The 56,944-nt window shown below is 62.3% G+C and carries 49 protein-coding genes and 1 pseudogene (1 of these 50 cut by a window edge); 12 read left to right on the forward strand and 38 right to left on the reverse strand.

Annotated features, from left to right (window positions below; all coding sequences use genetic code 11):
* Positions 1 to 246: 246 nt before the first annotated feature.
* The 4 genes from P8H27_RS06400 to P8H27_RS06415 form a co-directional block, all read right to left on the reverse strand.
* Positions 247 to 606: a VOC family protein gene (locus P8H27_RS06400; protein ID WP_289635885.1), complete on the reverse strand. Its 360-nt coding sequence runs from the start codon at positions 604 to 606 to the stop codon at positions 247 to 249.
* 27 nt (positions 607 to 633) lie between these two features.
* The gene (locus P8H27_RS06405) at positions 634 to 1,104 is read right to left on the reverse strand and encodes a hypothetical protein (protein ID WP_289635886.1); all 471 of its coding nucleotides are present in this window, start codon (positions 1,102 to 1,104) and stop codon (positions 634 to 636) included.
* A gap of 25 nt (positions 1,105 to 1,129) precedes the next feature.
* Positions 1,130 to 1,408 carry a 50S ribosome-binding protein YggL gene (locus P8H27_RS20620; RefSeq protein WP_374761336.1) on the reverse strand — a complete coding sequence of 93 codons (279 nt, stop codon included), beginning with the start codon at positions 1,406 to 1,408 and terminating at the stop codon, positions 1,130 to 1,132.
* 236 nt (positions 1,409 to 1,644) lie between these two features.
* Entirely contained in the window at positions 1,645 to 2,172 is a 528-nt protein-coding gene (locus P8H27_RS06415; RefSeq protein WP_289635888.1) for an HD domain-containing protein, read from the reverse strand.
* Positions 2,173 to 2,810: 638 nt separating this feature from the next.
* Here P8H27_RS06415 and purE point away from each other — a divergent pair.
* The 4 genes from purE to P8H27_RS06435 all read left to right on the forward strand — a co-directional run bounded on the left by purE (position 2,811) and on the right by P8H27_RS06435 (position 5,443).
* Complete coding sequence (gene purE, locus P8H27_RS06420) at positions 2,811 to 3,302, forward strand: 5-(carboxyamino)imidazole ribonucleotide mutase (RefSeq protein WP_289635889.1); 492 nt, start codon at positions 2,811 to 2,813, stop codon at positions 3,300 to 3,302.
* Between the two features lie 103 nt (positions 3,303 to 3,405).
* The gene (locus P8H27_RS06425; protein ID WP_289635890.1) at positions 3,406 to 4,491 is read left to right on the forward strand and encodes a 5-(carboxyamino)imidazole ribonucleotide synthase; all 1,086 of its coding nucleotides are present in this window, start codon (positions 3,406 to 3,408) and stop codon (positions 4,489 to 4,491) included.
* Between the two features lie 120 nt (positions 4,492 to 4,611).
* A complete protein-coding gene (locus tag P8H27_RS06430; RefSeq protein WP_289635891.1) occupies positions 4,612 to 4,857 on the forward strand; it encodes a GlsB/YeaQ/YmgE family stress response membrane protein in 246 nt (81 codons plus the stop codon).
* Positions 4,858 to 4,894: 37 nt separating this feature from the next.
* Complete coding sequence (locus tag P8H27_RS06435; RefSeq protein WP_289635892.1) at positions 4,895 to 5,443, forward strand: DUF3299 domain-containing protein; 549 nt, start codon at positions 4,895 to 4,897, stop codon at positions 5,441 to 5,443.
* 599 nt (positions 5,444 to 6,042) lie between these two features.
* Here P8H27_RS06435 and P8H27_RS06440 read toward each other — a convergent pair.
* From P8H27_RS06440 to P8H27_RS06585, 31 genes and pseudogenes are all read right to left on the reverse strand, one after another.
* The gene (locus tag P8H27_RS06440) at positions 6,043 to 6,849 is read right to left on the reverse strand and encodes a hypothetical protein (RefSeq protein WP_289635893.1); all 807 of its coding nucleotides are present in this window, start codon (positions 6,847 to 6,849) and stop codon (positions 6,043 to 6,045) included.
* Positions 6,850 to 7,076: 227 nt separating this feature from the next.
* Positions 7,077 to 7,478 (reverse strand): hypothetical protein, encoded by a 402-nt coding sequence (locus P8H27_RS06445; protein WP_289635894.1) that lies wholly within the window; start codon positions 7,476 to 7,478, stop codon positions 7,077 to 7,079.
* Positions 7,479 to 7,481: 3 nt separating this feature from the next.
* Entirely contained in the window at positions 7,482 to 9,818 is a 2,337-nt protein-coding gene (locus P8H27_RS06450; protein WP_289635895.1) for a hypothetical protein, read from the reverse strand.
* Between the two features lie 57 nt (positions 9,819 to 9,875).
* Positions 9,876 to 11,924 (reverse strand): type VI secretion system tip protein TssI/VgrG, encoded by a 2,049-nt coding sequence (gene tssI, locus P8H27_RS06455; RefSeq protein ID WP_289635896.1) that lies wholly within the window; start codon positions 11,922 to 11,924, stop codon positions 9,876 to 9,878.
* A gap of 44 nt (positions 11,925 to 11,968) precedes the next feature.
* Positions 11,969 to 12,982 (reverse strand): serine/threonine-protein kinase, encoded by a 1,014-nt coding sequence (locus tag P8H27_RS06460; RefSeq protein WP_289635897.1) that lies wholly within the window; start codon positions 12,980 to 12,982, stop codon positions 11,969 to 11,971.
* Positions 12,983 to 12,992: 10 nt separating this feature from the next.
* The gene (locus P8H27_RS06465; protein ID WP_289635898.1) at positions 12,993 to 13,724 is read right to left on the reverse strand and encodes a PP2C family serine/threonine-protein phosphatase; all 732 of its coding nucleotides are present in this window, start codon (positions 13,722 to 13,724) and stop codon (positions 12,993 to 12,995) included.
* Positions 13,724 to 17,263 carry a type VI secretion system membrane subunit TssM gene (tssM, locus tag P8H27_RS06470; protein WP_289635899.1) on the reverse strand — a complete coding sequence of 1,180 codons (3,540 nt, stop codon included), beginning with the start codon at positions 17,261 to 17,263 and terminating at the stop codon, positions 13,724 to 13,726. The genes P8H27_RS06465 and tssM overlap by 1 nt, the downstream gene beginning before the upstream one ends.
* On the reverse strand, positions 17,260 to 18,141 hold the full coding sequence (icmH, locus tag P8H27_RS06475; protein ID WP_289635900.1) for a type IVB secretion system protein IcmH/DotU: 882 nt from the start codon (positions 18,139 to 18,141) through the stop codon (positions 17,260 to 17,262). Before icmH ends, tssM begins: the two co-directional genes overlap by 4 nt.
* A gap of 2 nt (positions 18,142 to 18,143) precedes the next feature.
* A complete protein-coding gene (tssK, locus tag P8H27_RS06480; RefSeq protein WP_289635901.1) occupies positions 18,144 to 19,475 on the reverse strand; it encodes a type VI secretion system baseplate subunit TssK in 1,332 nt (443 codons plus the stop codon).
* Between the two features lie 3 nt (positions 19,476 to 19,478).
* Positions 19,479 to 19,955, reverse strand: a complete 477-nt coding sequence (gene tssJ / locus P8H27_RS06485) for a type VI secretion system lipoprotein TssJ (RefSeq protein ID WP_289635902.1) — start codon at positions 19,953 to 19,955, stop codon at positions 19,479 to 19,481.
* Positions 19,956 to 19,960: 5 nt separating this feature from the next.
* On the reverse strand, positions 19,961 to 21,157 hold the full coding sequence (gene tagH / locus P8H27_RS06490; protein ID WP_289635903.1) for a type VI secretion system-associated FHA domain protein TagH: 1,197 nt from the start codon (positions 21,155 to 21,157) through the stop codon (positions 19,961 to 19,963).
* Positions 21,158 to 21,176: 19 nt separating this feature from the next.
* A complete protein-coding gene (locus tag P8H27_RS06495) occupies positions 21,177 to 21,308 on the reverse strand; it encodes a type VI secretion protein (protein ID WP_374761337.1) in 132 nt (43 codons plus the stop codon).
* A gap of 18 nt (positions 21,309 to 21,326) precedes the next feature.
* On the reverse strand, positions 21,327 to 23,471 hold the full coding sequence (locus P8H27_RS06500; protein WP_289635904.1) for a lipase family protein: 2,145 nt from the start codon (positions 23,469 to 23,471) through the stop codon (positions 21,327 to 21,329).
* 5 nt (positions 23,472 to 23,476) lie between these two features.
* A complete protein-coding gene (locus tag P8H27_RS06505) occupies positions 23,477 to 24,304 on the reverse strand; it encodes a hypothetical protein (RefSeq protein ID WP_289635905.1) in 828 nt (275 codons plus the stop codon).
* Positions 24,301 to 25,146, reverse strand: a complete 846-nt coding sequence (locus P8H27_RS06510; protein ID WP_289635906.1) for a DUF4123 domain-containing protein — start codon at positions 25,144 to 25,146, stop codon at positions 24,301 to 24,303. The genes P8H27_RS06505 and P8H27_RS06510 overlap by 4 nt, the downstream gene beginning before the upstream one ends.
* Positions 25,143 to 27,221, reverse strand: a complete 2,079-nt coding sequence (locus P8H27_RS06515) for a type VI secretion system tip protein VgrG (protein WP_289636515.1) — start codon at positions 27,219 to 27,221, stop codon at positions 25,143 to 25,145. The genes P8H27_RS06510 and P8H27_RS06515 overlap by 4 nt, the downstream gene beginning before the upstream one ends.
* Positions 27,222 to 27,377: 156 nt before the next feature.
* Positions 27,378 to 27,836, reverse strand: a pseudogene (locus tag P8H27_RS20625) (putative adhesin); the annotation flags it as partial.
* 103 nt (positions 27,837 to 27,939) lie between these two features.
* A complete protein-coding gene (locus P8H27_RS06520; protein WP_289636517.1) occupies positions 27,940 to 29,451 on the reverse strand; it encodes a sigma-54-dependent Fis family transcriptional regulator in 1,512 nt (503 codons plus the stop codon).
* A gap of 10 nt (positions 29,452 to 29,461) precedes the next feature.
* Complete coding sequence (tssH, locus tag P8H27_RS06525) at positions 29,462 to 32,065, reverse strand: type VI secretion system ATPase TssH (RefSeq protein WP_289635907.1); 2,604 nt, start codon at positions 32,063 to 32,065, stop codon at positions 29,462 to 29,464.
* A 6-nt stretch (positions 32,066 to 32,071) separates the two neighbouring features.
* Positions 32,072 to 33,109 carry a type VI secretion system baseplate subunit TssG gene (gene tssG, locus P8H27_RS06530; RefSeq protein ID WP_289635908.1) on the reverse strand — a complete coding sequence of 346 codons (1,038 nt, stop codon included), beginning with the start codon at positions 33,107 to 33,109 and terminating at the stop codon, positions 32,072 to 32,074.
* Positions 33,110 to 33,185: 76 nt separating this feature from the next.
* The gene (tssF, locus tag P8H27_RS06535; protein ID WP_289635909.1) at positions 33,186 to 34,976 is read right to left on the reverse strand and encodes a type VI secretion system baseplate subunit TssF; all 1,791 of its coding nucleotides are present in this window, start codon (positions 34,974 to 34,976) and stop codon (positions 33,186 to 33,188) included.
* Between the two features lie 28 nt (positions 34,977 to 35,004).
* Positions 35,005 to 35,613, reverse strand: coding sequence for a hypothetical protein (locus P8H27_RS06540; RefSeq protein WP_289635910.1), 609 nt, complete (start codon positions 35,611 to 35,613; stop codon positions 35,005 to 35,007).
* Positions 35,613 to 36,119 (reverse strand): carboxypeptidase-like regulatory domain-containing protein, encoded by a 507-nt coding sequence (locus tag P8H27_RS06545; protein WP_289635911.1) that lies wholly within the window; start codon positions 36,117 to 36,119, stop codon positions 35,613 to 35,615. The genes P8H27_RS06540 and P8H27_RS06545 overlap by 1 nt, the downstream gene beginning before the upstream one ends.
* Before the next feature lie 72 nt (positions 36,120 to 36,191).
* Positions 36,192 to 36,569, reverse strand: coding sequence for a hypothetical protein (locus tag P8H27_RS06550; RefSeq protein WP_289635912.1), 378 nt, complete (start codon positions 36,567 to 36,569; stop codon positions 36,192 to 36,194).
* Positions 36,566 to 37,237 carry a hypothetical protein gene (locus P8H27_RS06555; protein ID WP_289635913.1) on the reverse strand — a complete coding sequence of 224 codons (672 nt, stop codon included), beginning with the start codon at positions 37,235 to 37,237 and terminating at the stop codon, positions 36,566 to 36,568. Before P8H27_RS06555 ends, P8H27_RS06550 begins: the two co-directional genes overlap by 4 nt.
* 1 nt (position 37,238) lies before the next feature.
* Positions 37,239 to 37,763: a PAAR domain-containing protein gene (locus tag P8H27_RS06560; protein ID WP_289635914.1), complete on the reverse strand. Its 525-nt coding sequence runs from the start codon at positions 37,761 to 37,763 to the stop codon at positions 37,239 to 37,241.
* A 10-nt stretch (positions 37,764 to 37,773) separates the two neighbouring features.
* Positions 37,774 to 38,181 carry a type VI secretion system baseplate subunit TssE gene (tssE, locus tag P8H27_RS06565; protein WP_289635915.1) on the reverse strand — a complete coding sequence of 136 codons (408 nt, stop codon included), beginning with the start codon at positions 38,179 to 38,181 and terminating at the stop codon, positions 37,774 to 37,776.
* A 271-nt stretch (positions 38,182 to 38,452) separates the two neighbouring features.
* Positions 38,453 to 39,928 carry a type VI secretion system contractile sheath large subunit gene (gene tssC, locus P8H27_RS06570; protein WP_289635916.1) on the reverse strand — a complete coding sequence of 492 codons (1,476 nt, stop codon included), beginning with the start codon at positions 39,926 to 39,928 and terminating at the stop codon, positions 38,453 to 38,455.
* Between the two features lie 25 nt (positions 39,929 to 39,953).
* The gene (tssB, locus tag P8H27_RS06575; protein ID WP_289635917.1) at positions 39,954 to 40,460 is read right to left on the reverse strand and encodes a type VI secretion system contractile sheath small subunit; all 507 of its coding nucleotides are present in this window, start codon (positions 40,458 to 40,460) and stop codon (positions 39,954 to 39,956) included.
* A gap of 53 nt (positions 40,461 to 40,513) precedes the next feature.
* The gene (gene tssA, locus P8H27_RS06580; RefSeq protein ID WP_289635918.1) at positions 40,514 to 42,076 is read right to left on the reverse strand and encodes a type VI secretion system protein TssA; all 1,563 of its coding nucleotides are present in this window, start codon (positions 42,074 to 42,076) and stop codon (positions 40,514 to 40,516) included.
* A 473-nt stretch (positions 42,077 to 42,549) separates the two neighbouring features.
* Positions 42,550 to 43,467, reverse strand: a complete 918-nt coding sequence (locus P8H27_RS06585; RefSeq protein WP_289635919.1) for a D-hexose-6-phosphate mutarotase — start codon at positions 43,465 to 43,467, stop codon at positions 42,550 to 42,552.
* A 192-nt stretch (positions 43,468 to 43,659) separates the two neighbouring features.
* Here P8H27_RS06585 and P8H27_RS06590 point away from each other — a divergent pair, with 192 nt between their 5' ends.
* The 4 genes from P8H27_RS06590 (at position 43,660) to P8H27_RS06605 (ending at position 48,088) form a co-directional block, all read left to right on the forward strand.
* Positions 43,660 to 44,805: an efflux RND transporter periplasmic adaptor subunit gene (locus tag P8H27_RS06590; RefSeq protein ID WP_289635920.1), complete on the forward strand. Its 1,146-nt coding sequence runs from the start codon at positions 43,660 to 43,662 to the stop codon at positions 44,803 to 44,805.
* Positions 44,802 to 45,497 (forward strand): ABC transporter ATP-binding protein, encoded by a 696-nt coding sequence (locus P8H27_RS06595; protein ID WP_289635921.1) that lies wholly within the window; start codon positions 44,802 to 44,804, stop codon positions 45,495 to 45,497. The genes P8H27_RS06590 and P8H27_RS06595 overlap by 4 nt, the downstream gene beginning before the upstream one ends.
* The gene (locus P8H27_RS06600) at positions 45,484 to 46,698 is read left to right on the forward strand and encodes an ABC transporter permease (protein WP_289635922.1); all 1,215 of its coding nucleotides are present in this window, start codon (positions 45,484 to 45,486) and stop codon (positions 46,696 to 46,698) included. Before P8H27_RS06595 ends, P8H27_RS06600 begins: the two co-directional genes overlap by 14 nt.
* A gap of 193 nt (positions 46,699 to 46,891) precedes the next feature.
* The gene (locus P8H27_RS06605; RefSeq protein ID WP_308446818.1) at positions 46,892 to 48,088 is read left to right on the forward strand and encodes an ABC transporter permease; all 1,197 of its coding nucleotides are present in this window, start codon (positions 46,892 to 46,894) and stop codon (positions 48,086 to 48,088) included.
* A gap of 57 nt (positions 48,089 to 48,145) precedes the next feature.
* Here the strand turns inward: P8H27_RS06605 and P8H27_RS06610 are convergent, their stop codons facing one another.
* A complete protein-coding gene (locus P8H27_RS06610) occupies positions 48,146 to 49,522 on the reverse strand; it encodes a TRAP transporter large permease subunit (protein ID WP_289635924.1) in 1,377 nt (458 codons plus the stop codon).
* The gene (locus tag P8H27_RS06615; RefSeq protein ID WP_289635925.1) at positions 49,515 to 50,060 is read right to left on the reverse strand and encodes a TRAP transporter small permease subunit; all 546 of its coding nucleotides are present in this window, start codon (positions 50,058 to 50,060) and stop codon (positions 49,515 to 49,517) included. Before P8H27_RS06615 ends, P8H27_RS06610 begins: the two co-directional genes overlap by 8 nt.
* A gap of 190 nt (positions 50,061 to 50,250) precedes the next feature.
* Between P8H27_RS06615 and P8H27_RS06620 the strand changes: the two genes are divergently transcribed.
* Positions 50,251 to 51,351: a TRAP transporter substrate-binding protein gene (locus P8H27_RS06620; protein WP_289635926.1), complete on the forward strand. Its 1,101-nt coding sequence runs from the start codon at positions 50,251 to 50,253 to the stop codon at positions 51,349 to 51,351.
* 174 nt (positions 51,352 to 51,525) lie between these two features.
* Here P8H27_RS06620 and P8H27_RS06625 read toward each other — a convergent pair whose 3' ends face one another.
* Positions 51,526 to 51,930 carry an acyl-CoA thioesterase gene (locus P8H27_RS06625; protein ID WP_079203916.1) on the reverse strand — a complete coding sequence of 135 codons (405 nt, stop codon included), beginning with the start codon at positions 51,928 to 51,930 and terminating at the stop codon, positions 51,526 to 51,528.
* A gap of 280 nt (positions 51,931 to 52,210) precedes the next feature.
* Between P8H27_RS06625 and P8H27_RS06630 the strand changes: the two genes are divergently transcribed.
* The 3 genes from P8H27_RS06630 to pstA all read left to right on the forward strand — a co-directional run.
* Positions 52,211 to 53,179 (forward strand): PstS family phosphate ABC transporter substrate-binding protein, encoded by a 969-nt coding sequence (locus P8H27_RS06630; protein ID WP_289635927.1) that lies wholly within the window; start codon positions 52,211 to 52,213, stop codon positions 53,177 to 53,179.
* 181 nt (positions 53,180 to 53,360) lie between these two features.
* A complete protein-coding gene (locus tag P8H27_RS06635) occupies positions 53,361 to 55,646 on the forward strand; it encodes an ABC transporter permease subunit (RefSeq protein ID WP_289635928.1) in 2,286 nt (761 codons plus the stop codon).
* A 15-nt stretch (positions 55,647 to 55,661) separates the two neighbouring features.
* Positions 55,662 to 56,944: the 5' portion of a phosphate ABC transporter permease PstA gene (gene pstA, locus P8H27_RS06640; protein WP_289635929.1), read on the forward strand. It continues 394 nt past the right edge of the window; the window shows 1,283 of its 1,677 coding nt (coding positions 1–1,283); its start codon is at positions 55,662 to 55,664; the stop codon falls past the right edge of the window.

Genomic DNA, 56,944 nt, shown 5'->3' on the forward strand with positions numbered 1-56,944 from the left:
CTCAAGCCGGCGAATTTGCGGTAATCAACTAGCCAAACAAGCCACTAGCAGGCCGTTGAAAAACGTAGGCGAGGCAGCCGAGACAAGGCAAAAACAGGCGAGGAAGCGGAGTTTACGAGCTGTAAATGAGCATGACTCGCTTCGCTCGCCCCTGCGGGGTCGCGCTAAAGCGCGTTAGCCGCAAGCGGCTTGCCGAGCCTGTTTTTAACGCCGTATCGGCAACGTAGGTAGTTTTTCAACGGCCTGCTAGCTGCCTATATCGCTCCAGACGGCGAACTCGTTGCCACTGGGCTCGGTGAAGTGAAAACGCCTGCCGCCGGGGAAGGCAAAGATGGCCTTGCTAATCCGCCCGCCAGCTCGCTCGACCTTGGTCTGGGTTTCCTCCAGCGCGCCGCTGTAGAACACGATCAACGCGCTGCCCTGGTTCTGCGAGGCGCACAGCTCGGACTTGAAGAAACCGCCATCCAGACCCTGATTGGCAAACGCCGTGTACTCGGGGCCGTAATCGGTAAAGACCCAGCCGAACGCGGATTCGAAGAATGACTTAGTGGCGGCCAGGTCTTTAGCGGGGAGTTCTACGTAGTTGATTTTTTCGTGTGGGTTCATAAGTGCGCTCCTTTCTCCTCTTGAGCCTCAGTTGCGAGCTTTGCCCGCTTCCAGAATGGGCAGGCCGGCTTCGGTCGGTATGTAGATGCGCTCGCCTTTGCCGTCCTGCAGACCCTTGATCCAGATGTATCGCAAGTACTCCTCGTTGTGCTTGAGCGACTCGCCGATGATTCGGTTGGCTTCGGCAGCGGCCTTGGCCCGTTCGATATCGGCGGCACCTTCGGCTTTCGCTTGAACGATTTTCGCCTTGCCCTCGGCCTCGGCGAGGGTGACCCTCGCTTTGGCCTGCATCAGCGCCGCTTGCTCGCGTGCCTTGGCTTCTTCGATCAATATCTGCTTCGACCACTCGGCCTCTTTCAACGCTGCCCGCCCATTGAGTTCCATCTTGTAGACGTTGTATTTGGGCCAGGCCCAGAGTGCCAGGGCAATGGCAATGAATCCGGCGAGTACCAGAAAAATCAGCGTTCCTAAGGCCAAGGCCTGCCTGTTTTGGTACATCTAGCGCTCCATTGATAAATGATGATTAGGGGGCGTTGCTTATCGCCTGTAGGGAGAAGCCGTATTTTATTGTTAGGCAGGCCGGCCAATCGTAGCCATGCCACACATCTTGCAACTCCTGTACTGCGAAATCGGTAACCCAGTCCTGCTGTTTCAACCACTCCTGAATGGCGCCCCGGTCTTGCTCGGTCAAGCTGCCACGCTCACCGCGGCAGATAAAGCCGGAAAACTCCTGGTGGTCGCCGTTGCCGCCGCCACCAAACGCCCAGTTCCTGGACTCGACGAATTCAATCCATCGGTTCAAGGCATCGTCGAAAGCAATGCGGGCTTCGTTGAATTAAATATTCAGGCTGAGCCCGAATTCCTGGAACTCAGCGACACGTAGTTTCTTGCGGAGCCTGCGGTTGCGCGGCTTATTCAGGTCATCTGGCTTTAGCGATTTCACAGTTATGTCCTGGCACTGAATTCTGGTGGGGAATCGTGGCGTGGCGGATGACGCGGGGATAGTTATGTTCTGAGCGCAAAATAAATCTAACTCTTTTAGAGCTTCAGCATGGGCAGAGGACTTAACGGATGTGACAGCATCCGCTTGAGCGTCAGGGAAACGAGCTTTTTGTGAAAGCCATAATTTGGAAAAGCCAAAAGTGTTTCTGATACAAAGGACTCCGGCAGGCCATGTTTAAGCCAGCCCATTGATACATCGGTCCAGTCTGCTTTTCGAAAGGCTTCGACCAGTTCACTTTGGTCAGTTGTTACCTTGGACAACTTGTGGTGGTTGGCAATCATGGCCACCACCTCATTAGTCCATTCGCCTCGATCCGCTCTGGCTAAATGATCTTTTGCCAGAGCCTGTGATGGCTCCAGATAATCAAAGGTTCCGTGAGTCCAAATGCCCAAGTCATGGTAGGCAACCGCAATGGATACTTTATCTATATCCGTCCCTGTTACGCCCAACAGCGCAACGCAGAAGTTGAAAACCCGGAAGCAATGATTCCGGTATGCTGCAAAGTCTCCGCCAAGCTGTTCGCGCCAACTGTCGAGCAGCTCATCGAGCAATTGATTTTCCATTTTTATTATCACGGCACCTCCATGAGCAATCGTGAGCTAACCCATCATTAAGCGGCGAATAATTAGTGACAGGAAACGGGTCGCGATTAATTCGGGTTGCCGCCCGAAAGAAAACCGTGGTCTGTTTCTGTTGCACTCAGTTTCCGCGGCTGCCGGGGGTAGATTTATTTTGGTGTCCGACGGAATATAAATCTGTCTCCTTTCTGCATTGCTTATGCCCAGATACCCGATTGCCATATCCAGCCATCACGCTCAAATGGGCAAACCCAAGACGCCACAAATCCTGCCTATATAGCGGGCATAGAGTCATCGGCGGAGAGGGGGAGTGGCGGTGCATCCGGATATCCGTATCCTGCTTGGGTGGTGGGGCGTGCTGGCAGTTTGCTCCAGTGCAGGCGTCTAGCTCAAGGGCCAGCGAGCGTTCTCTGCCTATATAGAGCGCAAGCTCCCGCACCCCGGCGCCAGAGCCGGCGGACGGACGGTCATGCAGGGGGGGCGCTCTTTGTGGCGTTAGGCTATACTGCGCCGCCTCGAAACCCGCCTGCTCGCGGGTTTGACCCGAACATGACAAGCCACGCCCTGCGCGTGGCTTGTTGGTTTTTGACGCGCCCTGAGGCGCCCGATGAAGAGGCACGACGATGAGCGCACTGGTTGGCGTGATCATGGGCTCCAAGTCCGATTGGTCCACCCTTAGCCACACCGCCGAGATGCTGGAAAAGCTGGGCATTCCCTATGAAGTCAAAGTGGTGTCTGCCCACCGCACTCCGGACTTGCTGTTCCAGTACGCCGATGAGGCCGAGGCGCGTGGCATCCAGGTGATCATCGCCGGTGCCGGTGGCGCCGCCCACCTGCCGGGCATGTGTGCGGCCAAGACCCACCTGCCGGTGCTCGGCGTGCCGGTGCAGTCGGCGATGCTCTCGGGCGTCGATTCGCTGCTGTCGATCGTGCAGATGCCGGCCGGCATCCCGGTCGCCACCCTGGCCATCGGCAAGGCCGGCGCGGTCAACGCGGCGTTGCTGGCGGCGAGCATCCTCGGTCACCAGCACCCGCAGTTCCACTCCGCGCTCAAGCAGTTCCGCCAGGAGCAGACCGATACCGTGCTGGATAATCCGGATCCACGTCAGGCTTGATGGTCGGTTAGGCATTCCTGGCCAGGCCATGGCAGCGCGGGCAAGCCCGCTGCCATGGGTTGTGTACCGCGAAGGCGCTTGCGGCATTTGAAGAGGTAGACGCATGAAAATCGGTGTAATCGGTGGCGGCCAACTGGGTCGCATGCTGGCCCTGGCGGGCACTCCGCTGGGGATGAACTTCGCCTTCCTCGATCCGGCGCCGGATGCGTGCGCCCAGGCGCTCGGCGAGCATATCCGCGCCGACTACGGCGATCAGGATCACCTGCGCCAACTGGCCGACGAGGTCGACCTGGTGACCTTCGAGTTCGAGAGCGTGCCGGCCGAGACCGTGGCCTTCCTCTCCCAGTTCGTGCCGGTCTACCCCTGCGCCGAATCGCTGCGCATCGCCCGCGACCGCTGGTTCGAGAAGTCGATGTTCAAGGACCTCGGCATTCCCACCCCGGCATTCGCCGATATCCAGTCGCAGGCCGACCTCGACGCCGCCGCTGCCGATATCGGCCTGCCGGCCGTGCTCAAGACCCGCACCCTGGGCTACGACGGCAAGGGCCAGAAGGTTCTGCGCACGCCTGCGGACGTGACCGGCGCCTTCGCCGAGCTGGGCAGCGTGCCCTGCATCCTCGAAGGTTTCGTGCCCTTCACCGGCGAAGTGTCGCTGGTCGCCGTGCGCGGCCGCGACGGCGAGACGCGCTTCTACCCGCTGGTGCACAACCGCCACGACAGCGGCATCCTCGCCCTGTCCATCGCCAGCAGCGACCACCCGCTGCAGGCCCTGGCCGAAGACTACGTCGGCCGCGTGCTGACCCAACTCAACTACGTCGGCGTCATGGCTTTCGAGTTCTTCGAGGTCGACGGCGGCCTCAAGGCCAATGAGATCGCCCCGCGCGTGCACAACTCCGGGCACTGGACCATCGAAGGCGCCGAGTGCAGCCAGTTCGAGAACCACCTGCGCGCCGTCGCCGGCCTGCCGCTGGGCTCGACCGCCAAGGTCGGCGAGAGCGCCATGCTCAACCTGATCGGCGAAGTGCCGGACGTGAGCAAGGTGATCGCCATCGACGACTGCCATCTGCACCACTATGGCAAGGCCTTCAAGGTCGGGCGCAAGGTCGGCCACGCCACCCTGCGCTGTGCCGACCGCGCCACTCTGGAGCGGCAGATCGCTGCGGTCGAGGCGCTGATCGACCAGGCCTGAGGCCGTTGCCGGCGCCGTCCACGGACGGCGCCAGTCCCGCGCATTGAACCTCTGCCGCCGGCTTGCGTCTGATGGCCAGGTGCCCGCTTCGGCACCTGTCACTGAAAGGGAGAGCCTGTCTTGAACATCCTCGGCATCATCTTTATCGGCCTGATCGTCGGCCTGATCGCGCGCTTCCTCAAGCCGGGCAGCGACGGCATGGGCTGGGTCATGACCATCCTCCTCGGCATCGGCGGCTCCATCGCCGCCACCTACGGCGGCCAGGCCCTGGGCATCTACCGGCTCGGCCAGGGCGCCGGCTTCGTCGGCGCGGTGATCGGCGCCGTGGTGCTGCTGATACTCTACGGCGCAATCAAGAAGGGCTGAGCGGCCCTTCGCGTCCCGATCATCTGCGAGTACAGCCATGCGTCACCTACTGTTGTCCTTCCTGCTGCTGAGCAGCCTGTTGCCGGCGAGCCTGGTGCATGCCGAGCTGGCGGAAAGCGACTGGCTCGAGCTGCTGCCGGCCGAAGACCGCCAGGCCCTCGAAGCCATGCCGGAAATCAGCCACGACGGCCCCGAGCAGGATGGCGCCTTCTACAGCCCCGGCGGCCTCCGCCAGCAGGACAAGAGCCTGCCGGCGGTGATGTATTCGGCCAAGACAGTGGCGGCGCTGGACGGCAAAGCCATCCGCCTGGGCGGCTACCCGGTGCCCCTGGAAACCGACGCCCAGGGCCGCAGCACCCTGTTCTTCCTCGTCCCCTACCCCGGCGCCTGCATCCACGTGCCGCCACCGCCGCCGAACCAGTTGGTGCTGGTGCGCTACCCGAAAGGCATCGAACTCGAAGACATCTACGCGCCGCTGTGGGTCAGCGGCACCCTCAAGGTCGAGCAGGTCAGCAACGAGCTGGCGGATGCCGCCTATGCGCTGGAGGCGGGGATGGTGCGGGTGGTGGAGGAAGAGGATCTTTAGCGCTTGTCCAGTAGGGTGCTTAGGCTTGTAGGACTATTGGCTACGTCCCCTTTTCACTTGCTGAGGTCAGTTTTTTGTAGAGCTCTATTCGTGTGCAATGTAATACCTGTCCTCGAATGTTCACTCGCATTCAGCGAGCTCCTTGACCTCTAGGAGCCTCGTACCATCCAGCCTTTCTAGGGGGTGACCGTCCGGACTCTTCTCCACGTCCAAACCCAGTGGGGTTGTGCCATCTGCGTCGTACACGAAGTAGGCATTCGCGGTTCCGAAGTCGCGCGAGTCAGCGCCCTTAACCGCGATTGTTCGTGGGCTTGCCGACATGAGGTCATCGAGAGAGTCATAACGCAATACGACACGGATCTCGCCCAAGCTGCCAACCGGAATATCCACAGGTTGTGGCGGCTGGGCCATCAACTGCTCAACGCCGGTGGCATTCGATTCGCCGATCCACTTGTCCGAGTACGGAAATATCAAGTCCTGATAATCGCTGGTCAGCGGTTTACCCAGATTGCAGACGGACTTCCTGTCCCCTTATCGCAATAGGGAAAGATCACGGTTCTCTCGCCAAAAACCGTGGTCTGTCGCCAATGTTATTCCCCTCAGGGCGCTTTTAGATTTTTGCTAGCACAGACGAGAGTGTCGTTACATTGTATCCACCCCCTGATGTCGCCTTTTTTCTTGTTGTTGAATACAACAGCCAGCCAGCCGGCCTTCTGACCAAGTACTCGAACCTCGTCGCCAGCTATCAAATACTTTGAGGTTCTGTCCGACACGTTGGCCTGATTGTGTAAGTAGGTCTTGCTCAATATGCGGGTAGTGATGAGTTTCTGTTCGAGCCAGGCTTTGTATTGTGCGGAAGCTAGCCTGCTTTGGATGGCGGTTTCGGATTTGTAAGGGTACTCGTATACGAGTTTGTCGCTCGTAGGTGATAACAGAACGTCCCCTCCCGCGCCGAAGTAGGTGCTGACTCGCTCGCTCCGTTCGTACGTCAGTGGAGCTAGGCGCTTGTAAACTAACGTTGTGAAGTAATCAGAGCCGTAGCTGATACCGGTGTCGGAGTACAGAATTGTTCTATGAATGACAAAGAGCTCTGCCTTACCGTCGAAATCTGAGTCTGCCAAGAAGGCGCTCTCCACTTTCCCAGGATCGCCAAGATAGGGAAGTTCTGCGATTTGCGTTTCGCTTCCGGTATCGCAATTCTGTCCCACTATCATGATGGGGAAAATATCACCATTCGGATCGATCGATATATTTGAAATTTCAAAGCGTATCGCGAAACTCTTGTCTAGGAGTATCGGGCTGTATAAATCCTTTTCAGATTTGGCCGCACAGGCTGAGCCGTCTGCATAGCATGTACTGACCACGGTAGAAAAAGTCAGTGCGCATAGTAGTTTTTTAATTTTCATGCAGAGCAATTCCCATATAGCTCAATAAATTCCTCAATGCTCTTACGCTTGAAATGCTTTCTTTTACCGAGGTCTTTAGTTTCAAAATTAATCGCTAATGTGAAGCTGTTAAAGAGTATGAGTTGTAGCGCGAATTGAAAATAAACTGGAGTATTTTTCTCAGAACAATGATGTCGAGTTCTATTTATTTAATAGGCCGGATTTCAGTCGGCTTCACAGAAGGAAGTCTAATTTCTGTCGGTACATTCTATAGCGCCTATCTGTTTGTCTTTAATTGGAATCAAGCATATCTTTTTTTGTTCTCCTACTGGTTCCAGGGGCGTAATGCTTAGCTTTAGATGCACGCCTTCTTTGGAGAATTTCGGATTGCTGAAATAGGCATCAGCAACCTCCGACTCAAGAGATAGGCCGTTGAGTTCGCAGATACGTTTGGTTTCTATTACTTCCCAGTTTTTCGGGTTAAGTATTTGGATGTTTGCGCATGGTTCTCCATATAATCTAGAGTAACGTACAAGTGTGCTTTCGATTCGCGAAGAGCTTGCTTCGGCTATCTTTGAATAGTCAATTTCGCCGCCGGTAGTCACTGCCGGAAGAAGCGCCAATACAAATAATGCTGATATTTTTCTCATATGTTACCTCAAATAATTTGCTCGTCTATTAAATCGATCACTTGGCACTCCAGGCCATTTTGAGTCGTCAGCCATAGTTGTGCTTAATGCAGGCAAGTCGTTGTCGACAATATGCTGTTGTACTAATTTCCTAGTGTTTGGCGTATAGTCGCCCCTATATATCAAGTCGACGACAATGTCTTGAATTTTGCTATTGGTTACTTCCCAGCTAAGATATCCATAGTCTTCAATGTTCGCGGGCGAGCCAGATATTCTTATTACTTCGCTCTTCATGAATTCATAGACTGGTATAAATAATTTGTATTGCTGCTTTCTTGTGATTTGAAATTGTCTAATTTCTTCGCTTGCGGCATCTAAATATGATTTCGCGGCCTGTCCTTTTAAACTTTTTGCGCCTATGAGCCAACTAAATAAAGGCTCAGGCACACCTGCTTCTGTAAGATCAGTTTCTGGGTTAGGACGCTGACCAAGATCATAACCTCTCCCGACGGTCACCCCTGAAGGGCCTTTGGGCCAGTGAGCCACACGACTAAAATGAATTGAGGTGGCAATATCATTTCCTTCTACATCGAACGTTAGCTGGCCATAGGGAACTGTTAACCATTTGAGATCATTCTCATCGTCCAAAATAGAAAAGTTTGCGACTAGTCCTATTGCTTGAAAATGCCACGCCTTCCCATCCCCGCTAATCCCATGTTGGCCCGCCAGTTCTTTCCACCAGCTCAGCTTCTCGATCCGCTGTTTTTCCACTTCCCAGGTCTGATTTGGCGTGCCAGGCTCCTCTGCCAGCAATGGGTCGAGTTCGTCCCATTTGCTTTTGTTCCAGAACCACTCGCTTTCGTATTTGCTGATCAACTGGCCGAGCACTTGGGTGTGCCAGGGTTTGCCGAGGGCTGCGCGGATTTCTTCGCGGGTCAGTACCCCGTCCTCGTCGGTGTCGACGATATCGTAAAGACGTGCGATGGCGAGGATAGGGCCGCCGTCGGCCTTGCTGATCTGGGTGCGATAGTTCTGCTTCTCATCGTCACTCAGCATGCCTTTGGCATTCAGGGTGTAGGCGAGCTTTTCTACCGGCTTGCCGGTGTCTTCAATGCATTGGAAGTCTTGCCATTCCCAAGGGCTATGACGTGTGGTGATCAGCTCCTGCTCGGCCAGCCAGCCGTTAATGGGGTTGCCGTCCTTGTCGGCGAACAGCCCGTCCAGGCGCCACCAGTTTGTGGTCTGTGGGGTGATGCTGCCGGCGACCGCTGTGCTGGCTTTGATTTTGTTAGCCGCTGGTAAGCCGTCCAGCAAGGCTTGGGGGATGATCAGGTCTACACCGATCTGACTACCAGCATCACTTTGTTTGGGTGGGTTGTCGGCCTTGATATCGTCACGGTGGCTGATCAGCCTGCTGGCCTCCTTGTGGACTTTGAGCAGGGTCTTCTCGGTGTCTGGCAGGCTGCGGGCCCAGGTTTGGCTTTGGCTGATAAAGCTGGGTACGTCTTCGCAGCTGAATACTTCCAGATGCAGCAGCGGCTGCGCCGCGCCGTTGTGGTTCTGATAGGTGCCCAGATGACCGATCAGGTCGCCGGCCTTGATCGCGATGCCTGGGTCTAGCACTACCACGCTGTCCTCGGCCTTGGGTTCGTGTTGGGCTTTGAGCAGTTTGAAGGCCACAAAGCCGGGCAGCTTGCCTTCACTGTCTGGCGTCAGAGCCGGTTCGGCTGCACCACTGACGATGCTAAGCAACTTACAGTAATCGCCCTCTGGGTGGCTGACGGTGAGCTGCGTGCCCTTGGCTAGCACGGCCAAATGCGTGCCGTTGGTGTTGGGCTCGGCACGTACATTGAGGCCCTGGTCTTTGGTGTCGACGATATAGGTTACTGCGTCCCAGAATCCCGGTCGGGCAAGATCTGCTTTGGCCTTATAGCCCGCCCAGTCCTGCAGGTGCATATACAGGCTGTAGACGGTCAATGTGGGAGGCGACTGTTCGCTGGCTGTTGATGTCCCGTTGCTGGGCTGAGGGGGCTGAAGCCTATGCTTGACCAGCACAAAACCCGTGGAAAATGGCGCGCGTTTGATCTGCGGGATGGCCTCGGTGTACTCGCTGACCGGGTAGCTCTCGTTGATGCGATAAGCGATCACCTCGCCATCGGCGATACAGCGCACGCTGGACTGGTCAAAGACCGCAGCGGTGCCTTTGTCGAAATGCACGCCGCCATGCCACAGGCCGTTCTCGCCGGTGGGGTAGTAACCATCGTTGGCTTTGGCCATGTGGGTCAGGTACTGCAGTGGGTTTACCGATGCTTCAGTGGTTTTGAACGGATAGGCCCAGTTGATCGGTTTGCTGTCTGCCATGGTGTAAATCCCTAATCCTTGTTTGCGGGCGTGACGACGGCCCGCACTTGATCCCTGTTAACCCGAGAAATTGAGCATGCGCTTGCGCTTGTTCGGTGTGTTGAGCAGGGCACCGGCTTGCGCCTGATCCAACAAATTTCCCGGCTTGTCGCTATCCGCCGCGCCCGGAAGCACCGGAGGTTTGATGCCGATACCCGAGCCCTTACCCGGCGAACCACCGGCGTTGATCTTGGTCAGGGGGCCGGAGACGGTGATGCCGCCGGGGTCGAGTTTGATGAAGCTGCCGCCGGCTTTGAGGGTCAGTTCGGTGCCGGCTTCGATGACCATTTTCTGCCCGGCTTTGAGATGAATCTCGCGGCCGGCTTTGGTCAGTTGGGCGGTGCCGAGTTTGATGTGCTGGTTCTGCCCGACGGTGAGGTGGTCGTTGGGTTTGACCTCGACCTTGCGCTCGGCGTTGACGGTCAGGTGTTCCTCGGCTTGCAGCTCGGTGTAGCTGTTGGCCTCGACCGTGTCGTGACGCTCGTGGCCGACGCGGATCTTCTGGTCGTGCTCGATGTTTTCGTCCCAGTCGCGCTCGGCGTGCAGGTAGATCTGCTCGGCGCCCTTTTTGTCTTCGATGCGCAGTTCGTTGCCGCCGCCACCGCCCGGAGTACTGAGGGTTTTGAACAGCGTACGGGTCTTGTTCGCCGGCAGGTCGTAGGGCACCACGTGTTCGGCGTGGTACAGACAGCCGGTGACCAGCGGTTGGTCGGGGTCGCCTTCGAGGAAGGTCACCAGCACCTCCATGCCGATGCGTGGAATGGCGATGCCGCCGTAGTTGTCGCCGGCCCAACTGCTGGAGACGCGTAGCCAGCAACTGCTGGTGTCGTCGGCCTGGCCCTCGCGATCCCAGTGGAACTGCACTTTGATCCGGCCGTATTGATCGCAGTGGATTTCTTCGCCGGCCGGGCCGGTGACCAGGGCGGTCTGGCTGCCGAGCACGCGCGGTTTGGGGTGGGTCAGCGGTGGGCGGTAGGGCACGTCCCAGGGGGTGGCGCTGAAGTGATTACGGTAGCCCTGCTGGAAGCCATCGCTGGCGTCGGTATGACTGGTCACCGACTCTTCCAGCACCTGGGGTTGTTTGCCCTGGTGGATCACCTCGTGCAGCAGCCAGAGGTCGTTGTAGTCCTGGCGCGGGTGGTCGGAGAGTTCCAGAAAGTGGCCGCTGAGCAGCTTGGGCTGGTCGCTGCGCCCTTCGGCCAGGCGATAGTCGGCGCGATGGCGTTCCAGGTTGCGCTGGCTGAGGTGCTTGCCGCGAGTGCGGTCGACAAAGTGGCCGGGGTAGTCGTAGTCCTCCAGATCCGGCAGCGGTTTGGCTTCGGGGTCGCGGCCTGCCTGGTACGCCGCCTCCAGCAGCAGGCGTGGTTGTTCGAAGTCATAGTCGCGGCGGCTGGTGCGGCTGGTGCGGGTTTCCAGGCGCACTTTGAGGCGCTTGATCACCGGCTCGTCGGCGGTCATGCCGTTGTCTTGCAGGTAGGCGGTGGGCTGGCCGAGTTTGCCGAAGGCGCTCTGGTCGTCGCCGAAGACCAGCACATGGCCCTGCGGGCTGTGCTGGAAGTGGTAATGGATGCCTTCCTCCTCGCACAGGCGCTGGATAAAGTGCAGATCCGATTCGTCGTACTGCACGCAGTAGTCGCGCGCCGGGTAGACCGTCGGGCCGAGCTGGAACTGGTAGGCGTTGGCCTGGATGCCATGTTCCTCCAGCACCGTGGCGACTATCTGCGGCACGCTCAGGTGCTGGAAGATGCGCTGGTTGTGGCGGTGGCTCAGGTAGCTGAGCTGCGGCACGATGGAGACTGTGTAGCGGGTCAGGCGCTTGCCGGATTCGCCCTGGGCGACCCGATAGATCAGGCCGTGCACGCCCAGCCCATCGGGGCTGAAGGCGAGAAAGGCCGGCAGGTGCAGCAGGCTTTGCAGGTCGAGATCCGGGCGCTCGCTGATCAGCTCGACTTCGAAGCGATAGGGCTGGCTGATCGCCTCGCGGCCGCTGAATTCGAGCACTTGCAGGTCGTGTGCGAGGGCTGCGATGGTCAGGCTGAAGTGGGTTGCATTGGCCGGGTTGAACATGCTCATTTCCTTGTAAAAAGATCATCCATTAATGCGGCGCAAGGCTAATTGCTACGTCCCAACCAGCGTGGCCAACGGTTTGGCGGCTGTTGCTGGCGAAATACCTCGAGCAACTGCGCGCAGGTGATGCTGCGCTGCGCTTCGTCGAACGCCAGGGCGGTGCGCAAGGCCGGCCAGTAATGCGCCGGCAGTTGCTCCGGCCGTTGCAGCTGCCGATCCAGTTCCATGGCCTTGGCCTGTTTGGCGCTGAGGCGACGAAACGGGTGGCGCCCGCTGGCCAGCTCGTAGAGCACGCAGGCCAGGGCATAGACATCGGCGGCGGCGGTCAGCGGGCCGCCGTCGAGCAATTCCAGGGCGGCGTAACGCGGGGTCCAGGCGGTAAAGCGGTTGCGGCACAGGCGTGGCAGGCCGGGCAACAGGCCTTCCACCGGCTGGCCGAGACCATAATCGAACAGACGCAGGCCGTCGGCGGCGAGCATCACATTGCTGGGTTTCAGGTCGCCATGCAGCACGCCCAGGCTGTGCGAATAACTGAGGGCGTCGAGCAGGGCGATGGTGATTTCCTGCAGCTCGCTCCAGGGCACGCCATCGGGGCGCTCGCCGAGCAGTTGATCGAGGGTCAGACCCTTGAGCAGCTCCAGGATCAGGAACGCGCGCTGGCTCGGCACATCCACCTCGAAGCCGAACAGACGCACCACATGGGGGTGGGTGAGCCGCGCGGTGAGGGCGAATTCGCTGTACAGCAGGGCGTTGGCGTCCGGGTACTCGGCGAAGTCGTCGCTGAGGGTCTTCAGCGCCACATAGGGTTCCGGGTCGCCGAACTGTTCGCGCAGCAGGTCGCGGGCGCGGTACACCGCACCCATGCCGCCGACACCGAGCAGACGCTCGATCCGGTAGCGCCCGCCGAGAACCTCCGGCAGGTCGTAGAGTCGGGGGCGAGCGGTCTTTCCCGCCGCGTTTTCCGCCGGCTTGGCCGCGGTGGCAGCCAGGGCGAAATAGGTCAGGTCACTGGCCTCGGCGTTGACCAGGTGCGGCGCGTCGAGCAGTTGTTGGCTCATCCTGGGCTCCTCATCGGCGGATCACCACGGCGCTCAGGTTGTCCCGCGCCGGCCCGTCAAGCGCCTGCTGGAATAACCGGTTGAGTGCTAGCTGCGGCGACGGCAGGTTGAGCGCGGCGCCCAGTTGGTCGGCGGACAGGCCCTGATAGAGGCCATCGCTGCACAGCAGAAAGGCGTCGCCGGACAGGATGTCCAGTTCGAGAATCTCCAGCTTCAGTTCTTCGCTGGCACCGATGGCGCGGGTCAGGGCGTGGGCCGCGGGATGACGGGCGGCCTCGGTCGGGCTCAGTTGCTGCTCGTCGATCAACTGCTGCAGCAGCGAGTGGTCACGGCTGAGCTGATACAGGCGGCTACCGCGCCACAGGTAGCAGCGGCTGTCGCCGGCCCAGACACAGGCGGCGCGATCGCCGTCGATCAGCAGCGCCACTACTGTGCTGCCGATCAGCGTATCCTGGCGTTCGGCGGTGACCGTCAACTCCTGGCCGAGACGCCGATTGAGCCCATGCAGGCGCTTGCGCAGCTCGTCCAGACGCTGCTGCAGGTCGCCTGCGCTGGGTTCGGCCAGGTATTCGACGATCAGGCGGCTGGCCAGGGCGCCGTTCTGGTGCCCGCCCATGCCATCGGCGACCACCCACAGGCCCTGCTCCGACAGGGCCAGAAAGGCATCTTCGTTGCGCGCACGCACCTTGCCGACTTCGGTGCGCGCGGCGCTGCGCCAGGTGCTGACGATAGCGTCTGCCATCAGAGCGTCGCCGGCAGCTTGAAGCTACGCAGCAGGTCGATGTCGAACGGATTCGGCGAGCGCTGGCTGTGCAGCAGGTAGTTGGCGTGACGGCCATCGAGGTCGGCCTTGAGCATCAGCACGTCGCGGCCGCTGTGGTAGTCGACGCTCATCAGGTCGAGCAGGCGGAACAGCGACCAGGGGCCGCTGTTCTTCTCGATGCCGACCCGGTGCCCACCCAGCTCTTCGACGACCAGGCTGGTGCGCCCTTCATTGGCCTCGGCTGGCCAGCTGAAGGCGGTCTGCACGATCGGCCCGTGACGGTATTCCATCTGTTGGCCGCCGAAGCGGAAATCCGCGCGGCCCAGGCTGGAATCCAGCGAGTAGGGTTCGAGCTTGAACAGCACTTTCGGCTCGTTGGGGGTCTCGGCGAAGAAGCTGCGGCGGATGGTTTGCGCGTGGCTCATCTGCAGCAGAAACTCGCGCGACAGCGGCAAGCCACGACCATCGATGCGGCGCAGTTGGTACTGGCCGGCGCTGCCGCTGACGAAGGGCTTGAGGTAGCCGTCGAAGAAGCGCTCGGCGATGCCCTGGGCCTTGAAGAATTCGCGGAAGTCGGCAATCGCCACGTCGCTTTTGCTGTGCGCGCTGAACGGATAACGCTGCTTCAACGAACCCTTATAGGCGGCGTACAGCTCATCCTTATAGCGCTGGTTGAGGTAGTGATAGGCATCGCCCAGCACCAGCATCCAGCTGTCTTCGGCGAGCAGGCCGAGCCAGTTGCCAACCGGCTGCGGCAGGCGCGCGGCGCTGCTGCGCAGCTGGTTGATGGCATCGCGCTGGCCGCCCATGCGTGCCTTGGCCAGCTCGAACGCCGCCTGTTCCGGGGCGCTGGCGTGAGCCAGACTGGCCAGTTGGCGCTGCAAATCATCCAAGGCTTGCAGGGTGATCGCCAGTTCCGCGCCGGCGCCGCCGTTGTCGTCAAGCAGACGATGCAGCGGTTCGAAGCGCCGTTCCAGGGTTTTGCGCGCGGTGTCCGGGAGGTTTTTCACCAGCGCCGCTTGGGCCTGTTCGGCGGCGGCGCCGGCGAGCTTGGCGACTTTGCCGAGCTTGCCCTTGGCGCCTTGCAGCGCCTCGGCGACATCGCCGGCACCGTCGGCGGCTTCAGCCAGGCCTTTGAAGCGGGTGTTGTCGCGCACTTCCACCAACAGTTGCAGCAGCGGCGAGTTGGCGGCGGTCAGGCCGGCCAGCTGCAGGGCACCCTGATTGGCGCTGCCGATCGGTTCCAGGGACAGTTGCGCCAGGGCTTCGCCCCAGTAGTTGGCGTAGTCGCGGAAGTACAGTTGTTCCATTTCCACCAGCAGACGGCTGAGGTCGTTGCTGCTCAGCGTATCGCTGTCGCCGAGTACCCAGTTGTCACGCAGGATATCGCGCACCAGGTCGGCACCCTGGGCGACGAACAGCTTCTGGTAGCCGACCTGGGTATAGAAACCCGGGATGGCATAGTCGCTGCCGGCGAACAGCGCGGCTTGCGGGCCGAGCTTCTGGCTCAGGCGATAGTCCGGCAGGCTGCGCGCCTGATCACGCAGCATGCGGTAGACCACATTGGCCAGCGATTCGCTACGCAGCACCTGGCGCGCTTGCGCGACCAGCGGCTCGTTGAGCGAGTAGGGCGCGAACGACTCGGCCAGCAGGCGCTCGAAGTGCTGATTGAGACCACGCTGGCCGGCGCTGTTGCCGGCATAGCGCAGCGACCAGTCGGCGGCTAGCCATTCCTGCAGGAAGGCCTTGTCGCGACGCGCTTCGAGGTTGAGCATCAGGTAGGCGCGCAGGCTGCCCAGCAGGCGCTCGCGGTCGTTGAGGTTGGCCCGTACCTGGGCTTCCAGCTGGCGGCCGACGCGCGACAGCAGCAGGTTTTCCAGCTCGCCACGGTAGACCCGCTGCAGCGTCGGGTCGACTGCTTCCCCTTGATACAGGCCGCCGCGTTGCAGGTAGGCGGCTTCGTCCACCGGCGGGAACACCTGGGTGGCGGCATAGCTGCTGTCCAGCGCCTTGAGGGTGCGCAGGGCATCGTCCTGATCGCTCAGGCTGCCGCGTTGCCGGGTCAGTTGCTGGGCGATTTCGCGCAGCTGCTCCAGGCGCCCGTGGTTGCCCGAGAAGCCATTGGCCCAGAGCGCGCCGAACAGCGTCAGGCAGACCAGGGCGCAGGCGTACATGGCGCGTTGGCCCCAGTCGATGCGGCGCACTTCCTTCTGATCCAGCCCGGCCAGTTCCGACTCGGGGAAAATCACCCGGCTGAGCAGGTGGTTGATAAAGCGCGCGCGGCCGCTGCGGAAGGTCGGCAGGGCGCTGCTGGCCAGGCCCAGGTTACGGCCGATGCCGCTGGTGCTGGGGTCGAGCTGGTTTTTCAGTTCCGGTGCGCTGGTCAGGTAGAAACCGCGCAGCTGGCTGGCGCGCTGGTAGCGGTTGCCGCTGAAGGCCAACTCACTGAACAGGCACAGGCGCTCGCCGATCAGGCCGAGCTGATGCGGGAAGTCGAGAATCCGGCCACGGCGCTGGGTGTCGCGCTCCTGGTGCATGCGCAGGATCACCTGGCTGTTGAGGCGACGCAGCAGCTCTTCGAACTCCTGGCGGATCACCTGCACGTCGCTGGCGTTCTGCTCCTTGCGGAAGCTGGCGCCGAGTACTTGCTCGCTTTCCTCGCGCGACAGCTGATCGAAGAACTCCTCGAAGCCCAGCACCTTGTCGGCCTTGCTCAGCACCAGGTATACCGGCACGTCGACGCCCAGACGCTGATGGATCTCATGCAGACGCTGGCGGGTTTGCCGCGCGAGGTTTTCCAGCTCGACTTCGCTGCCGTCCTGCAGCTGCTCGACCGGGATATTTACCAGCACGCCGTTCAGCGGACGGGCGCGGCGCTGGCGCAGCAGGCCGAGCAGGAAGTCCCAGGCGCGGCTGTCGATCTGCGCGTCGGGTTGATTCAAATAACGCCCGCTGGTGTCGATCAGCACGGCGTGATCGGCGAAATACCAGTCGGCGTAACGGGTGCCGGACACGTCCTTGGTCAGACGCTGTTGCTCACCGCGATTGAGCGGGAAATCCAGGCCGGAGAAGTCCAGCAGGCTGGTCTTGCCGCTGCCCTGCGGGCCGAGCAGCAGGTACCAGGGCAGCTCGTTGCGCCATTTCTCGCTACGCCCGCGATACAGGCTGGAGCGTTTGAGGGTGTGCAGCGCCTGCTTGAAGCGCTGGCGCAGTTCGATCTGCTCCTCGCTGATCATGCCTTCGCGGCGCAGGCGCTCCTGGGCGTCGGCGTCGTCTTCCTCGGCCTTCTTGCGCACGTTGGCTTTCCAGCTGGCGAAGACCATGGCCAGGCCCCAGAGCAGAAACAGCCCGCTGATGCTCAGCAGGCGGCTGCTGGCCGATTCCCAGAACTTGTAATCGTTGACCGCCAGCAGCGGCCCGACGAACCACACCAGCAACGCCAGAACCAATACCAGGCACAGGCTCCAGACCCAGGTCTTGCGGAAAAAGGCGGCTAACTTGCCGAAAAAACTCTTCATTTCAGGTCATCCATGCTGACACCCGCGGACGGGTCGAGTTGCTCGTACGGCTGCAAAATAGTCTCGCGTTGTTCGCCCAGCACCCAGGCGAAACCGCTGTACATCACCGCCAGGCACATCAGGGTGAACAGCGCCACCAGCCACCAGGGCACGATGCGCACCAGACGCCGGCGGGTGTCTTTCAGGCCCTGCCAGTGCGGCGAGACTTCTCGCGGCACGTCGCCGCGCAGCTGGCGGATCTGCCGGTACAGGCTGTCGCGCACCGCTTCCAGTTCGAGCATGCCGCGTGGCAATACGCGGTACTTGCCTTCGAAGCCGAGCGACAGGCACAGGTACATCAGTTCGAGCATCGGCAGGTGTTTGACCGGGTTGCGCGACAGGCGCTCGAGCAACTGGAAGAACTTCTCGCCGCCGAAGGTTTCGTTGTGAAAGCTCGACAGCAGGCTCATCTGCGACCACTCGCTCTCGTTGCCCCACGGGGTGGTCACCACCGCCTCGTCGACCACGGTGCACAGCACGTAGCGGGCGGCCATCACCTGGCTGCTCTCGGCGCCTTCATGCAGGGCGCGGTGCTCGAACAACTTGAGCGCCGCGGACAGGCGTTGGTTCAGCGCGGGCAGGTCTTCGCTCTCGAAGCTGTGCTTGAGGCGCACCACTTCCGACAGCAGCGAGGAGGCTGCGGCGACCAGAGGGTTGAGGCTGATATTGAAGCTTTCCGCCGGGCGCAGGCGGGCGGCGTAGATCATCCGCTCTTCCAGTTGCTCGAATTTCGGCGGCGCGGCGAAGTCAGTCAGCGGGCTGTGCGCGGGGGCGTCACCCTTGCGGTTGAGGATGACGGTTTTGTCGTCCTGGCCGTATTCCATTTCCTTGGTAGTCATCGTCAGTTCCTGATCGCCCAGAATTTCAGCTCAAGCCCGGAGAACTCGCCGGACACGTGGAAGGCGAAGCCGCCGGAGCGTTCCAGCTGCGCCAGTTCCTCGGAGCCCAGCTCCAAGGCGAAGTAGGTCTTGCCCGAGTGGAAGGGGATCTGCCGCGGCGCCACCGGCAGCGGTTTGACCTTGATCCCCGGCAGGTGCAGGTTGACCAGTTGGCGAATGCTCTCCACCGGGCCGACCTTGAGGTGCGCGGGCAGACGGTTGCGCAGCTCTTCCGAGTCGCACTGGGCGCTGGCGGCGAGCACGAACGAGGAGGTGCCGAGCAGTTTGTGGTCGTGCAGCGGCGAAACCTGAATGCCGTACTGACGTTGTTGCAGTAGCAGTTCGATAGCGTGCTGTTCCAGCACCATCGACAGCACCTGGCGGATCGCATCCATCAGTTTGCGAAAGCTCAGGCCTTGGTCGCTGTGCAGGTAGCGGCCTTCCAGGCGTGGGCGTTTGATCTCGCTGGAGAAGGTCGCCAATTCGCCGAGCAGGCCCAGCAGTTCGCGGTAGATCTGCTCCGGGTGTACCTGCTCGATACCCAGGTAGTGACGCAGCACAGGTTCGAAGCGGTTGATCAGCTGCAGCATCATAAAGTCGCCGACTTCCGCCCCGCCGACCTTGCCGGTAGCGCGAATCCGCTCGGCAAGGATGTCGCCACGGTGAGCGAGCATGCTGATCACTTCTTTCAGGCAGCTGAGCAAATAGCCCGAGGCCTGGAAGTTGACATAGGTGGGGATGAACTCGGGGTCGATGCTGATCACCCCGTCCGGGGTGGTATCCAGCACGTCGCACAGTTGCAGTTTGACGTAGGCCTGATCGCTCTGTTGCTCGCCGAGCAGCAGGCGGAAATCCGGGCGGCCACAGCTGACCTGGCTGGCGGCGCTGTCGCCGGCGTTGGAGTCGGCGACTTCCTCGTCGAAGGCGGTGAAGCGCGCCAGCACGTCCTGCTGCTCCGGGCGGCGGCTCTCGATATGGTTGCCGGTGACCAGCGGCAAGGCCAGGTACACCGGGGTGTTGCTGGTGTTCGGTGGCACATCCAGGGCCAGCGGCTCGCGCTCGGCACCGATGTCGAACAGGCTGCCGTCGGGCAGCACGCCGCTGGCCTTGCTCACCACCAGCTTGCCCATGTTGAGGAACTGGCGGTCGATCTCCAGCTCGAAAAAGCCCCAGGCATAGCTGTCGAGCTTCTGCGTGCGGGTCTTCAGTTGGTAGTCGTAGTAACGGTCGTTCTGCTGGAAGTGCTGCGGGCGCAGCAGCATGCCTTCCTGCCAGACCACTTTATGCATGGCCATGGCTTATTCTCCGTCCGCGTCGAGCAGTGGGCCGATGCCCTGGGCATCGAGCTTGAGCACGCGGGCGTTGCGCCCTTCTTCCTGCAGCGGAATCACCAGGCGCCAGTTGCTTTCCGGCAGATCGCGGTAGGCGGCGAGCACACCGACATAGCGGCTGCCCGGCTGCACCGAGAGTTTCAGCTCGCGCTGCTCGCCCGGCCTTAGCTCAAGCTCTTCGAGGGTCACCAGATCAGGCGATAGGGTTTCTTTCGGGCGCTGATAGAGCGAGAAGAAGTCGGCGTTTTCGAAGGCCACCGGGTGCTTCAGCTCGATCAGACGCAGCACGATCGGCGAGGGTCGGCCATTCAGGTCGGGGTTGAGCTGCTCGCTGCCATTCAGGGTCAGATCGAGCTTGGTCATCTGCGAATACGGCGACAATGCCGAGCAGCCGCCGAGGGCCAGTAATGTGGCCAGCAGGGCCAGGGGCAGAAAGCGATGCATGGGGATCATCCTTGAGCGTCGTTGTTGAGGGTGGCGATCAGGCGAACCTGTTCTTCATAGGTGTGGGCGAAATCGCGGGCGAACAGGCGCTCGCTCCAGTCGTCGTTCTGCGTAAGCTGCGTGTGCAGACGGCGATAGGCGCGCCAGCGGCCGCCGGCGGTGGCGATCAGCGGCTTGCGCCCTTCGCGCTCGAAACGCAGGCTCAATTGTTCCGGCGACAGTTGCTCGAACATGCCTTTGACCGCCGCGCGGCTGGCGGCGAGCATGGCCACTTGATGGGCTTGCAGGTCGCGGAAGCTGTGGCTGATGGTCTGCGCGGCGCTCAGTTGGCCGGCTTTGCCGCCGCGTAGTAAGGCGCTCAGGGCTTCGCTACTGTCGGCGGTGTGCTTGAGCGGGTTGTTGCCGGCGCTCTGCACCGTGGTCAGCGCCAGGCGCAGTTCGTTTTTTAGTTCGCTGCGGGTGCGCAGGCTCTGTTGCAGGCTGCCGATGCTCTGCTTCAGCAGTTTTGCTGCCTGCAGCGCCAGGGCTTCGCGGTCATCGTCGTCGAGGTCGTCGAGCTTGACCCCGAGGGCCTCACCGAACTTGTCCCAGAAGCTCGGCGGCAGCCGCACCGGCTCCGGCGCGCGCTTGGGCTGCGGTGCCGGCGTCGGCATCACCAACTCGGGCACCTGCAGGTTTTCCTCGTCGATCTGTGCGTAATCGCGCTGCTGCGCCTGCACGTTGTGCGGTCGCAGGATCGCGGTCAGGTCATCGACCTCGGCGTACACCCGCTCCTGCTGTTCCAGGGCGGTGAGCGGATCCAGGTCGAGAAAGGCATCGTCCGGGATGATGCTGCCGGCCGGCTGCGAGCGGCCGATCTCACCAGCGAACAGCGCCGGATCCTGAATCAGTCGCGCGCGAATCTCGAACTCGCCGAAGCAATACACGCTGCCATGCTCGATACGCTGCGCCTCGCCCTTGCGCAGGCTGGCACCGCTGTCTTTCAACTGGATGCCGTTGCTGCTGGTGTCGGTTAGAAAGAAGGCGCCATCGCGATAGCTCACCTCGGCATGCCGCCCGGACAGCACGCGCTTGCGATCGGGGATCACCCAGTCGCATTCCTCCGCCCGGCCAATGATGCCGCCGGCTTGCTTGAAGGTTTTGGTGGTCAATAGACCTGGCACGAACTGCTGTGCACTGACCACATCGAAGACCAGTTCCATGGTGGTTAACTCCTTGCGGTCAGTTGCCGCGTTGCGCTGCTTGCGGTTCGCCCAGGGGGCGGTATTGATCGTCGCTGAACTTGTAATTGCCGGTGCAGCCGGTGAGGGCCAAGGCCAGGGCGAGCAGGGCGGCGGGGTAATGAATCTTCACGAGGTCACCTTTTTACTGTTATGCGTATTGGGGCTGATTGGATACGGGGAGACGGGCGTGCATAGGAGTCTTGGATGGCTTGTTTCTCTCGTGTTCTTGCCAGCGGGCAACGAGGCTTTCGAGCTGCGGATTCTCGGCCTGCGCGCCGTAAAGTTGGGTTTTGCTGATGCGCTGCTGCGCCAGCGTTTCGATTCGGCGCAGGGTTCTGGGCAGGCGCTGCCTTTCCTCGCTGGCGCGGCCGATAGAGCGCTCGAAGTCCTCTCGGCGTGACGCAACCGATCCACTCTCATGGCGATGAGCCACGTCGTAACGACGCCAGGCTTGCTGCTCCCAGGCTTCTAGATTTCTGCGATAACTGTCGATCTCTTGCTGCAGCCACTGCCGTTCACGTGCGGTGAGATAGGTGCCAGGGGGCGTCTCGCTGGATGCTTTCCAGCGCAGCAGCGTGGCATGGCATGCCGGGACATAACCGGTGGCCATGAAGTGCAGGCTTATGGACCAAAGCTGGGTAATGAACGCCGCACGGTCTGGCATGTCGGCTGCACCCACTTTGTTCGCGTAGTAGGCGCAGGCGGCATCTTCTATGCCTTGGCAGTCGGGTTGCCATAACACGGAAGTTTCTTCGCCCTTGCCAATCGCCAGCGGCAGGAAGTGGTGTTGGGTGCCGTGGTGCTGGTAGGCATCGCCTTTGAAGTTGGCTACGCCTGCCAGAAAGGCCGCGCCACCGATACCCGTGGTGCCAGTGATTAGTGCAGCTGCGCCCGTCAGCATCAGGCGCTTGTCCGTATCCATCCAGGTTGCCGGCACGCTGGGGATAGGATCGTTATGGTTGACCAGGCGGTGGTGAGCCAGTGCTGTTGCGCCTTCCACGAAAGCCTTGTCGCCAGCGCGGGGCGCGCCATAGGTGTAGAGCAGAACGTCATACTCAAATTCTCGGCGTATCCATTCAGCCAATAACAGTGCAATGGCGCCGCCCAAACTATGGCCGCAGACAACGATTTTCTGTCCTGTATAGAAGTTGTCCAGATAAGGCGTGACGAATTTTTTGACGGCAAGAAAGGCCTTATAGAAACCTTGGTGAGCCTGGCCCACTCCTTCCTTATAAGGGACTTGCGCAGCATCAATATCCCGCCACAGATCCGGAGGGTTTTCCTGGGTGCCGCGTATGCCGATCAGGATCATGCGATCGTCGTGGCTGATATAGGCCTGGGTATTGGTATCCAGGTCATTAAGGCTATGCCGCTCCCACGGCTGTTTGCGCTCCTCTTCCTTGGTGTAGCGCTGGGGGTCGTAAGGCACCACTTCCAGACGTTTGGAATAGGGGACGTCTTCCAGGATTGGATGGAAGTCCTTGGCCGCGCCGAACTGGTTGGGCTCTTCGTTCAGCTTGCCGGTTTGGATATTGCCAAGTCGGGCATTGAGCACATGGCCTACTGTGCCGGGTACCGGATACTTCGGCGGCAGTGGCTGTCCTGCTTTAAATACCTGGCCGAAGTCGGCGTAGGCGAGGTTGGTGAGAAGAGCCAGTTGGTAAGCGTCCAGTGCGGAGAATTCTGGCGTCAGCGATAACAGTGGCCGCCAGGCGCGCAGCGCCTTGACCTCCAGTACATGGTGCTTGTTGGGCGCCAGGGCGACACCGAATGCCGTCGTTTCCTGAGCTCGACCAGTGCTGGCTGCCAGTACTGTTGAAGGACGTGGCGAGAGAATCGTGGAGGCTGGTGGTAGGTGACTGCCGACTTCCACCAGGTCGCGCACCTCCACCCGATAGAACTCGCCTTTCTCACGTGCGGCGCGAGTCGGGCTTGGGCTGGGCTGATCGGCTGGCCGGCGTAGGGTTTGTTCGGCCGCGACTTGCAGCGCGGTGATAGGGAGGGCGTAGTTTTTTCGGTCGATGAGATCTTCGTACCATTGATCCCCACCCTCATATCGCTCTGGCAAAGCAACTAAAGCTGGGCCGCAATAAATATTTTCGATCAGAGCATATCCATCGCCATCAAGTAGCCCGGTGTATTTTTCGCCCTGTTTGTCGACCAGCTGATATGGCAGGCCGGCATAAGGCGCGCCATTGCCGAACTCGTCTACCAGGCGAAAGCTCACCCAATGGGTGCGCAAAGGGCACTGTTGAACCTCCGATGAAAAGGCCTGGGTAAATGTCTCGTCCATGAGTGTCACTCCGTACAGTTCGGATAAACCGTGCATTCACGGCCATTCATTTGGAAAGTTTTGAAAATGGGTGGTTGCTGGCAGCGGGACGAATTGTCTTTACCTTGGCAAGACTTCCAGCCCGCCGTGGTCTTGATCCAGCGATTGTTCATATAAGGCTCTTCTTCTATGGAGCGCTGAAACTCCACCCGCACCATCTTGCCATTCAGCTCGTCCCGTCTTACCGAGGCACCCACACCGCTGCGTTGGTCGTAGTCCTGCGGCACCTGCCATTGCCCATCGGCTTTGTGGCAGGTGAGAATTTTTCTCAAACGGTTTGATTTGCCTATCACACGAAACAACCACATGCATTTGCCTTGCAGTTCCAGGGTTCCGCTGGCAGGGAAGCGTGGTACGGATTCGGGCAGGGTGTCGTAAACACCCAGTGATCCGCCGTCGCGCCCAAATTCGCTATCCCTACTGCCGTAAGTGGCGAAAGCCAGCAAGTCCACATTGACCAGCTTCATCTCGCAACCGCCTTCGTGGTAGGCCAGTGGAATGCGGTAGCTGAAGTCCTGCGGCGCGGCCTTGGTCTCGGTCTCTTGCTGCTCGATATGCTTGCGCGGTACCTGCCCGCCCATGCCGGGGCTGTAGACGGTGCAGGCCATGGGCTGTTCCGGCTGGTAATAGGCGGTGTACTTGAAGGCGTAATCGGCCGGCACACTGCCGCTAAGGGTGAAGTTCGCACGGCTGGGATAGCCAGCAGCGGAGATCACCCCTTCCTTGGCGGCGTTGCCGACCCAGGAGCAGGCGGTCAGAAGCGCTAGGGCGGGCAGCAAAAAATAATGCTTCATGCCTGGGTCTCCATGCTGATCAGGGCGCTGAAGGTCGAGTGACAACGCACAAAATGAGTGTCGGGGGATTCGTTGGGTTGAGGCTCCCACGCGGGATGTAATTCCAGTGCGCCGCGCTTTTGGTTCAGCAGCAGAAATAGCTGTTCCGCCGTCGTCCAACCCCAGCGTTCAGCCAGCTTGAGGCGATCGTCCAGCCAGGCACGAATTTCATGCTGTTTGGCAAGCGTGCTGGTGGCCTCCGGTTGGTTTTCCCATAGCCACTGTTCCAGGTTATCCAGACGAATTTCACGTGCTATGGATGCAGGTTCTGAATACAGCCAAGGAGCCGGCTGGCTGAAAGGTGAAGGGCCCGGTTGTGGATTTTCATGGCTGTGCCATGCATTGCTTTCCCAGCACAGGACGGAGTTCAACGGGCCGAGCAGTTGCGGTATCTCGTGTGCTGCCAAGTGGGCGAGACTGCGGGCGATAACTCTTGGATCCTGAAAACGATAGAGCGAGCGCTGACCTTCTTCGTCGATCAGCATTCGTGCGCGCCAGTGCTCGGCGAGTGCGGCAAGGTCGATATGTTCGGCGCTGGCCAGCCAACCCCAGTTCTGCTGCGGTGCCTCCAGCAGGCTATGCAAGAAGGTTGCGTCCGTGTCTGTCAGGCGAACTAACCAAGGGCCGACATCCGCCAGGTCGGCGAACTCGGTGCCTTGGTACAGGTTGACGTAGTCCTGCATCAGGTCTGCGCTGAACAGGGCTTTGATCGGATCCGGTTTTGCGAGGCGGTCGATAACCAGTACCAGTTCGCGTTGTTGGGCAAGCTGGTCGGCGAGCCAGCTTTGAGCGATTTCGATCATGCGCGGGCTCCGGTTTCGCAGACGCCTTCACGGCAGGCTTCGCAGATCGGGCAGCGGCTGGCGCCCAATTGCCGGGCCTTGCGCGCCATCAGCAATTGGCTATTGGCCAGGGCCAGTTGCGGCTTGGCACCTGCTTTGTCCTGATCTGCCGCGTTGGGGATGACTGGCAGTTTGATCTTGATGCCCGTGCCTTTGCCTGGGCTGCCGCCGGAGTTCATTTTGATATTGGCGCCGCTGAGGGTGACGCCGCCGGGGTCGAGTTTGAGGAAGCTGCCGCCGCCACTGGCGGTGAGTTCCATGCCGGCGTCTATCACCACCTTGCTGCCGGCGTAGTAGTGGATCTCGCTGCCGGCTTCGACGAACTGGCCGATGCCGACTTTCACATGCTGCTTCTGTCCGACCGTGAGGTGGTCGTCACTGCGGGCTTCCACCTTGCGCTCGGCGTGGGTGGTGCGGTGTTCTTCGGCCAGAAATTGGCTGTAGCTGTTGGCCTCGACCGTGTCGTGGCGCTGGTGGCCGACGCGGATTTTCTGGTCGTGCTCGATGTTTTCGTCCCAATCGCGCTCGGCGTGCAGGTAGATCTGTTCCTCGCCTTTCTTGTCCTCGATGCGCAGTTCGTTGTAACCGCCACCGCCTGGGCTGCTCAGGGTTTTGAAGACCGAGCGGGTCTTGTTCGCCGGCAGTGGATAGGGCACCAGGTGTTCGGCGTGGTACAGGCAGCCGGTGACCAGCGGCTGATCGGGGTCGCCTTCGAGGAAGGTCACCAGCACTTCCATGCCCACCCGCGGAATGGCGATGGCGCCGTAGCGGTCGCCGGCCCAGCTGGAGGCGACGCGCAGCCAGCAGCTGGTTTTGTCGTTGCCCTGGCCTTCGCGATCCCAGTGGAACTGCACCTTGACCCGGCCGTATTCGTCGCAGTGGATTTCTTCGCCTTGCGGGCCGGTGACCACGGCGGTCTGGCTGCCGAGTACCTTGGGTTTCGGGTGGTTGAGCGGCGGGCGATGCAGCACATCCCAGGGCGTCGCGTTGAAGCGGTTGCGGTAGCCCTGCTGGAAGCCGTCGCTGGTCTGGGTGTGGCTGGTGACGGACTCCTCCAGCACTTGCGGCTGTTTGCCTTCATGGCTGATTTCCGTCAGCAGCCAGAGTTGGTTCCACTCCTCACGCGGGTGGGCGCTGAGGTTGAGGAAATGGCCGCTGACCAGCAACGGCTGGTCGCTTTCACCTGTGGCCAGCTCGTAGTCGCTGCGGTGGCGCTCCAGGTTGCGTTTGCTCAGGTGCTTGCCGCGCTCGCGTTCGACGAAGCGACCGGGGTAGTCGTAGTCCTCCAGATCCGGGCTGAACTCGCTGGTGAAGGCGGCTTCCATCAGCAGGCGCGGCTTCTCGAAGTCGTAATCGCGGCGGGTCACCCGGCTGCTGCGGGTTTCCAGGCGCAGGGCGAAGCGCTTGACCACTGGCTCGTCGGCGACCAGGCCGCTGTCTTGCTGATAGGCAGTGGGGGCCAGCTTGGGGAACACGGACTGGTCATCGCCGAACACCAGCACATGCCCGTTTGGGCTGTGCTGGAAGTGGTAGTGGATACCTTCTTCCTCGCACAGGCGCTGAATGAAGTGCAGGTCGGATTCGTCGTACTGCACGCAATAGTCGCGTTCGGGATAAACCGTCGGGCCGAACTGGAAGGCGTAAGCATCGCTCTGGATGCCGTGCTCTTCGAGCACCTGACCGATGATTTGCGCCACCGTCAGGTGCTGGAAGATGCGCTGGTTGCTGCGATGGGCCAGGTAGGCCAGCTGCGGGCGCAGACTGAGGTGATAACGGGCCAGGCGCTGGCCGGAGTCACCCTGGGCGATGCGGTAGATCAGGCCATGAATACCCCCCCCTTCTGGGGTGAAGGCGAGGAACGCGGGCTGGTGCAGCAGGCTTTCCAGGTCGAGATCCGGGCGTTCGCTGATCAGCTCCAGCTCGAATGCGAATGGCTGGCTGAGCGCTTCGCGGCCGCTGAATTCGAGCACCTGCAGGTCGTGGCTGATGGCATTGACGTTGAGGTTGAAACGGCTTGGCGTAAGGCTGGTGCCGATGCTGGCAGCGTTACCTATCAATGCGGTGGCGACTGCAGTGGCTGATACGGCGCTTTTACTGGCGCTCGGGGCTAATGTCTGAGCGGGCTGTTGAGGCGCCAGGGTTGGAGCCACATGAGTTTCGGGCGTGGGGTGCAGGAGGAAGTTGCGGCAAAACACGCAGTGGATTTCGTCATATTGCAGGCCGTGTTTGGACAGCTCACTGAAAACATCGCTCAAGGCGATCTTGCTGTTGGCCAGCAGCAGGGTCGGGGTCTTGCGGTTACGCACGGTTAGCACATCGACCCTTTCCCGCTTCGCCCCGTAGGCGATCGAGCTGTACTGGTCGTCGCTGTATTTAGACAGCAGGTAGTTGCGGGTTTGGCTGCCGGGCGTCTTGCGTTCGTAGGGCTGGACTTCGCCGCGCATGACGTTGCCCAACCCTGGGTCGGTCAGGGTCTTGCCGTCCGGGCCGTAGAACACCAGCGAGGCGTTGGCCGGAACGGGTAGGTGCATGCCCGGTACATAAGCGCCGTGACTGGTGATGATCAGTTTCTTGCTGGGTTGCCCGGGCGACTTCTGAAACAGGTAAAAGTGGTCGCCGAGAGCGGTTGCATTCGCTGGAGTGGGTTTCACGCGCAGACTCCTACGTGGCCAAGTCGCTGCTGGGCAAGCGCCGCACTTGCTGGGCTGAAATGGGCCTGGTTGGCTACCTTGAACATGCTCTTCTCCTTAAGCCTTAGACGTCAGCCGGGCTGATATTCAGCCGCTGCATGCGGTACAGCAGGGTGCGGCGCGGCAGACCCAGTTCGCCGGCGGCGCTGGTCTGGTTGCCGTGGTTCTTGCGCAGGCAGTCGAGCAGCAGGCTGCGTTCGACCCGCTCCATGCGTTCACGCAGGTGCATGCCGTGAGCGTCTGTGTTGCTGTCTTGGCGCAGGTTGAAATGTTCGGGCAGCAGTTCGCCGCCTTCACAGAGCAGTACCGCGCGCTCGACCAGGCCTTTGAGCTCGCGCACGTTGCCGGGGAAGGCGTAACTGGCCAGGTGCTCCAGGGTGCTGTCGGCCCAGCGGCAAGGATCGCGTTGCAGGAAGGCGCTGGCCTTCTCGGCGAAACTGCGCGCCAGGGTCAGGATGTCCTGGTCGCGTTGGCGCAGGGCGGGCAGCTCGATGGGGAATTGCGCCAGGCGATAGAACAGATCTTCGCGAAAGCGTCCCGCCTCGACCTGTGCGTGCAGGTCGCAATGGGTCGCGGCGACGATGCGCACGTCGACCTTGTGGGTTTTGCTGCAGCCCAGCGGGCGGACTTCGCCTTCCTGCAAGACGCGCAGCAGCTTGGCTTGCAGGGCCAGGGGCATGTCGCCGATTTCGTCGAGCAACAGGGTGCCGCCGTGAGCCGCATCGAACAGACCCTGATGGTCGCGGTCGGCGCCGGTAAAGGCGCCTTTGCGATAGCCGAACAGCTCGCTTTCCAGCAGGTTCTCCGGCAACGAGGCGCAGTTCTGCACGACGAAGGGCCGGCTGCGGCGGAAACCGCAATCGTGAATGGCGCGGGCCACCAACTCCTTGCCGGTGCCGGTTTCGCCGATCAGCAGCACGCTGACCGGGTTGTGCAGCACCTTGCCGATCATCTGATACAGCTCGCGCATTGGCGCGCTATCACCGAGCAGGCCATAGCCACTGGTGCAGGGCGGGGCAACAGGGATTGGTGCGTGCTCCGGGGGGGATGCGCGCAGGCGTTGCAGCATGTGCAATTGGGCGATCACGAAGCTGCCGAGATGGCCCAGGGAGCCGGCGAAACCGTGCAGGTTGCTGGACTCCCGGCTGGCGATCAGTAACAGGCCATTGACGCACTTCTGTTCGTCGAGCAGCGGCAGGCACAGCAGGCTGCGCCAGGCCTGCGCGGCATCCGGCAGAAAGCCGATCTGCTGCAGGCTGCTGTCCAGCTCATCGAGGCAGAGCACCTGGTTCTGGCACAGGCAATATTGCAGCAGCTGCTCGCCGTCGTAGTCGCTGGGCAGGCTGGCCTCGGCACGGGATTGCAGCAGGCCGTCCTGCCATTCGGCGCTAAGCGTCAGGCGGGTGTGGGTGTCGTCGAGCAGGTACAGCTGGCTCAGCGCACAGCCGGACAGCTGCGTGCATGCTTCGACCAGGCCGCCGAGCAGGACGTCGCTATTGGCCGCCCGCGCCAGGCTGGCGAAGTGCTGCAGCAGGGCTTCGGCATAGCACAGCGGTTGCGGCACCTGGTGGAACATCGGCGGCACCTTAAGCGAACTCACAGACCACCGTCCCTTCGCCGTCGAGGGTGGCGTGTACGCGCTGCAGGTTTGCGCCGCTGGCCATGGCGTCGAGCAGACGGTCGACCACCAGCGGTTGCAGATGTTGGTCGATCAGGTGATCGATCAGGCGTGCGCCGCTGTCGCTGTGGCTGCAGCGTTCGGCCAGGTGCTCCAGCAGGGCCGGGCAGTGGCTGAACTGCAACTGACGGCGGGCCAGGCGCTCGCCAAAACGCGCCAGCTTGAGACCGACCAGCTCATTGAGCACCGCACCATTGACTGGGTAGTAGGGCACCACACGCATGCGCCCGAGCAGTGCCGGCTTGAAGTGCTGGCTGAGGGTCGGACGTATCGCCCGCTCCAGGTCGTCCGCATCCGGTCGTTGGCCGTTCTGGCAGAGGCTGACGATACGCTCGCTGGCGAGGTTGCTGGTCATCAGGATCAGGCAGTTGCGGAAGTTAATCTCGCGGCCTTCGCCGTCATTGGCCACACCCTTGTCGAAGATCTGATAGAAGACGTTCATCACGTCCGGGTCGGCTTTTTCCACTTCATCCAGCAGGATCACCGAGTAGGGCTTCTGCCGCACCGCTTCGGTGAGCATGCCGCCTTCACCGTAACCGACATAGCCGGGTGGCGCGCCGATCAGCCGCGAGACGCTGTGCTTCTCCTGGAATTCGGACATGTTGATGGTGGTGAGGAAGCGCTCGCCGCCATACAGCAGGTCGGCCAGGGCCAGGGCCGTTTCGGTCTTGCCGACGCCGCTGGGGCCGACCAGGAGGAACACTCCGACCGGCGCATCGGCACGATTCAAGCCCGCGGCGCTGGCGCGCATCGAGCGATCCAGGGCGATGATGGCCTGCTCCTGGCCGCGCACGCGCAGGCCGAGATCGCTGGCGAAGGTCAAGACCTTGCTGTTGTGCTCGCGAGCCAGTTGGCTGAGGGGTACGCCGGTCCAGTGGCTGATCACTTCGGCGACCAGGCGCGGGCAGACTTCGAAGCTGACCAGACGCTCATGGGTCTGGGCGGCGCTCAACTCGAGCTGAACTTCGCGCAGTTCGGCCTCCAGTCGTTCCAGCTCGGCCGCTTGCTCCGGGTTCTCTTCGGCAGTCGTTGCGCGCACGCGGGCGCACTGTTTGCGCAGTTCGAGCAGGCGTTCGGCCAGCTCGCGTTGCACGATCCAACGGGTTTCGATCTGTTCCAGTTCGGCGCGGGCTGCGCCCAGGCGAGTCTCAAGCTGTTGCAGCGCGCCGGTATCGATCGGCAAACCGGCATCGAGGTCACGGCCCATGGCCTCGCCCTGCCGTTCGCCTTCGGCGATTTCACCACGCAGGCGCTCCAGGGCTTGCGGCGCCGCAGCCAGGCTGATGCGCACGCGGGCACAGGCGGTATCCAGCACGTCCACCGCTTTGTCCGGCAGCTGGCGGCCGGCCAGGTAGCGCGCCGACAGCTCGGCGGCGGCGACCACCGCGTCGTCACGCAGGTAGATGCCATGGCTCTTCTCATACACCGGGGCCAGGCCGCGCAGGATGGTCACCGCATCAAAGACCGTCGGTTCGTGCAGCTGTACCGGCTGGAAGCGCCGGGCCAGGGCCGGGTCTTTCTCGAAGTACTTCTTGTATTCGCTCCAGGTGGTGGCGGCGATGGTGCGCAGCTCGCCACGGGCCAGGGCCGGCTTGAGCAGGTTGGCGGCATCGCCGCCGCCGGCCTGGCCACCAGCGCCGATCAGGGTATGGGCCTCGTCGATAAACAGGATGATCGGCTTGGGCGAGCCTTTGACTTCGTCGATCACCCCCTGCAAGCGCCGTTCGAACTCGCCCTTGACGCTGGCGCCGGCTTGCAGCAGGCCGAGATCCAGGCACAGCAGCTCGACGCCCTTGAGCGCGTCCGGCACTTCGCCGGCGGCGATGCGCAGGGCCAGGCCTTCGACGATGGCGGTCTTGCCGACGCCGGCCTCGCCGACCACGATCGGGTTGCTTTTGCGTCGGCGGGCGAGGATGTCGATCATCTGGCGGATCGCCGCATCGCGGCACAGCACCGGGTCGAGCTTGCCGTCGCGGGCCTGCTGGGTGAAGTTGTGGGTAAAGCGCTTGAGGTTGGATTCGCCACCCGCCGCGGCTCTGCCGGCGGCTTCTTGCGGCTGCTGGGCCATAGCGAAATCGCGCAGGCGCTCGGGGTTGAGCTTGGCCAGCAGCGCCTGGTAATGGCTGCCGGCATAACGCAGCGGGTTGCGCAGCAGGGCGAGGATCAGCGCGGCCTGGTCGACCTGGTTCTGGCCGAGTTCCAGGTTGGCCACCAGCAGGGCGTCCTGCAGCCATTGCACCAACTCGGTGGAGAACACCGGGTTGCGCGACTCGTTGTGCTCGCCGCGCGGTTGCAGGGCGCGGGTCAGCTCGCCGGCGTCCACTTCGGCATCCTGCAGGGCGCGAGTCAGCAAGCCATCGGGACGCTCGAGCAGGCCGAGCAGCAGATCCTCGACCAGGATCTTGCTGCCGCCACGTACCACGCAGTGCTCGGCGGCGTTTTCCAGGTCGCGCTTGGTGGCGGCGTCGAGGGCTTGTACCAGTTGCTGTAAGTCGACGTTGATCATTTTCATCATTCCTTAATGAGTCTGGCTGCCGAGGGTGACCACGCCGTCGGCGTTATCGCGCCCCAGCCAGGTGGTCCAGCCCAACAGGCAGGGATTGTCCGCGCCGAGGCGCAGTTCGCGGATTTCGTCCTGGCGCAGTTCCAGGCGGATGTCGTAGTCCAGCGGGTCGCGCAGGGTGAAGCGCACCAGCGCGCACAGCGGCTGGTAGCCGTTGCCGATGGGCAGGAATTCATGGAAACGCTCCCAATCGAGCTGGCGCACATGGATGCGGAACTTGCCGCCGCGATCGCGCACGAACTCGCCAAGCACCAGGCTCTCGCCCAGTTGGCTGTTGGCCAGGCCGAGGCGGTTGCGTTGCTCGCCGAGAATCTCCACCTGGCGCTCCAGGCATTGCTCAATATGCAGCGCGGCGTGCTTGAAGTAATAACGCAACACCGACTCGATCAGCGCCGCTGAGTGGGCGCGCAGGCTGAGCAGGCCGAGGTAGGGCAGCAGGCGTTTCCAGTTCAGCTCCGAGGCGGCGCGGATCTGCGCGCCGCCCAGGCCGATCAGGGCGAACAGCTGCTCGGAGAAGGGATCCAGCGCGCCGCTCTGGAAGCGCGCGTGGTAGCGGTACTTCTGCCAGATCGGCAGCAGCAGACGTTGCAGGCGGTTATTGAACAGGTCGAGGAAGTCGCGCGTCGGGTTGCCGTCGACACTGTCGCCCAGGGCCTGTTCGCCGTAAAAGGCGGGCAGGGGAGAGCCGGCACCGCACAGGCTGACCAGGTTGATGCGCAGGCGTGCGCGCAGCTCGCCGTGTTCCTCGAAGAACTGCACGCGATCGATATCGCTACCGGGAAACCCCAGGCTCGGATTGGCCTGCAGCTCCAGGCGTTGCAGCAGCGCTTCCTCATCCAGATGCGGGTGAGTCGCGTGCAGGCGTTCCAGCACCAGCTGCACACCCTGAAACAGGCTGTATTCGCGGATGCCCCGGCTGAGCCGGGTTAGACCCGGCTCAAAGTCAGCTGCGCTTCGGCCAGGCGGCGTTGAAGTCGGGCTCAGAATGCTCATTTACACCTCGTAAACTGCGCTTCTTCGCCCGTCTTCGCCTTGCCTGGCTCTAGCTCGCATGCCTTTGCGCAGGGTCTCATAGCAGGGGCTGTTGCCCCATGCGCGGCGTCCATTGGTACACCTCTCCCTGGGTGCTCTGTACGTGCAGCTCGTGGTACGAGTTCAAGCTGGCGTACAGGGCGAAAAATTCATTGAGTACAGTGGCGAACAGAAACAGATCTCCCTCGCCGACATAGCCCTCGGGGTTCATCGTCAACTGGGTGCGCACACCGCGCACCGGCAGGCCGCGGTGCAGGCGGTCGACGTGCTGGTGGCTGATGCTCTTCAGGCCATCGAGCAGGCGTTTGCTGACCTTCTCCGCGTGCTGGTCGTAATAGCGCGGCAGGTCGTAGGTCTCGAGAATGACCTTGAGCGCCTCGACGTTGGCCAGCGATAGGTAGTTCAGCGACATGTTGCTGATCAGCTTCCACAGGAAGTCGCGGTGCAGCGGCGGCGCATAGCTGGGCGTCACCGCGCTGATATTGCGGAAGCTGAGGAACTCCGGGGTGTCTTCGCTGGGCAGGCAGATATCGCCCAGGCCCAGCTGGCGCGGCAAGTTCTGGTTGGTGCAGGTCAGCTCGATCGACAGCGTCTCGTGCTGATCGAGGTTGCGCAGGCCGAAGCTCAGGTAGGTCTCCAGGCCATCGCCGAGCATCGACGGTTGCTGCCGTACGCTGTAATGCGGACGGGCATGGGGCACGTCGAAGCTGGCGTCGTGCTCGAAGGATTCGAACGGCACGTACTCTTCATAGCCCTTGCCGCCGGGCTTCCAGCCGGTGACGCGATCCACCGAGAACACCCCGCAGTGCTGCGAATCGAACTCGGCCGGCAGCAGCAGGTACTGATCCTGCTTGCCGTCCAGGCGGATCGGGATGGCGTCGTGGGCGAACAGGTTGACCACCGGCGTGCAGTACAGGCGCACGTTGTCCAGGGTCGGGCGAATGCGCTGCACCCCGGCCTTGTGGATATCGAAGCGCAGCTCGAGGCCGCGCGCTTGTTTGAGCAGCTCTGGCGGCAGACGCTTGAGCGCATCCAGGCCCTTGAGGTCGACGAACAGGAATTTTTCCTGGAAGGCGAAGTATTCCTGCAGGTAGCGGTAGCCGCGGAAGGTGTTCAGCGGATAGGGAATCAAGGCTTCGTCTTCGCCGAAACCCACCGGCTGCACAGTGCTGCTGGGCAACTGCAAGGCCGCGACCGGCTGATCGAAAGCATCTACCAGCGGCTTGCCGGCACCATCCATCAGCACCAGCTGAATGCCGCCCAAGTGCCGCAGCAGGCTCAGGTAGAGCAGCTGGCTGATATAGCGCTCGCCGGCCAGGTGCAGGCGCAGCTGCTTGAGGTCGAGGTCACCGAGGTGACCATCGGCGCTCATCGCCAGACGCAGGCTGAGCAGGGCGCCGTCGCCCTTGACCGAGTAATCCAGGCTATTCAGCGCCAGCGGCAGCACTTCGGTGGCGAAGGCGGTGCGGAAACGGCAGGTCACGCCCTGGATCGGCTTGGACTCCACCGGCGTATGGCGCGGCACCGGCAAGGCCGGGCCGGGACGCTTGAGCGGGTCGAACTGCAGCATGCTGAACGCCGGCAGCGGCCGCATATAGTTCGGCCACAGCAGGTGCATCAGCGAATGGGTCAGCTCCGGCAGCTCGTCGTCGAGCTTCTGCCGCAGGCGCCCGGTGAGAAAGGCAAAGCCCTCCAGCAGCCGCTCGACATCCGGGTCGCGCCCGCTCTGCCCGAGAAACGGCGCCAAGGCCGGACTGCGCTCGGCAAAACGCTTGCCCAGTTGGCGCAGGGCAGTGAGTTCGCTCTGGTAGTAGTGGTTAAAAGACACTGATCGTTCCCTGATGGTTTTGTGTGGTTCAGCGGCGTGGAGCATGGAGCGCGATGAACTCCCGCCAGCCTTCGCTCACTGCGTGGCGAGCCAGGTAATTCGTCTGCTCTTGTTCGGTCAAGTTGTTCCAGAAGGGCAGCCAGCGGTAGCTCCACCAGTAGTCCATGCTGCCCTGCAAGCTGCCGAATGTGCCGGGGTCGCAATTTGGAAAGCTTTCGCTGGGTGTCGGAGGTTGCAGGCTGGAAGCCTGCAACGCCCTGAGCAGCGCAATACTATTGGTTATCAGCGTCAGGTTGAGTCCGCCGAACTCAGCGCAGGAAAGACAGGTGAGCGTGTCGCCTTGCTCGTTGTGCCGTACTTGCCAGCCGTCGGACTCAAACTGCAGGCCTGTAAAGCCTTGTGCTGCCAGCGCGGCGAGTACCTTCTGATCGTCTCCCGTTCTCAGCAGCGCATTGATGCAATAGGCATGGATACCTTCCTGACTCAAATCGTGAGCACTGGGGTAGGCATTGCTCGAGCCCATATGGGCTCGTGTTGTTGCCTGCGAAAAGAGTTGCGCCAAATCGTGCTGAGTGAGAGCACTCTTGTTTCGACACCAAATGCCGAATAGCTGACGGATGTACTGGTTGACGGACATCAGCTGTTCATCCCTATGGCTGGGTCGTCGCAAAGCCAGGCGGATTTTGCGGGGAAATACGTGTAATTGTTGGGCGTGTGTTCTGGAATCAGTGCGAGGTTTTCTAAGGCTGGCAGCGCTGCTGCGGAACACCAGTGCTGATCCATCCATACGCAGTAACGGGTTTTGAATCCCGGAGCGGCTATGGTCAGCACGGTGCTGCATGCAGGAGCATCCGTCAGTAAGGTAATCAAGCGAAAGTCTGAGTGAGCGTCAAAAGCAAAACGCCCTTGTGTATCGCTGCTGGTTTTATAGATCCGTGACATATCGCTGCCAATATTCAACTTCAGCTCGGCACCGCTTACCGGCAGCCCGCTTTCGACTGACACCAGATTGCCCTCGATAGACGGATTGACCGGCACCGTGTGCGGGTAGATCACGCAGGCGCTCAGTGACAGGCTGATGAGAAGTGTCATCGCTTTTAATGTTGCCGACAGAATCAGGCCACTGAATATGGTTTTACCCATGAGCATTAATTCTCAGCCGCTAGGTAAGCGGAAATGTCTATGCTTGGCATTTTCTTGATTTCTGACCTTGTGTTAATCCATGTCAATTGGCGTGCCATCCTGGTTCTCCAGTCGAAGCTGCTTGCCACTCTTTAGTTCGACGGTATCCCCGCCGTAGTAACCAAGAAACTCACTGCTGGCCAGCCTCTGATCTTGCCCGGTTACCCAGCCTTGAGCCCAAAGAGTGCCGTTCTCGTAGCGAATTTCGAGAAAGTAACGTGGTGGATCGGCATCCGTGATTTCAAAGAATGCCCCGCCATCCACACCACCGCTCCATTGGGCATTGGGGTGATCGCGTAGTGGCTGTGGTGTTGAGGCTATTGGCTCCATTTGGAAAAAAAGCACTGCGACCAATACCAAAGTAAGCAATAGTGCTGCGACCGCCAGAGATGCCCATTTCAGAAATTTCAATCCGATATCTCCAAGGTATCGCTGGCGTAGTCGTACTCCAGATCGGTGTTGCTGAGTTGAAACTGCTTCATATAAGCGCTAGGAATCACGACTGGTGGGCGAAAGGGGCTGTCCAGCTCAATGTGATCAACCAAATCAGCGACAAAAGTCATACAGTTGTGATCGCCGAGATCATATGCTTGGCGTTTCGGGTCGGAGTTCTCGGCCTCTTTGGCTTTGAGCCAAGCCAGTGCCTGATCGAACACTTGGCCTCGTAATACGACACCAGCGACTCTCCCTGACTGCCCATGCTTATTGGAGACTGCGCGCAGAGTTTTCTTTAACGATGACTCGGTGATCATTCCGCCTTTTAGAGTGACATCAGGAATCAACCCCGAGCGGGTTTTCCCATTTGGCCCATATCGGCCGTATTCGTAATATTTGGTAAGCCCAGTTTTACCGTTAACAACCAAGACCCCTGCGTGGCCCAGATAAGGGGCTTTCTGTGCCGGGATAGTAATTTTTCGGCCAAAAATCTCGGCTTCGTAGCCATCGATATGAATCAGGTAGTCAGGGAAAACCATAGGGATGACAAAGTCCTCCTGTCCGGCCAGATATAGCTGGGCAGGGCTTTGATCCTGAGTGGAGGTCGTTTTTACAGTACCGAGTGGAATGGCCGCTTCAGTCATATCATTCCCCTCGCAATACCCAGCCTGGCTTTACGGACAGGGCAACGGCTTGTGGCACATCTTTCTTGCCTAAGAGGCGAGTTAAACCATTTGTGTCAGTCGTGCCGTGCACTTCGCTGCCGTCCTCCAGGGTTGCGGTGTAGGCCATGTTTTTCATCGGTGCACCGCTTGCCTGGTCAAGCAACTGAATACAGATATCGAATCCCTTCGTAAGCAGTGGCAAGGGCGCTGTGAATACCGCTCCCCCTCCGCTCGTGCCGATAATCACCGTCCCCGAACCCGCCACAACCACGTTGCCATGGCTGCCCACTGTGCCAATGGTGGTCGCCGGCTTGCCGTTGATCAGCACGGTGGGAATTACCGCGCTGGCCAGGGCGCCGCCGCAGGCGGAGGCATCGCCCATGCGCGCGGCGGGCAGGCTATCGAACAGCACATCGGGCGAGCCGGCGGCGATCGGGTTGGTGCCGTGGCCGGGGATCGGGCAGGCGGTGGGATCGCTGAGGCGGGCGGCGGGTTTACCGGACATGGGGCTCTCCTTAATTGACCTTGACCTGTCCGCTGCCGTCCAGGCTCGCGGAGAAACTCACTTGGCGTTTGCACCCTTCGATGTCCAGCAGGCCTTCGATGGCGAAGCGCAGGCTGAGTGGATCGTGGTGGCGGGGCAGGGAAATCACCCGCACCTCGCGCAAACGCGGTTCGTACGCTTCGATAAAGCGTTCGATGGCGATACGCGCCTGCTGCAGTGAATCGTGCAGCGACAGGCGCATATCGTTGAGATCGGGCAACCCGTAGTCGGGCAGCGTTTGCACGCTGCCCGCCCGGGTGCTGAGCATTTTGGCCAGGTGGGTCGCGACCGACGCCATGGCAGCGACCTCGCGGCTCCAGCCAGCACGTTGGCTGGCTTCACCGCCGAGGCGTTCGAACAGGCTTCCGTACCCGGCCATAAGTCAGGTTCTGCCCACGAACAAAACACGCTGGCGACGCTGGCCGTTTTCGCGCAGTGCCAGGAAGGACGAACGTGGTGTGCTGCTTGCCCACGAGTTCGTCATGACGCCGCAATGCGCGAAAACGGACGCGTCCCGAAGGGTTGCGCCCAGAAACGCGCCAGGCTGCGTTAATCGACCCTTATTTGGAACAACCAAACCGCAGGTCTCGCGCCTTGCCTGGCGCGGTTCTGGGCGGCAACGCCGGTGTGTTTTGTTCATGGGCAGAGCCTCATTCCTTGTCCAGCTTGCCAACCAGGGACAGGGTGAAATCGGCACCCATGTACTTGAAGTGCGGACGCACGTTGAGGCTGACGCGGTACCAGCCAGGCTCGCCTTCGACGTCGCTGACGATCACCTGGGCGGCGCGCAGCGGACGACGGCCACGCACTTCGGCGCTGGGGTTTTCCTGGTCGGCGACGAACTGGCGGATCCACTTGTTGAGTTCCAGTTCGAGGTCGGTGCGTTCTTTCCAGGCACCGATTTGCTCGCGCTGCAGCACTTTCAGGTAGTGCGCCAGGCGGTTGACGATGAACAGGTAGGGCAGCTGGGTGCCGAGCTTGTAGTTCAGCTCGGCGGTCTTGCCCTCGGCGCTGGTGCCGAAGAACTTCGGCTTCTGCGCCGAGTTGGCGGAGAAGAACGCGGCGTTGTCGCTGCCCTTGCGCATGGTCAGGGCGATGAAGCCTTCTTCGGCCAATTCGTATTCACGACGGTCGGAGACCAGCACTTCGGTGGGGATCTTGGTTTCGATCTCGCCCATGCTCTCGAAGTGGTGCAGCGGCAGGTCTTCTACCGCGCCGCCGCTCTGCGGGCCGATGATGTTCGGGCACCAGCGGAACTTGGCGAAGCTGTCGGTCAGACGACTGGCGAAGGTGTAGGCGGTGTTGCCCCACAGGTAGTGTTCGTGGCTGTTGGCGACGTTCTCTTTGTAGACGAAGCTCTTCACCGGGTTGTCTTCCGGATCGTAGGGGTTACGCAGGAGGAAGCGCGGTACGGTGAGGCCGACGTAACGGGCATCTTCCTGTTCGCGGAAGCTCTGCCACTTGGCGAACTGCGGGCCTTCGAAGTGGTCTTTCAGGTCTTTCAGATCCGGCAGGCCGGTGAAGCTTTCCAGGCCGAAGAACTTCGGCCCGGCGGCGGCGATGAACGGCGCGTGGGACATGGTGGCGACACTGGCCACGTATTGCAGGGTCTTGATGTCCGGCGCGCTCGGGTCGAAGAAGTAGTTGGCGATCAGGGCGCCGACCGGCTGGCCACCGAACTGGCCGTACTCGGCGGTGTAGATGTGCTTGTACAGGCCGGATTGGGTGATTTCCGGGCTGTCTTCGAAGTCGTCGAGCAGATCCTGCTTGGAGGCGTTGATGATCTCCAGCTTGATGTTCTCGCGGAAGTTGGTGCGATCCACCAGCAACTTGAGGCCACGCCAGGAGGATTCCAGGGCCTGGAATTCGGCATTGTGCAGGATCTCGTCCATCTGCCGGCTGAGCTTGGCGTCGATCTCCGCGATCATGCGGTCGACCATGGCCTTTTTCACCGGCTCGTTTTCGTTTTGCGGTTTCAGCAATTCTTCGATAAAGGCCGACACGCCTCGCTTGGCGATGTCATAGGCTTCGTCGTCCGGAGTCAGTTTGGTCTCGGCGATGATGCGGTCGAGAATGCCGAGTTCGGCGGCGCTGTGGCCGCTCTCTACTGCTGCGCTAGTGCTCATTAATCAGCGTCCTTGTTAATTGGGATCAGGAGTCCAGAGTGGCTTTGGCGGCCAGGCCGAGTTCGCCGAGCACGCGGTCACGCGAGTCGTCGTCGGCGAGTACGCTTTCGATGGCCTTGCGGAAGGCCGGGGCATTGCCCAGTGGGCCTTTCAGCGCCATCAGGGCGTCGCGCAGTTCCATCAGTTTCTTCAGCTCGGGCACTTGCTCGACCAGGCTGGCCGGGTTGAAGTCCTTCATCGAGTTGATGTGCAGTTGCACCGCCAGCTCTTCATCGGTGGCTTCGTCTTGCAGGCGGTTAGGCACGCCGAAGGTCAGGTTGAGTTCCTGCTTGGCCAGCACTTCGTCGAAGCTGTTCTTGTCGATGCTGATCGGTTTGCGGTCTTCGATCTTGCGCTCGTCGGTGCGCTGGGTGAAATCGCCGAGCACCATCAATTTCAGGGGCAGTTCGATTTCTTCCTGAGCACCGCCGGTGGCAGGTTTGAAGGTGACGTTGATGCGTTCCTTGGGGGCTACCGAGCCTTCTTTGGCCATGGGTGTTCTCCTTTGCGTTTACGGCCCGGGGGCCTAGGGGGCGCTTATGCGCCCTACTCAAGCACCACTTCGAGATCGAGGTGGCACAGCCTGCGATAGATCTCTTCCTTGCTTTCGCGCACCGCATGGTTCTGCGGCAACAGCTCGCAACAGCTGTGCAACATGCGCAGTACGTCCAGGGCGAGATCGGGTTCCCAGGCGCCGAGGCCGGAAGCCTGCAGCGTCTGGTCTAGCGATTCGAGTTGGGTTTTGGCCAGCTCGTATTTCTTGGCGCTGAAGCACAGGCGGGCCAGGGTCAGCTGCCAGAAAAAGCGTTCGCGGCCGCCGCAGGCCTTGGCCAAACCCTTTTTAAGTTGTTGCACGGCCGCTTTCAGGCCGTCCTTACGCAGCTTCGGCAGGGTTTCCTGCAGGGCGACTTCCCATGCCGGTTGGCTACCGCCTTCATTGGCCGTCGGGGCACTTTCGGCCACCGCTAGCTGCAGGTGCGGCATGACGTGGGAGCTGATCCAGGCGCGGGTCTGGGCATCGGCAAAGGCGCTGCCGTCATGAAAGCGCAGTTCTGCCAGACCGTTCATGCGCTGCAGAAACAGCGCCAGCTGGATTTCCACTTCGCGCATCGCCTGCTCGGCATTGAGCCCTTCCAGGCACTGCCAGACCAGGTGCTGGCCGTCGAGCCAGAAGGGCGCGCGGGCGATACTGGCTTCCAGATCGACCAGCAGGTCGGCGTACTGGTCTTGTTGGTAACGCTCCTGATAGCTGGCCAGCTTGTCCGCAGGTAGGCCGCGCAGGGCGGTGATCTGCTCGGCGTTGCGTTCTGGCAGGCTGTCGATCGGTAGCCACAATAAGGTGCGGGCCAGACGCAGGGCGCGCAGGTCGCTGGCTTTCTGTTTCAGCCAGTAGGCGCACAGCGGCCGGGCATGGTCTTGCAGGCTGCGCAGGCTCTTGTGTGCGTCTTTTTCGCTGTCCACTGCTGCGCCGGGCGTGAGCATCTGGCTGGCGACCTGCTTGACCTGGGCCAGCGCCGCGCCGACGCTGCCCGGCTCCGGATGGCCCTGGCTGGCGCGGCTAACCAGTTCGTCCAAACGCCGGCACAGCGGCAGCAGCAGCGGCGCATCTTCGCCGAGGTGTTCGGCCAGGCAGGCTTCGAGGGTGCGCAGTTGTTCGGCCAGGTTGCGGAATAGCGCCAGTTGCTCGCCGATTGGCACATGCTCGGCCAGTGCCTGCTCCAGCCGTGGGATCAACCAGTTGATGGCGGCGGCACGGGTACGTGGCTTGCGCGGGTGCAGATCGTTCCAGTGATTGAGGCACAGGTAGTGCAGCAGGCTGAAACCGGCTTGCAGGCCGGCGAAGGATTCGCGCTGATACAGGCCCCAGATCAGCCAGGCGGCGACGCGCAGATCCTTGGAGTGGGCGCTGAGCAGGATCTCGCTGTTTTCGCGGATTTTTTGCCAATCGATGGCCGCGGTTTCATGCAGGGCGGTGGCCTTGCCCAGCTCGTTTTCCAGCACTTCGTATTCACTGGAATAGCGCACGTCGCTGCCGGCAAAGTCCCCTTCGTTAATAGGTAGTTTGGCCAGCTCTAAATAATGGGCAGTGAGCTTATTTGAATAGGTCATTCCATGATTCGACTTATGTCTGCGTGCAACTTTACGATCATCGACCCATCTGTTGGTCGGTCGCTTGCATACGATCCAAGTGCGCAAGAAGTTGCGCACTTGGATGTGCAAGAAGTTGCGCATATCCCTTGTGAGGTGGGCATCCTAGTCCCATGGGGCAGGCTGGGCAACCGCTGAAAGTGTGAAGCAGGTTGCAGCACTGGATATTGGCGGATTAATTAATGGGACTATAGTTCCGATTAACTATGTGAACTGATAAACAACTTGGTAAATGGATTGGGGGCGGTAGAGCTCTGAATCCATGGTTGTAAGCAATTACTTACTGGCAAACTAGTGGCGCGTCACATAAGTTGATGTGCAGAAAGCTTTTTATGTGAAGTTCGACTTGGTTTTTTACGCGCGAATTATGTGGCGCCCGGCATTCTGCTTGCGAGCCTGGTCTGGCTCGCAAGGCTGGGGGCATTGTGGGCCGGTCAGTCCGTTATGGGCTGCGCCCACAGGCTCAGGCTGAGCCGATGCTGTGCACCCGGAGCCAGTACCAGCAGATCATTCAGCACGTTGGCGTGCTCGACACAGAGCATGCCTTGCCAGGCGTCTTCGGCGCATTGCGAGAGGCGCCGGGCCTTGTCGATCCAGGGGTTCCACAGCACCGCCGAACCTGAACCGCTGCTGTGCAGGTGGATGCGCCGTTGCCAGACGGGATCGACGATGCTCAGCTGCGCCGGGGTGTCCAGGTAGATGCGGTCGGTTTCGCCGTGAAAGCTCAGGGTGTCGCTCTGTTGCCGTTCCAGCCAGTTGTCCAGGGTGTCGATGTAGCGACAGCCCCTGAGTCCCTCGACACGTGCCTGGCGAATATCGCCGACGGCGAAGTAGCTGTGCAGCGCCTGGCTGATGGTCAGGGGGGTATCGCCCAGGTTGCGATTGCTGAGTTCGAGGTGGAGCTGATCGTCAAGGCGGATGCGCAGCTGCAGTTCGGCGGCGTGTGGCCACTCCGTCTGCGGTTGTTCGAGGCTGTTGAAGACGAAGTCGAGAATCACGCTGTGATCCTGGCAGTCGATGCCCAGCAGTTGCCAGTCGAGACCGCGCACCAGGCCGTGAGCCGGCACCAGGCTGCCGCCCCGGTACAGCGCCTGCACCGCTTGCGGGTTGCGCCGCAGGTCGCCGAACCAGGGCCAGCACAGCGGCACGCCGCCGCGCACACTCTGGCCTTGCTTGAATTCGGCCTGTTCGCTCAGCCAGATCAACGGCCGTTCGCCATCGCGCTGGTAGCTGAGGATCTGCGCGCCCTGCTGGGCCACCAGCAGTTCGGCGTTGGCGGTGCGCACGCGCCAGCAGGCCAGTTGGTTGATTTCCACCCGCTCGACCTGCGGGCGTTGTTCGGCACCGTTCATGGCTGCACTCCTCGATTGCGTTGACCGAAAGTGTGAACCGCTGTGCCGGCAAAGGCCAGAGCGCGCCTTCCCCGGACTTGGCGCATTGTTGCCCGGTTCGCCCCGTGCGAGCCGTCTTGTCGGAGTTGACCGGCCGTCACGAGGAGAAGTCCGACTGACTGCTAGGCTTTATGCCAGTGAGGAGAGGCGGTGATGCGCAAGATTCTGATGGCTGTACCGCTGTTGCTGGGCGTGGCGGCGGCGTTCTGGTGGTGGAGTCGGCCGCAGCCGCTGCCGGTGCGTCTGGTCACGGTGACGCGCGGCGCGGTCGAGACCCTGGTGGCCAATACCCGCGCCGGTACGCTCAAGGCCTGCCGGCGTACCCAGTTGTCGTTCAACCTGGGCGCTCAGGTCAGCGAGCGCCTGGTGGAAGAAGGTCAGCGGGTGGCGGCCGGTCAGGTGCTGATGCGTCTGCGTCAGGACGAATTGCAGGCCCGCGTGCGCGAGGTCGAGGCGCGTCTGCAGGGGCAGGGCAACCAGCGCCAGCAGCGTTGCCTGCAGGCCGAGCTGGAGCGGCGCGACCACCAGCGCCTGGCGCGCCTGCAAGAGCGCCAGTTGGTGGCCGCCGACCGGGTCGATCAGAGCGCCACCCGCGCGCGGCTGTCGGCGTTGGCCTGCAGCGCCGCCGCCATGGCGATCGGCGAGACCGAGGCGAACCTGGCCCTGCAGCGCGCGCTGCTCGATCAGGCCACGCTGCGTGCGCCTTTCGCCGGGATAGTCGCGCAGATCAACGGCGAAGTCGGCGAGTTCGTCACCCCCTCGCCGCCGGGTATTCCGACGCCGCCGGCGGTGGATCTGATCGATGACAGCTGCCTGTATGTCGAGGCGCCGATCGACGAGGTGGATGCGGCGCGGGTCAAGCCGGGCATGCCGGTGCGGATCGGCCTGGACGCCTTTCGCGGCGAGCATTTCACGGGCCAGGTCAGCCGCATCGCGCCCTTCGTGCGTGACCTCGAACGCCAGGCGCGCACCGTCGATGTGGAGGCGCGGTTCGACCCGATGCCGCTGGATGTGGCGCTGCTGACCGGTTACAGCGCCGACGTGGAAGTCATTGTCGAGCAGCGCCCGCAGACCCTGCGCATTCCCACCGAGAGCCTGCTGGAGGGCGGCCGGGTGCTGCGTTATGACCCGACGGCGGGGGTGCTGCGCGAAGTCCGCCTGCAACTCGGGCTGGCCAACTGGCGCTGGAGCGAGGTGCTCGATGGCTTGAACGAGGGTGAACGGATTCTCGCCAGCCTGGAGCAGGACGGCCTGGCCGACGGGGTGGCGGTGATTGCCGGGGATGAGGCCGCGCCATGATTCGCCTGAGTGCGGTCAGCCGTTGCTTCGTCCTCGGCGATCAGCAGGTCAAGGGCTTGGACGCGGTGGATCTGCAGGTCAGCCCCGGCGAGTACCTGGCGGTGATGGGGCCGTCCGGCTCCGGCAAGTCGACCCTGTTGAATATCCTCGGCCTGCTCGATGCGCCGGACAGCGGCGAGTACTGGTTGAACGGCGAAGCCACCGCGGCGCTCGACGAGAACCGCCGGGCCGAACTGCGCAGCCGCCACATCGGCTTCGTCTTCCAGTCCTATCACCTGATTGCGCGCCTGACCGCCCTGGAGAACATCGAGTTGCCGATGCTCCTGGCCGGGCTCGAACCGGCCGAGCGGCAGCGGCGCAGCGCGCGCCTGGTCGAACGGCTGAACCTCGGCGACCGGGTCAGGCACCGCCCGGCCGAGCTGTCCGGCGGCCAGCGCCAGCGGGTGGCCATCGCCCGCGCCATGGTCATGCAGCCGGCGCTGCTGTTGGCCGACGAGCCCACCGGCAACCTCGACAGCCATTCCGGCGCCGAGGTGGTGGCGCTGCTCGAGGAGCTCAACGGCGAGGGCCTGACCCTGCTGGTGGTGACCCACGATGCGGCCATCGGCGGCCGCGCGCGGCGGCGCCTGAGCATGCGCGACGGGCGGATCATCGACGACCTCCGCCAGGAGTCCGGCGATGCGCGCGGCTGACGGCCTGGGGCTGATGCTCGGCGCCCTGGGCGGGCACCGCTCGCGCAGCCTGATGCTGCTGTTGGCCATGGCCATCGGCGTGGTCGCGGTCAACCTGCTCACCGGCCTGGCCGAAGGTGCGCGGCAGTTCGTCATCGGCGAATTCTCCCTGCTCGGGCGCAACACCCTGATCGTGCTGCCGGGGCGCAAGGAAACCACCGGCGGCATGCCGCCGATCACCGGGCTGGCGACCCGCGATCTGACCCTGGGCGACGCCGAGGCCATCGGCCGTCTGCCCAGCGTGCGCCGGGTCGCGCCGCTGCAGGCCGGGCAGGTCGAAGTCAGCGTCGGCAACCGGGTGCGCGAGGCCTTCACCCTGGGCACCAGCCACGAATTCTTCGCCATCCGCCAGCTGAGCGTGGGCCAGGGGCAGATACTGCCGGCGCTGGCGCTGGATCAAGCCGAGGCGGTCTGCGTGATCGGCGCCAGCCTCAGGCGCGAACTGTTCGGCACGCGCCCAGCGTTGGGCGAGTGGCTGCGTGCCGGCGACCGGCGCTTCCGGGTGGTCGGCATTCTCGGCGAGCGCGGCGAATCGCTGGGCATGGACTTCGGCGAGATGCTGATCATCCCGGTGGCCAGCGCCCAGGTGCTGTTCAACCGCGAGGGGCTGTTCCGGGTGTTTGCCGAACTGCGCGGCCCGCACTTTCTCGCCAGCGGCAAGCGGCAGATCCTCGAGACCCTCAAGGCCCGTCACGAGGGCAAGGAGGATGTCACCCTGATCAGCCAGGACAGCATGCTGGCGGCGTTCGACGGCATTCTCGGCGCCCTCGGCCTGGCCCTGGCCGGAATCGCCGCGATCAGCCTGCTGGTGGCCGGCATTTTGATCATGAACGTGACCTGGATCGCGGTGAACCAGCGCACCGCCGAGATCGGCCTGCTCAAGGCCCTGGGCGCGCGACCGGCGCAGGTGCGCCTGCTGTTCGTCGGCGAGGCGGCCCTGCTGGCCCTGCTCGGCGGCTTGATCGGCCTGGGTCTGAGCGAGGCGTTGCTCTGGCTCGGCCGCCAGTGGTGGGAGATTCCCCTGCAGACGCCGGTGTGGGCCCGCGCCGGTTCGCTGCTGCTGGCGCTGTTGGCGGCCCTGCTGTTCGCCTGGCTGCCGGCCAACCAAGCGGCGCGCATGGAACCGCTGGCGGCGCTGCGCCCGCCGGGGGCACGGGCGTGAAGACGCAGAGCGCTTGCCTGGGAGCGGCGGGACACCTGCGATGTTTTTTTCGTACCGTCTGTTTTTCGCGGGCATGGCCCGCTCCTACGGGTTTCGGTGGCGCGGGGGCCGAGCTGAACCGCGGTATACCTTGCGTAGGAGCGGGCCATGCCCGCGATGCTCTTGCGCCTGTGGCGTGGGATCAGCGGCCATGATGCGCTGGCAGGATGGCTTCAAACTGACTGCCACGACCCTGATCAGCCGACCGTTGCGCAGCCTGCTGACCCTGCTCGGGGTGGCCATCGGCATCGCCGCCGTGGCGCTGCTCACCGCCATCGGCGAAGGCCTGCGGGTCTATGTGCTGGATAACTTCTCGCAGTTCGGCACACGGATCATCGCCGTGCACCCGGGCAAGACCCAGACCGGCGGCCTCGGCGGCATTCTCAGCAGCGTGCGCCCGCTGAGCCTGGCCGATGCCGCTGCCCTGGGCCGCCTGGCGCATGTCGACGCGATGGTGCCGATCATTCAGGGCAGCGGCGACATTCAGCACGGGGTATTGAGCCGGCGCAGCGACATCATCGGCAGCGGCCACCAGTTGGCCGAGAGCTGGCGTTTTCGCCTGGCCCTCGGCCAGTTCCTGCCGCCGGCCCGCGACGGCCGCTCGCCGCCCTATGTGGTGCTCGGGCACAGGTTGCGCCAGGAGCTGTTCGGCAGCGCCAGCCCGCTGGGCGAGGCGATTCGGGTCGGCGGCGTGCGCTTTCGGGTGATCGGGGTGATCGAGGAGAAGGGCCAGTTGCTCGGCTTCGACCTCGACGACATCGCCTATATCCCGGTGGACTGGGCGCAGAGCCTGTTCAACCGCGAGGGCCTGATGGAGATCAATGTGATGTTCAATGCCGGGATCGGTTCGCGCGAGCTGAGCGAGCGGATGCGTCAGCTGTTGATCGAGCGCCACGGCCGCGAAGACTTCAGCCTGACCACCCAGGACGACATGCTCGCCAGCCTGGATCGCATCCTCGCTACCCTGACCATCGCCGTCGCCGCCCTGGGCGGCATCTCCCTGCTGGTGGGGGCGGTGGGCATCCTCACCATCATGACCACCACGGTCGGCGAGCGCACCGCCGAGATCGGCCTGCTGCGCGCCATAGGCGCGACGCCGCGGCAGGTGCTCGGGCTGTTTCTCGCCGAAGCGGCGTTGCTGTCCCTGGCCGGCGGGGTGCTTGGCCTGTTGTTGCTGGGGCTGTTGCTCGGCGTGCTGGCCCTGAGTCTGCCCGGCCTGCCGCTCAGCCTGGCCCCGGGGTTTCTACTGCTGGCGCTGCTGCTCTCGGCGCTGATTGGTTTGTTCGCCGGCATAGCGCCGGCGCGCCGGGCGGCGCGCCTGCATCCGGTGGATGCATTGCGCAGCGAGTAACGCGCCCACCAAAAAGGCCAGCGCTTGCGGCTGGCCTTGGTCGGGTCGCGGTGCGGCTTATTTGCCGTAGATCTGTTCCGGCAGCCAGGTAATCAGGCCGGGGAAGATGTAGGCAATCACCAACAACAACAGCTGGATCAGGATGAACGGCAGCACGCCCTTGTAGATGGTGCCGGTGGGTACCGACTGGGGCGTGACCCCGCGCAGGTAGAACAGGGCGAAGCCGAACGGCGGGGTGAGGAAGGAGGTCTGCAGGTTCAGGGCGATCATCACCCCCAGCCAGACCGGATCCAGACCCATGGCCAGCAATACCGGGCCGACAATCGGCACCACCACGAAGGTGATCTCGATGAAGTCGAGGATAAAGCCGAGCAGGAAGATCACCGCCATCACCAGGAAGAAGGCGCCGAGTACCCCGCCGGGTAGCTGGGCGAAGATGTCCTCGATCATGACCTCGCCGCCGAAGCCGCGGAACACCAGGGAAAACAGCGAGGCGCCGATCAGGATCAGGAACACCATGGCGCTGATTTCGGTGGTGCCGTAGGCCACTTCACGCAACTGGCCGAAGTTCAGCTGGCCTTTGTACAAGGCCAGCAGCATGGCGCCCAGCGCGCCGAGGGCGGCCGCTTCGGTGGGGGTGGCGTAACCGGCGAGGATCGAGCCGAGCACCGCGCCGATCAGCAACAGCGGCGGCAGCAGCGCGTTGATCAGCTTGCCCCACTCGATCGGGCCGAGTTCTTCCTGGGGCAGCGCCGGCAGCTTCTTCGGTTGGAAGATGGCCACGCCGATGATGTAGAGGATGTACAGGCCGACCAGCAGCAGGCCGGGCAGCAGTGCGCCGACGAACAGGTCGCCGACCGAGACGGTTTTCGGCGAGAAGATGCCCAGCTTCAACTGCGCCTGCTGATAGGCGCTGGACATCACGTCGCCGAGCAACACCAGCACGATCGACGGTGGAATGATCTGCCCCAGGGTGCCGGTGGCGGCCAGGGTGCCGGTCGCCACGGCCGGATCGTAACCGCGCCGGAGCATGGTCGGCAGGGCCAGCAGGCCCATGGTCACCACGGTGGCACCGACGATGCCGGTACTGGCGGCGAGCAGCGCGCCGACCACGCACACGGAAATCGCCAGGCCGCCGCGCAGGGTGCCGAACAGCCGCGACATGGATTCGAGCAGGTCTTCGGCGACCCGCGATTTCTCCAGCATCACCCCCATAAACACGAACAACGGCACCGCCAGCATGGTCTGGTTGTTCATGATGCCGAACAGGCGGTTGGGCAGGGCGCTCAGGTAACCGCCATCGAAGGTGCCGGTGAGCATGCCGATACCGGCAAACAGCAGGGACACGCCACCGAGGGTGAAGGCCACCGGGTAGCCGGCCATCAAGGCCGCGCAGATGCTGATGAACAGCAGGATCGCCATTAACTCAACCATGCTTCACCTCCGGCCCAGGCAGGCGACCGCTGAGGATGTAGGCGGATTTGATCAAGTCGGAGATTCCTTGCAGCACCAGGCTGAACACCAGCACCAGGATGATGCTCTTCTGTAGATAAACGAACTTCAGACCGCCCGACTCGCTCGAGCCTTCCAGGGTTTTCCAGGAGTTGCCCACGTAATCCCAGCTGCTCCAACCGAGGAACAGGCATACGGGGAGGAGAAACAGCAGGTTGCCGAAAATTTCCACCAGCGCTTGGCGGCGGGGGCTGAACCCCTGGTAGAAAATATCCACGCGGACATGGCCGTTGCGCTGCAACACCCAGGCCGCGGCACCCATGAATACCAGGGCGTGGGCGTAGAGAACGGCTTCCTGCAACGCCGTGGCGCCAATGCCGAAGCCATAGCGCAACACCACCACGGTCGCGGTGCCGATCACCAGAAACAGGGTGAGCCAGGCGCAGGCCTTGCCAAAGCCGGCATTGATCGCGTCGAGCAGGCGCGCTAAGCCGAGCAAGGGAGGGGGACGATTCGACATGGCAGATCCTTATTGTTATAGCCAGCAAAGCCCGTGATTCTAGGCGGGGGGGTGATTGCGTCGCAACCGGCAGTACTACGTACGTAGTCGCTACGCTTGAGGGGTGGAGAGTCCTGTGATACTCAACATATAGCTGAATACCGGCGATCCCGGTGCTCAGATCATTAGTACAACAACAAGGAGTTATTACATGAAGCGTCGTCAGATTCTCGCGGCAGCGGGCGTAGGCCTTGCCGCCAGCGCATTGGCCGGTTGCAATAAAGAGGCTGAAACTGCCGCCAAGCCCCAAGAAGGTGCGAGTAGCGAGACTTTCAACTGGAAGATGGTCACTTCCTGGCCGAAGAATTTCCCTGGCGTTGGTGTCGGTGCCGAACGCTTTACCACGCTGGTCGATGAGATGAGCAATGGCCGCCTGAAAATCAAACTTTATGCGGCGGGCGAGTTGGTGCCGGCACTGGAAGTGTTCGATGCGGTTTCCCGCGGTACCGCCGAGATGGGCCATGGCGCGCCTTACTACTGGAAAGGCAAGGTGCCGGCTGCGCAGTTCTTCTGTGCCCTGCCGTTTGGCCCCAACGCCCAGGAAATGAATGCCTGGTTGCACAAGGGCGGCGGCCTCGAGCTGTGGGAAGAGGTCTACAAACCCTTCGGCGTGCTGCCGATGGCCTGCGGCAACACTGGCGTGCAGACTGCCGGCTGGTTCAACAAGGAAATCAACAGTGTCGAGGACTTCCAGGGCCTGAAAATGCGCACCCCGGGCCTGGGCGGCGAAGTGCTGACCAAGATGGGCGGCACCGTGGTCAATATGCCGGCCGGCGAGATCTTCACCGCCATGCAGACCGGCGCCATCGACGCCACCGAGTGGATCGGCCCGTACAACGACCAGGCCCTGGGCCTGCACAAGGCGGCCAAGTACTACTACACCCCGGGCTGGCAGGAGCCGAGCGTGCTGTTCGAGCTGGACATCAACATCAAGGCCTGGGAAACCCTGCCGGCCGATCTGCAAGCCATCGTTCGTGCGGCCGCCCGCGATGTGAATGCTGACATGCTCGATGACTATGACGCGCGCAACATGGAAGCCCTGGAGCAACTCAAGGGCGAGGGCGTGGACGTCCGCCGCCTGCCGGACGAGGTGCTGGCCAAGCTGAAAGAAGTGGCCGCCGAAGTGGTCGACGCCTCGGCCGCTGCCGATCCGGCGGCGAGCAAGGTGTGGGCGCAGCAGAAGGCTTATCTGCAGCGTCTGTACGACTACGCCGAAAGCAACGAGAAGGACATCTACAACATCCGCGGCTGACTCTTCGCGCAAGAAGAGCGCGCAACTAGAACGCCGGCTCTCGAGCCGGCGTTTGCGTATCTGCTGTCCGGTTTTTTCGCGCGGAGAAGGCGTAGGTGATGGTTCGGTAGGATGGGGCGGGCTGCGCTCGACATCCTACGGTTAGCAGCCCGCAGGAGGGATCGAGTTGTGGCCTCAGCGGCGTGCCGGTACCGGACGGGTACGGCCGCTGCCGTCGATGGCGACGAAGACGAACACCGCCTCGGTAACCTTGCGCCATTCGCTGGACAGCGGGTCGTCGCTCCACACCTCGACCAGCATCTGGATCGAGCTGCGACCGATCTCGAGAGCCTGGGTGTAAAAGGACAGTTGCGCGCCCACGGCGACCGGCACCAGAAAAGCCATGCGATCGATTGCCACCGTTGCCACGCGGCCACCGGCGACCTTGCTGGCCATGGCAGTACCGGCCAAATCCATTTGCGATACCAGCCAGCCACCGTAGATGTCGCCGAAACCATTGGTTTCGCGTGGTAGCGCGGTGATCTGTAAGGCCAGATCGCCTTGGGGTATCGGATCATCCTGTTCGAAGTCGTCGTTCATCTCGAGTACGGCTCGCGGCGCGGTTGTTGTTATGGCTACGCAAGGGCTGCTTGCAGCCGCCTGCAGGCCCGCAAGGGTGCGGGTTTGATGAGTATACCGACTGAACGGTCGCTGAGCGACCATGGCGCTTGGCCGCTCGCCCGGCAAGGTTCGGCATGGCCGGCGGCGGCAAAGCGCCCGGCATTCATCTAACTGTCACATTGATTTCATAGATTGGTCACAGGGGCTGCAGATACTTGGGCTCGTTCAATTCAACCCTGAATTCTGCTAGGAGCAAGGCATGAAACTTAAGCGTTTGATGGCGGCCATGACTTTCGTCGCCGCTGGCGTCGCCGCCGCCACTGCGGTTGCCGCTGTCGACTCGGCTCTGCCGACCTATGAAAAGACCTCCGGCGTGTCGGGCAACCTGTCCAGCGTCGGTTCCGACTCGTTGGCCAACCTGATGACCCTGTGGGCGGAAGAGTTCAAGAAGAACTACCCGAACGTCAACATCCAGATCCAGGCCGCCGGTTCCTCCACCGCGCCGCCGGCGATGACCGAAGGCACCGCCAACATGGGGCCGATGAGCCGCGCCATGAAGGACAGCGAGATCCAGGCCTTCGAGCAGAAGTATGGCTACAAGCCGACCGCTATTCCGGTGGCCATCGATGCCCTGGCGGTATTCGTGCACAAGGACAACCCGATCAAGAGCCTGTCGATCGAGCAAGTCGATGCGATCTTCTCCAGCACCCGCCTGTGCGGTGGCGCCAGCGACATCAAGACCTGGGGCGATCTGGGCCTGAGCGGCGAGTGGGCGGCCAAACCGCTGCAGCTGTTCGGGCGTAACTCGGTGTCCGGCACCTACGGTTACTTCAAGGAAGAAGCGCTGTGCAAAGGCGACTTCAAGGCCAACGTCAACGAGCAGCCGGGTTCGGCCTCCGTGGTGCAGTCGATCTCCAGCACCCTGAACGCCATCGGTTATTCGGGCATCGGCTACAAGACCTCCAGCGTGCGGGCTGTGCCGCTGTCGAAGAAAGGCGGCGAAGCCTTCGAAGCCAACGAAGTCAACGCCTTGGCTGGCAAGTTCCCGCTGGCGCGTTTCTTCTACGTGTATGTCAACAAGGCGCCGAACAAGGCCCTCAGCCCGCTGGACGCCGAGTTCGTCAAGCTGGTGCTGTCCAAGCAAGGCCAGGAAGTGGTGGTCAAGGATGGCTACATCCCGCTGCCGAGCAAAGTGGTTGAGAAGACCATGAAGGAACTGGGCCTGTAAGCACCCGGTTGTACTGGCAGGGACGCCAGGTGGGTAGCGACGCCCGCCGCTCGGAGAGAGCGGCGGGCGTCGCTTTGTCAGCGTGCTGTAACTTTTCTGTCACACAAGCCGGCTAGATTATCCAGCCTGTGCCACGAATGAAATTACGGCGCGCTCATGGCCGCGCAGAGACGCTCTTACTATGAATGACCTGGCTCGTGAAACCGTGACCGCCTCGCCCAAGTCCCTGAGGCTGGACTTCAATACGCCGGCCTTGCTGCGCAAGCGGCGCCTGCGGGCGCTGAAGGATCGCCTGGCCCGTTGGGCTGTCTCCATCGGCGGCCTGGCGGTGCTGGGCGCCATTACCCTGATCTTCTTCTACCTGGGCTATATCGTCTTGCCGATGTTCCAGGGGGCCGAGCTCGCGGCTCGCCAGCCGCTGCAGCCAGCCTGGTTGGCGCAAGCTGGCCAGCCATTGCTGATGGCGGTGGAGGAGCAGAACCGGGTGGCCATGCGCCTCAATGACCGCGGTCAGGTGCAGTTCTTCGATGCCGAGAGTATGGCCCTGCTGAACGTGGCAACCCTGCCGCTGCCGGCCGATAGCCGGGTCGTCTCGGTTGCCCAGGATCAGCCGGGCAGCAATCGGGTGGCCCTGGGGCTGTCCAACGGCCAGGTGCTGGTGTTCGAGCATGCCTACCCGGTCAGTTACCCGAACGACGTGAAAACCATTACTCCGCGGATCGAATACCCGTTCGGCGAAGCGGCGATCAGTCTCGACGAGCAAGGCCGTGCGCTGGATCACATAGGCGTCAGCCTGAACGGCGGCACCCTGCTGCTGGCCGGCTCCTCCGGCAGCGAACTGCAGGTGCTGAGCCTCGGCCGCGAAGAAAACCTGATGACCGGCGAGGTAAGCCTCAGCGAGGAGCGCATCGTCCTGCCGCAGATCGCCGAGCCGATCAAGGCGCTGATCGTCGACCCGCGCCATCAGTGGCTGTATGTGATCAACGGCCGCGCCACGGCGGACGTGTTCAGCCTGCGTACCAAGGCGCTGAACGGTCGCTACAAGCTGCTCAGCGATGGCGCCACCGACGTCACCCATGCCACCGCGCTGCTGGGCGGCATCTCGCTGATGATCGGCGACAGCAAGGGCGCCATCCAGCAGTGGTTCATGGTTCGCGACGAGGACGGCAAGCAGTACCTGAAGTCCATTCGTCGCTTCCAGATGGGCAACAGCGCCATCACCCAGATTCTCCCGGAAGAGCGGCGCAAGGGCTTCATGGCCCTGGATGCCAGCGGCAACCTGGGCATCTTCCACAGCACCGCGCACCGCACCCTGCTGGTCGAGCCGGTGGCCGCCGGGGCCGCCCTGGCCGGTTTGTCGCCGCGGGCCGACCGTGTGTTGCTCGAGGCGCAGGGGCAACTGCAGCGTCTGCTGATCGATAACCCGCACCCGGAAGTGTCCTGGAGCTCGCTGTGGGGCAAGGTCTGGTACGAGAACTACGATCAGCCGGATTACATCTGGCAGTCGACCTCGGCCAGCACCGACAACGAACCCAAGCTGAGCCTCGCGCCGCTGGCCTTCGGCACCCTGAAAGCGGCGTTCTACGCCATGCTGCTGGCGGCGCCGCTGGCGATTGCCGCGGCCATCTACACCGCCTATTTCATGGCCCCGGCCATGCGCGGCAAGATCAAACCGGTGATCGAGCTGATGGAAGCGTTGCCGACGGTGATCCTCGGCTTCTTCGCCGGCCTGTTCCTCGCCCCCTATGTCGAGGGCCACCTGCCGGGCATCTTCAGCCTGCTGATCTTCACCCCGATCGGCATCCTGCTGGCCGGTTTCGCCTGGAGCCGCCTGCCCGAGTCGGTTCGCCTGTGCGTGCCGGATGGCTGGGAAGCGGCGCTGCTGATTCCGGTGATCCTGCTGGTCGGCGTCGTGTCCCTGGGCATGAGCGGCCACCTGGAAGTCTGGTTGTTCGAGGGCAACATGCGCAGCTGGCTGAGCAATGACCTGGGCATCCCGTTCGACCAGCGCAACGCCCTGGTGGTCGGCCTGGCCATGGGCTTCGCGGTGATCCCGACGATCTACTCGATTGCCGAAGACGCGGTGTTCAGCGTGCCGAAGAGCCTGACCTTCGGTTCCCTGGCCCTCGGTGCGACGCCCTGGCAGACCCTGACGCGGGTGGTCATCCTCACCGCCAGCCCGGGCATCTTCTCGGCGGTGATGATCGGCATGGGCCGCGCCGTGGGCGAAACCATGATCGTGCTGATGGCCACCGGCAACACCGCGATCATGGACATGAACATCTTCGAGGGCCTGCGCACCCTGGCCGCCAACGTGGCGGTGGAAATGCCCGAATCGGCGGTGGGCGGCACCCATTACCGGGTGCTGTTCCTCTCGGCCCTGGTGCTACTGACGTTCACCTTTGTCATGAACACGCTCGCGGAACTGGTGCGCCAGCGTCTGCGCGTCAAGTACGCGTCGCTCTAAGGCTCTGGAAGGTATATGTCCGTGAAAAACAACTCCGTAAAAGCCTGGGTTAAAAGCGGTTCGCCGTGGATCTGGATGAACGCCGGCGCGGTGTCCATCGCCGTGATCATGACCCTGGGTCTGCTCGCCGTGATCGCCAGCCGTGGCCTCGCCCACTTCTGGCCGGCCGACATCGTCGAAGCCGACTACCGGGTGCCTGGCCAGGAAAGCAAGGTGATGGCCGGCGAGATCACCCAGGTCGAAGAGATCCCGCGCGCGCGCCTGGCCGCGTCCGGCTTGCCGGTGGCAGCCGAAGGTGGCGAGTTCATGACCCGCGAGCTGTTCAAGGTGGGTAACCGTGACCTCTACGGCGCCGACTTCAACTGGGTGGTAGGCGAGTGGCTGAGCAACCAGCGCACCCCGCAAACCCTCACGGCATTCGAGCGCCGCGAATGGGGCAACCTCTACGGCTACCTGGTCAACGTCAAGCAAAACGGCCAACTGGTCGCCGAGGGCGATGGCGCCTGGGAGGCCCTGCAGGAGCGTCTGGCGCGGGTCGACGAGTTGCATGCGCAAGTGGTGCGCCTGGAAAAGAAAGACATCGGCCGGATCAATGCCGGGCTCGAGCGGATTCGCCTGCAAACCCGCAAGCTGGAACTACAGGGCCGGCTGGATGCGCAGGCCCAGGCGGATCTGGATCTGGATCGGGCGCAGTGGGACGCCGAGTACAAGGTGCTGGAAACCCAGCTGGTGGCGCTCTACGCGGCCTTCAACCGCGACAGCGCCACGCTGCGCACCGCCGATGGCCGCGAGGTCGAGCTGAGTTTGGGCAAGGTGGTGCGGGCCTATCGGCCGAATGCCATGTCGACCCTCGGCAAGCTGCAGTTCTATGGCGCCAAGCTGTGGGAGTTCGTCAGCGACGATCCGCGCGAGGCCAATACCGAAGGTGGCATCTTCCCGGCGATCTTCGGCACCGTGATGATGACCCTGATCATGGCGGTGATAGTCACCCCGTTCGGCGTGGTGGCGGCCATCTACCTGCGCGAATACGCCAAGCAGGGGCCATTGACCCGGGTGATCCGCATCGCGGTGAACAACCTGGCGGGCGTGCCGGCCATCGTTTACGGGGTATTCGGCCTGGGTTTCTTCGTCTATGTGCTGGGCGGCTCGATCGACCGCCTGTTCTTCCCCGAGGCCGCGCCGGCGCCGACCTTCGGTACCCCGGGCCTGCTCTGGGCCTCGCTGACCCTGGCGCTGCTCGCCGTGCCGGTGGTGATAGTCGCCACCGAAGAAGGCCTGGCGCGGATTCCGCGAGCGCT

Source organism: Pseudomonas sp. sp1636 (assembly GCF_030376615.1).
Classification (GTDB): Bacteria; Pseudomonadota; Gammaproteobacteria; order Pseudomonadales; family Pseudomonadaceae; genus Aquipseudomonas.

Excerpts from the sequence above, each read along its gene's own strand:
- P8H27_RS06440 (WP_289635893.1), bottom strand. The coding sequence starts at position 6,849 with ATGAAAATTAAAAAACTACTATGCGCACTGACTTTTTCTACCGTGGTC.
- tssM (WP_289635899.1), bottom strand. The coding sequence starts at position 17,263 with ATGAAGAGTTTTTTCGGCAAGTTAGCCGCCTTTTTCCGCAAGACCTGG.
- tssJ (WP_289635902.1), bottom strand. The coding sequence starts at position 19,955 with ATGCATCGCTTTCTGCCCCTGGCCCTGCTGGCCACATTACTGGCCCTC.
- P8H27_RS06615 (WP_289635925.1), bottom strand. The coding sequence starts at position 50,060 with ATGTCGAATCGTCCCCCTCCCTTGCTCGGCTTAGCGCGCCTGCTCGAC.
- P8H27_RS06605 (WP_308446818.1), top strand. The coding sequence starts at position 46,892 with ATGCGCTGGCAGGATGGCTTCAAACTGACTGCCACGACCCTGATCAGC.
- P8H27_RS06435 (WP_289635892.1), top strand. The coding sequence starts at position 4,895 with ATGCGTCACCTACTGTTGTCCTTCCTGCTGCTGAGCAGCCTGTTGCCG.
- tssH (WP_289635907.1), bottom strand. The coding sequence starts at position 32,065 with ATGAAAATGATCAACGTCGACTTACAGCAACTGGTACAAGCCCTCGAC.
- P8H27_RS06510 (WP_289635906.1), bottom strand. The coding sequence starts at position 25,146 with ATGATCGAAATCGCTCAAAGCTGGCTCGCCGACCAGCTTGCCCAACAA.
- P8H27_RS06595 (WP_289635921.1), top strand. The coding sequence starts at position 44,802 with ATGATTCGCCTGAGTGCGGTCAGCCGTTGCTTCGTCCTCGGCGATCAG.
- P8H27_RS06520 (WP_289636517.1), bottom strand. The coding sequence starts at position 29,451 with ATGTTCCACCAGGTGCCGCAACCGCTGTGCTATGCCGAAGCCCTGCTG.
- P8H27_RS06620 (WP_289635926.1), top strand. The coding sequence starts at position 50,251 with ATGAAGCGTCGTCAGATTCTCGCGGCAGCGGGCGTAGGCCTTGCCGCC.
- P8H27_RS06590 (WP_289635920.1), top strand. The coding sequence starts at position 43,660 with ATGCGCAAGATTCTGATGGCTGTACCGCTGTTGCTGGGCGTGGCGGCG.
- P8H27_RS06545 (WP_289635911.1), bottom strand. The coding sequence starts at position 36,119 with ATGGGTAAAACCATATTCAGTGGCCTGATTCTGTCGGCAACATTAAAA.
- P8H27_RS06630 (WP_289635927.1), top strand. The coding sequence starts at position 52,211 with ATGAAACTTAAGCGTTTGATGGCGGCCATGACTTTCGTCGCCGCTGGC.
- P8H27_RS06415 (WP_289635888.1), bottom strand. The coding sequence starts at position 2,172 with ATGGAAAATCAATTGCTCGATGAGCTGCTCGACAGTTGGCGCGAACAG.
- P8H27_RS06400 (WP_289635885.1), bottom strand. The coding sequence starts at position 606 with ATGAACCCACACGAAAAAATCAACTACGTAGAACTCCCCGCTAAAGAC.
- P8H27_RS06600 (WP_289635922.1), top strand. The coding sequence starts at position 45,484 with ATGCGCGCGGCTGACGGCCTGGGGCTGATGCTCGGCGCCCTGGGCGGG.
- tssI (WP_289635896.1), bottom strand. The coding sequence starts at position 11,924 with ATGTTCAACCCGGCCAATGCAACCCACTTCAGCCTGACCATCGCAGCC.
- P8H27_RS06445 (WP_289635894.1), bottom strand. The coding sequence starts at position 7,478 with ATGAGAAAAATATCAGCATTATTTGTATTGGCGCTTCTTCCGGCAGTG.
- tssG (WP_289635908.1), bottom strand. The coding sequence starts at position 33,109 with ATGAGCATTCTGAGCCCGACTTCAACGCCGCCTGGCCGAAGCGCAGCT.
- P8H27_RS06555 (WP_289635913.1), bottom strand. The coding sequence starts at position 37,237 with ATGACTGAAGCGGCCATTCCACTCGGTACTGTAAAAACGACCTCCACT.
- P8H27_RS06540 (WP_289635910.1), bottom strand. The coding sequence starts at position 35,613 with ATGTCCGTCAACCAGTACATCCGTCAGCTATTCGGCATTTGGTGTCGA.
- tssB (WP_289635917.1), bottom strand. The coding sequence starts at position 40,460 with ATGGCCAAAGAAGGCTCGGTAGCCCCCAAGGAACGCATCAACGTCACC.
- P8H27_RS06450 (WP_289635895.1), bottom strand. The coding sequence starts at position 9,818 with ATGGCAGACAGCAAACCGATCAACTGGGCCTATCCGTTCAAAACCACT.
- P8H27_RS06465 (WP_289635898.1), bottom strand. The coding sequence starts at position 13,724 with ATGGCAGACGCTATCGTCAGCACCTGGCGCAGCGCCGCGCGCACCGAA.
- tssK (WP_289635901.1), bottom strand. The coding sequence starts at position 19,475 with ATGGCCATGCATAAAGTGGTCTGGCAGGAAGGCATGCTGCTGCGCCCG.
- P8H27_RS06460 (WP_289635897.1), bottom strand. The coding sequence starts at position 12,982 with ATGAGCCAACAACTGCTCGACGCGCCGCACCTGGTCAACGCCGAGGCC.
- tssA (WP_289635918.1), bottom strand. The coding sequence starts at position 42,076 with ATGACCTATTCAAATAAGCTCACTGCCCATTATTTAGAGCTGGCCAAA.
- P8H27_RS06610 (WP_289635924.1), bottom strand. The coding sequence starts at position 49,522 with ATGGTTGAGTTAATGGCGATCCTGCTGTTCATCAGCATCTGCGCGGCC.
- tssE (WP_289635915.1), bottom strand. The coding sequence starts at position 38,181 with ATGGCCGGGTACGGAAGCCTGTTCGAACGCCTCGGCGGTGAAGCCAGC.
- purE (WP_289635889.1), top strand. The coding sequence starts at position 2,811 with ATGAGCGCACTGGTTGGCGTGATCATGGGCTCCAAGTCCGATTGGTCC.
- P8H27_RS06560 (WP_289635914.1), bottom strand. The coding sequence starts at position 37,763 with ATGTCCGGTAAACCCGCCGCCCGCCTCAGCGATCCCACCGCCTGCCCG.
- P8H27_RS06505 (WP_289635905.1), bottom strand. The coding sequence starts at position 24,304 with ATGAAGCATTATTTTTTGCTGCCCGCCCTAGCGCTTCTGACCGCCTGC.
- tssC (WP_289635916.1), bottom strand. The coding sequence starts at position 39,928 with ATGAGCACTAGCGCAGCAGTAGAGAGCGGCCACAGCGCCGCCGAACTC.
- tagH (WP_289635903.1), bottom strand. The coding sequence starts at position 21,157 with ATGGAACTGGTCTTCGATGTGGTCAGTGCACAGCAGTTCGTGCCAGGT.
- P8H27_RS06425 (WP_289635890.1), top strand. The coding sequence starts at position 3,406 with ATGAAAATCGGTGTAATCGGTGGCGGCCAACTGGGTCGCATGCTGGCC.
- P8H27_RS06585 (WP_289635919.1), bottom strand. The coding sequence starts at position 43,467 with ATGAACGGTGCCGAACAACGCCCGCAGGTCGAGCGGGTGGAAATCAAC.
- icmH (WP_289635900.1), bottom strand. The coding sequence starts at position 18,141 with ATGACTACCAAGGAAATGGAATACGGCCAGGACGACAAAACCGTCATC.
- P8H27_RS06500 (WP_289635904.1), bottom strand. The coding sequence starts at position 23,471 with ATGGACGAGACATTTACCCAGGCCTTTTCATCGGAGGTTCAACAGTGC.
- P8H27_RS06635 (WP_289635928.1), top strand. The coding sequence starts at position 53,361 with ATGAATGACCTGGCTCGTGAAACCGTGACCGCCTCGCCCAAGTCCCTG.
- P8H27_RS06405 (WP_289635886.1), bottom strand. The coding sequence starts at position 1,104 with ATGTACCAAAACAGGCAGGCCTTGGCCTTAGGAACGCTGATTTTTCTG.
- P8H27_RS06625 (WP_079203916.1), bottom strand. The coding sequence starts at position 51,930 with ATGAACGACGACTTCGAACAGGATGATCCGATACCCCAAGGCGATCTG.